The following is a 57,671-nucleotide window of genomic DNA, read 5'->3' as shown; positions in this document are numbered from 1 at the left end:
TTTTTGAGGATGTATCACCGGGTTTAAGAAATACAAAACTCAAATCCGAAGATGACCTCAGTTTGCCGGAGGATGTTCAACAAGGTCCGGTGGTGACTCTAGTCAATAATATTTTGTCGAGAGCTTTAGAAAGCAAAGCTTCAGAGATTCAGATCGAACCTCAAGAACATCACCTCGATGTATTGTTTCGTCAAGATGGTGTAATTGGCTCCGCTTTCGATCCGATTCCTAAAGAAATTGCTTCGGCTGTCATCTCTCGGTTAAAATCTCTGGCTAATTTAGATATTACTCAAATCAATGCTCCGCAAAAAGGCAGGATGCAAAAATCTTTTTCAGGACGTAAAATTGATTTTTGGATCAGTACCTTCCCGGGTCGTAATGGAGAAAAAATTATTATCCGAATTTTAGACCCTAAAGCGATTTCATTAGACCTAGAAGAATTAATCACTGATGAGAATACCAAACAATTAATTAAAAATCTTGTTAATCGGTCTTCGGGTTTATTTTTAATTACTGGGCCTGAAAGTTCTGGCATTTCTACTACTTTTTATACGTTGCTGGCGCAGCGAAATCAATTAGGAGTCAACCTAGCTACTGTAGAAAATTCTATAGAAGTTTCTTTATCTGGTGTGACTCAAGTAGAAATGGATGATGAACAAAAAAAAGACTATAATTCTGTTCTACTCTCTTTTCTCAATCAAGGAGTAGATGTCATCGGCCTTGATCAGATTCGAGGCAAAAATACTGCTAAAACAGTGGTTGAAGCGGCTTTAAGTCATTTAGTCATCACCACATTACCGACTCCAGATGCGGCGAGTGCGATTCTTCGTTTAAATAAAATGGGTGTGGATGCTTCGATACTGAGTGACACCCTCATTGGTGTAATTAATCAACGTTTAGTGCGCCGTGTTTGTCCCGTTTGTCGTCTGAGTTATCAACCCACTGCTTCACAACTGGAAAAATTTCACTCATTGGTGTCACTAGACAAAAAAATTTCTTGTTACAAAGCGAATGTTCTCAGTTCTGTTGAAAAGGAACAAGCCCGATCCAAAGGACGATTATGTCGTCAATGTAATGGGCTAGGATATAAAGGCCAGGTAGGGGTTTATGAGGTGATGGGGATTAGCCAGCGTTTGAAGTCTATGATTGCTCAACAATCTGATGTTCAAACCATGAGAAAAGCGGCTATACAAGAAGGCATGACACCGCTATTAGTTTATGCCATGAACTTAGCCTTGGAAGGTCAGACGACTTTAGAAGAATTAGAGCGAGTTTTTGGTGATCTTTTAGAATGCAATCCGGGTGATTTGGGTTGTGATATCCCAGTATCTCAGCCTCCTCAAGTGATGCGTCGTTTACAGGAGATCGAGAAACTTTTAGAAACGCTAAATCGAGAGTTTAATCAACTTAAGCAGGAGATGACATCTACTGGTAATGCTTCTAATTCTTCTCAAACTCAAACGGCGGCTTCTTCTTCAAAGAAACCAGAAATAAGAGATGCTCAAGCCTGGGAAATCCTCAAAAAAGAACTTGAGTTTGATAAAGAAACGATGGTTTCATCAGATGAGCCATGTGAAGAATTGAGTGATCCGGGAGATTGGGAGACTCTCAAAAAAGAACTTGAAGCTGATAAAGAAACCGTTATCTCAGGCATTACCCTTGATGATGACGATTTGCCAGTAAACCATAAGGTTAAATCCGTTCCTGATCCTTGGTAAGTTATCGCCATCTTAGATCAGTTGTAGCAAGTTATCCCTACCCTAGAGGCGTTGCCGCCAACGTCTCTACAGGATAAGATAAGCCTATGGATTAAACTGACTAAAGTAAAATTGCTCCATGACTTCAGCTTATCTGGCGACAACTCTTAAACAAGCATTCCGCGTTTGCGATCCTCGTCCATTAAGCGGTGAAGATATGCAGCGATATTATGTTGATTTATCTAAGGTACGTAATACTAAAGCTATCGCTAAAGTTGATGCAGACCTTAAATTTCAAGAAGCTGAAGAATTTACTACAATTTTATTTACAGGTCATCGAGGGTGCGGAAAAAGCACTGAATTGAGACAAATTGAAGAAAAGTGGAAACAAGAGTATTTTATTATTTATTTAGAAGCGGATCAAGAAATTGATATTCAAGATGCTCGTTATACGGATTTATATCTAGTTATTATTAAGCAAATTGAATATGAACTACGCAAAAAAGAAATACAGTTTGATCGTGAGTTAATTAGAAATTTTGAAGCTTGGTTTAAGGAAATAACCAACGAAACTGAGGAAACCGTAGAAAGATCAGTAAGTATGTCGGGAACTTTAGAAGTAAGTTCTTCCCCTTTTCCGATTCCTTTTATTGCTAAGTTGCTCGTTAAATTATTGGCACAAATTAAAGGTTCTGATAAACAAAAAACTACCATTCGCCAAACTTTAGAAAGAGATATTTCCCGTTTACAAACAGACCTGAATCTTTTGCTTCTAGATGGATTAAAAAAAATCCGAGCAAAATTTCCTCACTATAAGGGATTCTTAATCGTATTCGATAATTTAGATCGGGTTCCTCCGCCGGTGGGCGATCATTTATTTTTTGATTATGCACCCCAGTTACAAGCCTTGAAGTGTAATATTATCTATACTGTTCCTATTTCAGTTGTGTATTCTGAAAAAAACGTGAATAATTTTTTTGATAAGTGTAATATTGTCCCGATGGTTAATATTTATGAGTTAAAACGTGATATTCCTGATTTAGGTTATAAACAAGAAGGCTTAACGGCGGTTGCTAGTTTAATTGAAAAACGGGTTAAAGTTGATGCGCTTTTTGAAGAATATGAGCAGTTATTAACCTTAGCAAAAGCAAGTGGCGGTCATGTCAGACAACTGATGCAAATGATGAGAACTGCTATTACTTCAACCGATGCCGCAGGCAGAACCAAAATTAATGCTGATGATGTGACGAATGCTATTAAAGATGTACAGTTTAATTTTGAGAGAACTATTCCTGATGAACATTATCCGGATTTGGTCAAAGTTTATTTAAAGAAAGAAATTAGTAACACTAACATTGGACAATCAATGCTGTTTAATACATCTGCCCTAGAATATAATGGGAATGAGAGATGGAATTATATTAATCCAGTAGTGAAATCTATTGAAGTTTTTCAAAATGCGTTAAAAAATGCTACAGTTTAATCCCTCAACTCGCTCAAATCAGAGTCTATTCTTTATTAATAATGAGAGTCAATTTTCTAAATTATTAACTTTTATTGACTTTTCGGAAGGATTGACTATAGGGTTTATTGAAGTTGATTCTAATCAAGAGAGGGATTGGATAATTGAAGCTTTAATTAAGCATCCTCGGTGTCAAGATATTCAGTTTGTGGTTTTGAATTTTGATGCTCCTGAAATACGCTTTCTTTTAGATGAAATTTTAAAATCTTTTTCGGAAAATACTCTAGTTAAAGATAAAAAGCCGGTACTCATTATCAAGGGTTTAGAAAATTCGATTGGACTTGATGAATATCCCCCTATTTTACAAAATCTCAATTTTGTTCGGGATGCTTTTAGTCATCAGGTTCCTTATCCAATTTTGTTTTGTTTACCTAGCTCTACGACTACTCGTTTTGCTAAATTTGCTCCGGATTTTTGGGCTTGGAAATCGGGAATTTTTAAGTTTCGCTCTCTTCCTGAAGCGGAGAGGTCTCAGATAGCTTTTCCCACCTTATCTCTAGAGTATATCCAAGATGACCCATTACCAGAAAGTCAGAGTAGAATTAATTTATTAGAACGATTACTTCAAGAATATTCAGAGAATCAAAGCGAGAAAAATTTGCAGACTGTGGTGTCAATTTTAGATCAGCTAGGAGGAGCTTATCTAAGTCGAAAAGAGTGGGAAAAAGCAGAAAATGTTCTGCTCGAAGCTTTGAAGCTAAGTGAGCAACAAGAATCCTTGCAAGTCGCTCAAGCAAGTCTGCTGCAAAAGTTAGGGGATTTGTATAGAAAAAAAAAATATGGGGAAAGGGCAGAAAATCTAGAGTTAGCTATTGCCGCCTATAAGCTGTCTTTAGAAGTATATACCCGTGATGCCTTTCCTTATGAGTGGGCAAGGACACAAAATAATCTGGGGATAGCTTATAGTGATCGCATTCGAGGAGAAAGGGCAGAAAATCTCGAGTTAGCGATTGCCGCCTATAGGCAGTCTTTAGAAGTAAGAACCCGTGATGCCTTTCCTGTTGAATGGGCAAGGACACAAAATAATCTGGGGATAGCTTATAGTGATCGCATTCGAGGAGGAAGGGCAGAAAATCTCGAGTTAGCGATTGCCGCCTATAGGCAGTCTTTAGAAGTAAGAACCCGTGATGCCTTTCCTGTTGAGTGGGCAATGACACAAAATAATCTGGGCACTGCTTATAGTGATCGCATCCTCGGGGACAGGGCAGAAAATCTCGAGTTAGCGATTGCCGCCTATTACCAGTCTTTAGAAGTAAGAACCCGTGCCGCCTTTCCTGTTGAATGGGCAAGGACACAAAATAATCTGGGGAATGCTTATAGTGATCGCATCCTCGGGGAAAGGGCAGAAAATCTCGAGTTAGCTATTGCCGCCTATAGGCACTCATTAGAAGTATTAACCCGTAACGCCTTTCCTTATGAGTGGGCAACGACACAAAATAATCTGGGGATAGCTTATAGATCTCGCATCCTCGGAGAAAGGGCAGAAAATCTCGAGTTAGCTATTGCCGCCTATAGGCACTCATTAGAAGTAAGAACCCGTGATGCCTTTCCTGAAGATTGGGCAAGGACACAAAATAATCTGGGGATAGCTTATAGATCTCGCATCCTCGGGGAAAGGGCAGAAAATCTCGAGTTAGCTATTGCCGCCTTAAACCAGTCTTTAGAAGTATTAACCCGTGATGCCTTTCCTGAAGATTGGGCAAGGACACAAAATAATCTGGGCACTGCTTATAGTGATCGCATCCTCGGGGACAGGGCAGAAAATCTCGAGTTAGCTATTGCCGCCTATAAGCTGTCATTAGAAGTATATACCCGTGATGCCTTTCCTTATGAGTGGGCAGGGACACAAAATAATCTGGGGAATGCTTATAGTGATCGCATCCTCGGGGACAGGGCAGAAAATCTCGAGTTAGCTATTGCCGCCTTAAACCAGTCATTAGAAGTATATACCCGTGATGCCTTTCCTTATGAGTGGGCAACGACACAAAATAATCTGGGTGCTGCTTATAGTGTACGCATCCTCGGGGACAGGGCAGAAAATCTCGAGTTAGCTATTGCCGCCTTAAACCAGTCTTTAGAAGTATTAACCCGTAACGCCTTTCCTGAAGATTGGGCAAGGACTCAATATAATTTGGGTGCTGCTTATGTTCAGAGAATATTGGGAGATAAGACGGAAAATATTGAAGCGGCTATTTCCTATTTCAAGGCAGCATTAACAGTATATACCCGTGAAGCTTTCCCCGTTGAATGGGAAATGATACAAAATCATTTGAGCAATGTTTCCCGTGAGAAAATATAGGGAGAGAAAGCTAATTATTTAGAAGCGGCTATCTCCTGTTTTAGGGCAGCATTAGAAGTATTAAACCCTCAAGCTTTCCCTTGATGAAAGGTAATACCAAATCCTCCTGGTTAGTTACCCCTTTTATAATTTAGCCCGCGTAGGATTGCTCTGTTCGTTGAGCCAGCCCCTTCAGGGTGAGGGAATTAAAGGGGGTAAGTAAGCCGGATTCAGTATAAATAATTGATTAACCTACTCGTAAATTAGACAGATCATCTTGATGAACAACCACTTGATTACCTCCCTGTTTTTTGGCTTGGAAAAGTGCTTGTTCAGCCCGTTTTAATAACTCTTCTATGTCACTCTCATTAACTTGATAGGTAGCCACTCCGATACTAACTGTAAAGTAAATTTGTTGATTTTCGACATTCAAAGATAGCTCACCAATTTTTTGTCGAAGACGTTCAGCTATTTCTAACGCAAATTGTGTCCCTGTATGAGGTAAAAATCCTAAAAAACTTCCCTGGTTAAACCGGACTAAATAATCTTCTTTTCGTAAAAAATTGTTCAGTTTTTTAGCCATAAATATCAACACTTCATTGCCTACTAATTCGCCATAAGTATCGTTAATAAAGTTCAAATTATCTAGGCATATTATCAATATTGATATAGGATAATTATAATAACAAGCCAGACTAATTTTTTGTTCAGTAATCGTCAAAATATGGCAACGGTTAGGAATAACTGTTAACTGCTCTAGCACGGCGATTTTTTCTAAATCAGTAATAGTTTTATTAAGCTTATTTCTAATAAACTTTAAAATCAAAAGCTTGATTTTTTTTAGTAAATATGTTACAATGAAAGGCCGAATAAAATAATTTTTAATCCCCAGTTCAAAGGCTTTTAATAACTGATGCTTCTCTTCACGATCAGCGAGTAAAACAATAGGAATATCTTGATAATCTGAATCTGCTTTAAGGCGTTCAAAGACTTGTAAACCATTCAAATTTTGCATCACCAAAGCCAATAAAATTAAATCCGGTTTAGTGAATTTAATTAGCTCAAGTGCTTCTTGTCCACTGAAGGCCAAGGTGGTTTTATAGCCGGACTGCTCTAAAATCGAGCGGAGGAATTCTCGATTCTGGCTGTCATCATCAACGATCATGATGAGGAAATTGTCGGCAGAAAAAACTCTCATTAAATAAGTGGGGTGTGTGTTAGAGGGATTCTTGATTAAAAAGGAAATTCTGGCTAGTCATTGATTGATTTTTCAATAACTAACCATGAATCATGCTATGCATCCGCTTTTTGAATCCTAAACCTATTATTTCCTCTATCACAAAAGATAGCTATAATTTGTATCACAGATGATTGCTAATAATTCTCACAGTTGATCTGTGATCTGTGTCATGGCATCTAAGCCAATGAGGAGAGTAAAAAAATTTTGAGAAAATGGGATGGATGGATCGGCGAACCCCACCCCTTAAAAGAAGGGAGGGGCCTTATCTATGGCTAAACTTTAGCCGCCCCTTGGGGAGTCACAGAGGGAGTTTCTTTTGGTTCCACTTCCACAAAAGTAGCCAGAGAGGATTCTCCAGTAATCAGACGGGCCCCTCGTCCTCGCGTAAAATAATTCCAACCCCACTGCACCATCACCACCAGTTTGTTATCAAATTCGATCAAGTAGTAAATATGTGCCCATAACCAAATGAACCAGGCCAATAACCCATGCAGTTTGACAAACCCCAGGTTAACGACGGCTGAGTGATGTCCAATCACTGCTAAACTCCCGTGATCAACGTAATAAAAGGGTAAAACAGCTTCTCCTTTTAAACGTTTTTTAAGCAGTTGAGCCATGTATTCTCCTTGCTGCATGGCAACCGGAGCAACACCGGGTAATGGTTTATCATCTTGGTGAGGGAAGTTGGCCAAATCCCCGATGACAAAAATGTTAGGATGTTGAGCAATACTTAAATCAGGTTCAACAATTACTCTGCCTGCTCTATCAAGTTTTGCGCCGGTTCTGTGAGCAAGGACTTCTCCCATTGAGGAGGCTTTCACACCTGCCGCCCATAATATGGTTTTAGCCTGAATATTTTTGACTTGTTCTCCTTGACGGATAGTGACCATCCCTTCACTCACATCTGTCACCATAGTTTTAGTTTGTATGGTAACGCCAAAGCGAGTTAAGGATTCTTCGGCTTTAGCCGATAGTTCCGGAGGATAGGGCGGTAATAAGCGGTCCATGCCTTCTAGTAAGAGAATTTTAGCCGCGCCTGTATCAATTTGACGAAAGTCTCCGGTTAGAGAACTATGGGCAATTTCTGCGATCGCTCCGGCTAATTCTACGCCGGTGGGACCTCCACCCACAATCACGAAAGTTAACCAAGCTTGACGAATCTCGGGATCGCTTTCTTTTTCTGCGGCTTCAAAAGCCATAAAAATACGCCGGCGAATTTCTAAAGCATCTTCTATGGTTTTTAACCCTGGAGCAAAAGTTTTCCAGTGATCATTGCCAAAATAAAAATGACTTACACCGGTGGCAACGATCAAAATATCATATTCTATGGGTTCATGACCTTTTAATATGACCTGTTTGTTTTCTGGATCGAGATCAATAACTTCGTCTAAGAGGACTTGAATATTTTTATGATGACGCAGGACAAGACGAAGCGGAGAAGAGATGTCAGCAGGAGAAATGCTTCCTGTAGCGACTTGATAGAGAAGGGGTTGAAAAAGATGAAAATTCCGTTTATCTATAAGAGTAACTTGTACTGGGGCATCTTTGAGAGCTTTGGCTGTGTAAAGCCCTCCAAATCCTCCACCGACGATGACGACACGAGGTTTCCGAGTAGTGTTGTTGCTCATAAGTTCACCGAGGGTTGACTTATACCTTTACAGTTTAAAAGATATAAAGAGTCGTTAAAAGTAGTAACAGTTACAAGACAATAATTTGTTATTGATTTTTCCTTCTCTAGTCTGATTTTAAATTTCGCAAAAGTTTTAGGTTTTATCTAACAAATGAATGAGGTATGTTTAGGCTATTTTTATTAATATTTATTTCGGTGATGGCGTTGGGTGGGTTCGGATGTCAAGCGGTGAAGTCTCCGCCACCAGAAAATCCTCTTTCTAAAAGCCCGTCTCCTGTTGCCCCTAGTGCGGAACGAGTTCCGCACCCCAGTCCGAGTAAACCCACAGCAGAACAAATAAAAGCGGCTTCTTCCTATCGGCTCAAAGGTCTTGAATACCGCAGTCAACAACGCTATACTGAGGCAATCCAGGCTTTTTATAGGGCAGTTGATCTCGATCCGCAGAATATTTCAGGCAGGGTTCTTTTAGGTTGGACTTTACATCTAGCGGGAAGGGAACCAGAAGCGATCACAGAACTTAAGAAAACTCTTAGTTTTGATGCTAATAATGTTGCGGCTTTAAATGCGTTAGGAATTGTTTATTTAGTGAGCGGCAATTTACCGTTAGCGGTAGAGACTCACCATAGAGCAATTAAACTGAAAGCGGATAATGAAATTGCTCATTATAATCTCAGTTTAGCTTATCATCTGCTGAAAAATTACGAACAAGGGATTATTCATGGCAAAGAGGCTACCGTTTTAGAACCGGAAAATCCTCATCCTTGGGTTGCTTTGGCTTTGGTTTATTGGGAAAAGGGAGATAAATTGTTAGCACAACAGACTTATCAAAAAGCGATTAATCTTGATGGGCGTTATCGAGAAAGTTGGTTTTTAGGTCATTTGAAAGAAGCCGGTTTTAGTAGCGGACAAATTCAACAAGTTGAGAAAATTCGTCAATCTGTTTAGACTTGAATAAATGTAGGTTTTGTTGAGTGATGAAACCCAAAATATTCACTCATTAATGTTTAAACTTTGTTGATGGCGTAATCTTTGATAAGTTAGTCATTTTCATATTATCCAAAGAGCTTATAGCTTAAACGACAGCCGGTTCTAACATTTGAATCGTTCCCGTAGTGGCATCTATTTCAACATTTATGCCTATAGGAAAAGTCAAAACCGGTTCGATATGACCAATAGTCGCGCCATACCAAGCCGCTATTTTTAAGGGTTGAATGTGATCCCATATAACCTCTTCTAACGTCAAAGAAGAATAATCGCCATCTGGTGTGCAGCGAGTACATTGACCAAAAATAAAGCCGGCTAATTTATCAAATACTCCGGCTAATTTAAGATGAGTCATTAAGCGATCAATCCGGTAAATTTGCTCTCCCACATCCTCAACAAATAAAATCGCCCCTTCTACATCAGGAAAATAGGGAGTTCCTACTAAAGAAGACAATATCGTTAAATTTCCGCCGATAAGTTTTCCTCTTGCTTTGCCCGGTGTAATGGTTTGAATACGGTTTTTGACCTGCATTAAACGATCTGAATCTTCAGAGGCGGCTTGATTTTGATAAGTCACTTTTTTGGCTAAAAATAAAACATCTCGAAAAGATTGGGTTTGATCACTGCGCCAAGCGGTTAACCCGTTTGGGCCATGAAACGTCACTAAACCCGTCTTAGCATAAATGGCTAAAATTAAAGCCGTTATATCACTAAATCCAATAATAATTTTAGGATTTTTTTTAATTAAATTATAGTCTAAATAAGGTAACATTCGACTACAACCCCAGCCGCCCTGTAAAGGCAGTAAAAAGTTTATTTTAGGGTCAGCAAAAAACTGATTAACATCCGCCGCCCGGTCTTCATCTTTACCCGCTAAATATCCATAACGATCCATTAAATGAGGAGCTAAATAAGGAACCAATCCTAACGCTTTTACGGCATCTAAAACAATATTTAGGTCTTCTCGTAAAAAAGTTGCCCCGGCTGGAGCAATTAACCCGACTCCCGCCCCAGGATATAATTTAGAGGGCTTTATTATAGGCTCATTTGAGGCTTGTCCTTGTTTTGACATAGCAATAACCGTAGCAACTGTGGCTGTACAAGCGGCTAAAAATTGACGGCGATTTAAACCTTTTAAGCTACTATAAGAATACTCGATTTCAAGATTTAGGTCTTGTGGTTGTTTTTGGGATTTTCGTTGATTTTGAAGCAAGTCAAACACGGGCTAAGAATGATTAAAGTAATTTCTTTATTTAGTGGTTGCGGAGGAATGGATTTAGGGTTTAAGTGGGCCGGATATCAAATCATCTGGGCGAATGATATTGATCATGATGCTTGTGAAACCTATAAAAGAAATATTGGCGATCATATCATTAAAGATGACGTTAAAAATATTAATTTTGAACAACTCCCCGATTGTGACCTGATTTTAGGAGGGTTTCCCTGTCAAGACTTTTCGATGATATGGAAAAGAGGAGGTCTTGAGACAGACCGAGGGAATTTATATCAATACTTTGTCAAAGCAGTAGAAGCGAAAAAACCCCTTGTTTTCGTGGCGGAAAATGTCAAAGGATTACTCACCGCTAATGGCGGCAAAGCCATCGAAAAAATTATTGAAGATTTTCAAAATTGTGGAGAGTTTGGCTATCGAATTTTTGCCGATATTTATAATTTTGCTGACTATGGGACTCCTCAGTTAAGACAAAGAGTTTTAATTATAGGAGTGAGGGGAGATAGTCCCTATATTTATCAAAAACCCAATCCAACTCATCCCCCTGAAAATTATAAAACAGCCGGAGAAGCTTTAAAGGATGTAGAAAAAGTTATTTATAATAATGAGCATCTAAAAATTCAAGCGAAAACGAAAAAAATGTTAAATCTTATTCCCGAAGGAGGAAATTATAAATCTATTCCCAAAACCTCTCGCTATTATGTTAAAGGAATGATTAGTCATGTCTATAAAAGATTAGATAGAAATAAGCCTGCTACAACGATTATAGCGGCTGGAGGGGGTGGAACTTGGGGTTATCATTTTACTGAACCAAGAGCTTTAACTAATCGTGAAAGAGCAAGATTGTTTGATTATCCGGATGATTTTATTTTTATAGGTTCTATTGCGAGTGTTCGCCGACAAATTGGTAACTCTGTGCCTCCTGGCGGCATTAAAATCATAGCTGAGGAGCTTAAAAAGGCATTTAAATAAAGCTCATGGTTATAAATATTATTTTTCGGCTAATCTATCTAATCGTTCTTGAATGAGTAAAGCAATAGCAGAACGCAAAAAGAACAAACCAAATAAACCTGATAAACCAAAAGGAATAATCGCCAATTTATTGTAAGGGGTGGACAATAACCCGATAGCCGCCAGCACACTAAAACCCGTTAGAGTGGCATTAATTAAAGTCCTAACGCCTAAATAAATCCGTTTGAGGAGGCGTTCATTTTCTAGAGAACGAACTCTAAACCGTAAATCTCCTTGTTCAATGCGGTCTTCTAAACGTAAAATTAGCCGCTCGGTTCGATTCCCTGCCGTAAAAGTATTTTTAATTAAATTTGCGGTTTGTTTTGCTAAAGCCATAATTAAATTTTTCCTACTTCCATCCGATACAGTAAGACTTTGTATAAAGGGTTGACTAGCCGCTAAAAGATTATACTGAGGATCTAAAGCTCTGGCAATCCCATCTAAAGTAGTCAACGACTTAATGATAAAAGTCATCTGAGCCGGTAAGCGAAAAGGTTGTTGTTTAAACATCATATAAACTTCTTCACTCACCTGTTCAAAGGCTCTAATATCAACGGGTTTATCTCGAAAATTCTCTAACAAAAATCTGACAATTCGCCTAACTGAACTCAAATCAGAAATAGGTTCTATTAATCCCATATAGACCAAAGTTTCCACCACCTGATCAGTATCTTTTCTCAGGACAGCAAAAAACGTCCGAATCATTTGTTCTTTAGCCACTGGCTTAACTTCAGCCATAGTGCCAAAATCATAAAAAATCAACTCTCCATCCAGATTAACCGCCATATTGCCGGGATGGGGATCGGACTGAAAAAATCCATCTAATAATAACTGTTTTAAATAAGAACAGATTCCCAGTTTAATCACTTCATCTAAATTAACGCCCTGAGCTTGTAGCGTTTCTCGGTCATCCACTTTAATTCCGGGTAAGTATTCCAAGGTTAATACTCTTTTGGTGGTGTATTCCCAATAGACTATAGGAGCTTTTATGCGGGGGTAATCTTGAAAATTTTCTCGGAAACGTTCGGCATTTTTTCCTTCAAGAATATAATCAATTTCTTGGAATAAAAGTTGAAAAAATTCTTGATAAACCGCTTCTAAGTTAAATTTTCTCACCTGGGGAAACCAATTAGCTATTCGCAGAACTTGATGAACAACTTCAAAGTCTAAATTAAATAATGTTTCTAAGCCTGGACGCTGAACTTTAACAACAACTTCCTCTCCGGTGTAGAGTTTTGCTCGATGAACTTGTCCTAAACTAGCAGAAGCGAGAGGATAAAATTCAAATGTTTCAAATAAATCTGAAATGGATTTTCCCAGTTCAGTTTCAATCACTGATATCGCTAAATCAGAGCTAAATTCAGGTACACGGTCCTGTAACTGAGCCAATTCCTGTACATATTCTATCGGCAATAAATCGGCACGAGTTGACAAAGACTGCCCTATTTTTATAAAAGTTGGCCCAAGATTTAATAACTGTCTAACCAGCCATTTAGCTCGTCGATGTCTTTGTTTCGCTGAATAGTTTTGAACTAAATTATCCCACCATAAATCAAACAAAAATTTACTCGCCACTGAAAAAATTTCTAAATGGCGTACAAAAGCACTAGATTGAGCGTTTTGCCAGCTTAAGGGCTGAAAATTGTTCCTCTTGGAGAGCATTCTCATTAACCAAGATTGTTGTTAAGATTGAGTGTGAGGTAAACTAATGATAAAGGAAGTAACATACAAATTCTCCTCGTTAATAGGATTACTTGCGACCTCAATCGTACCACCTAAAAGCTCTACTAAACCTTTAACTAAAGTTAGACCTAATCCTGTCCCTGCTATGGCTTTATCTGTCATACCTTGTCCTCGGCGAAAGGGTTCAAAAATGTACTGTTGTTCTTCTGGAGAGATTCCTAAGCCAATATTACTGATAGTAATCACCAAATTTTTTTGCTTGAGTTTCTCTTGCTGGCTTACTTCTATAGAGACAGTGGTCTGTGGTTGGGAAAATTTGCCGGCATTAGTGAGTAATTCTAAAATTATACTTCTAAAATGCTGAGGGTCAGTGTAAAAAATTAAGGATGAGTCAGCATTACCGTCAAGTTCGGGGGATAGTAATCCCTCAGTTACTAAATTCAGTCGTTTGCGTTTGTCTTGTTGCCATTGTTGCTGAAATAAGGGTACGATTTCCTTAAAAATAAACCCTAAATCCACTTGTTGCCGTTGTACGGATAGTTCGGTGGATTTGAGTTGTTGTAAAGTTTTAATGTTGTTAATCAGATCGTAGAGTCGCTGCCATTCTTGTTTAAGAATATTCCAGTTTCTTTCCACTGACTGAGGAGATAAGCGATCTTGGCAATTGCTTAACATCTCAATGGCGAGTTTCATCGTGGCTAGAGGGGTTCCGGCCTCATGGCTAATGGTAGTAATGATTTCATCTTTGAGTTCATTTAAATGTCGCTGCTGTTCAAGTTGCTGGCGCGTCAGTTGATACCACTTTTTAAAGAGATTGTCTCCGGTTAGGGCCCTGCTGCCGCTACTAAAAGGTAAAATGGTATTCGGGTTGGGGTCAGAAAATTGTTCTCGACTACTGCTTATCTCAGCTTTTTGGTAAATCATCGAGTTAGCGATCGCCACTAGGGAACTCGAGTATTTCAATAAGCCTTGTTCTTCTTGAGTCCAAGCATGAGGGTCTTGTTTGGCGAGTAAAATTAAGCCGTTAATCTCTTGGCCAAAGTGGGTAGCGACTCCTAATAAAGCTTTTAGCGGCAACAATTGTGCTAATTCTTTTATCTGTGAGGCTTGGTGATCTGCTTGCACATCGGCGATCACCAGTGGATCTGTTTCTATCACCATTGTTTTAATGAGGGGATGAAGCAGTAATTGTTTACTAATTTCATATTGAGAAATATCCTTAGCCCAAAAACCCGGACTAATGGCGGCTGATGAGGGATCGGCTACAATTAGGCAAATATCCCCTTGAAAATATTCTCCAAGTATAGTAGCTATACCTGTGAGCATCAATTGAGGGTCAGGATTCGTTTGAATTAAACGGATGAGTTGTGGAACTGGGCTGTTAGAATCAGGGTTATATTCCATCGTGGTAGCACAGCTTTTGTATTTCTGAATTTGATTGAGGTTGATCATAAATGATTAGTAGTCTATTTATTGGCTGAAGCTAAAAGATCTTTAACATAATTTTATTGATTCCATGATGAATTTTTTAAAAACTGGAGGCTGACCCTGATAAATCCCTGAACCGAACTCTAAGTATAAACAAGTAAATCCTTTTGACAGGTTTTTTTAATTAATCAAAAACTCATAATCAGTTGGACTTGTATTAGATGATCTCGAGGCTTTTGGCAATAAAATTGGCGATTTCAAGGGATTAGCCAACCCAGCATTTATTCATAAGCATCAAATTCATTCATATCGAGTGAGAGATTTTAGGTTTATACCCTAATCATCGAAGAATTATAGTCATTCTCCAAGGGGAAAACTACCTAAATCAATATTTAGGAGAAAAGGGTTATCAAGGTAACAACGTAGATCAGGGAATTTTTGGCTGTGATCATGTCTCGGTTTGGGCTTTAGTAGCCTAAATCTACGGCAATACGATGACCACAAGCAAATCCTGAAAAAGCCACAGCATTTAATCCTTGTCCTGGAAAAGTGCTATCTCCTACACAATAGAGTCCAGCAATAGAAGTGCGGTTAAAAGGCATTGCTAATAACCCCGCTAATTTATAACGTGGGATGGGGCCATAACTGCCGTCTACTCGGCCTAAAAAGCGTCGATGAGTGCGGGGGGTTCCTACCTCTTGATAATCTAAACCCTTAGCCAGTCCGGGAAAAATCTGTTCTAATCTTTCAATAATTCGTGCGGCAGCCTCTTCTTTTTTCAACTGATACTGACTTGAGGTTAGTCCTCGCCATTCGTCGATCCAGCTTGGGGTAAAGGCATGAACAATATGATAGCCTTCTGGGGCTAAGTCCGGATCGAGTAAGGTGGGAATTGAGACAAAAATCGTCCCCTGTTCATCCTCCATGCGTTGCCAATCTTCCAATAAGATATGATGACATTCGCTTTGAGGCGGTAAGACATTGGCTTTGATGCCTAAATGTAAACTGAGAAAAGAGGGAGATTTCTGATAGCGTTTTTGCCATCGTTTTTCTTTGTCCGGCATGATTTCAGGGGATAATAATTTCTCGAAGGTATCCCAACGAGTCGCATTAGAGACAATGCGTTTAGCGCGGTATTGTTGACCATTGGCTAATTCGACTCCGACGGCTTTACCGTTTTCGAGCAAGATTTTTGTCACTCGGGCTTGATATTCAATGACGCTGCCGGCTTTTTCTAATCCTTCTACTAATTTAAGGGGAATTTGTCCGACCCCGCCTTTAGGATAATTAATGCCGCCATAGTGCCGATCTGAAAATACCATTCCTGCATTAATCATGGGGGTTTGATCCGCAGGAACCACCGACCAACAGTAACACTCCATATCAATAAATTTTAATAATTTCGGGTCGCTGATGTATCGACGGGCGACATCTCCGGCATTTTGGGGTAAGTATTTGAGCAAACCTAAACAAGCACCCGGATGCTGAAAAAACACTCGCATCAGATACCGGGGTTCTTCTAAAGAAAGTAATTCCATTGCATTTAAGCAGTTAAATACTTTCCAGCATTCATCATAAAAACGGCGAATTCCCTCTCGTTCATGGGGAAAATGACTGGTTAATTCTTCTAAAAACTTTTCATAATCCCGATGAACTTTGAGATCTAATCCTTCGGGTAGATGATAATGAATTTGGACAGGATCGGCAATGGTTTCTAGACTCACGTTAACCGCTTTTAGGGCACGGGTGAGTAAGTTCGTGGTTCCTTTTGTCCCAAAGCCAAAAATCATTGATGCTCCCACATCAAAGCGATAGCCCTCCCGTTCAAAGTATCCTGCACTGCCACCGGGAATGATATAGCGTTCTAACACTAATACCTTGGCTCCTTTGGCGGCGAGTTGGGTAGCTGAGACTAATCCGCCGATACCAGAGCCGATAACAATTACATCGTAGTGGGTATCGGTTGTCGAGCTTGCATTCATATAGCTTGAGGTTAAGAGAGTTTTGCTATAATTGTGACATATTTGCGGCTAGTTGCTATAGGATTTATTGTCTACAGATCAACACAGATAAATACAGATATAATTTTTTTGGGTTGTGTCTTGTTGGCGGCTTTAAGTAATATTTCTTTCTGAACGTCGCCAAAACCATAACACTATCCAAGTGACAAAGAGTCTGAATTCTAAGGGTAGGGTGGTGGGTAAATCAATAATGGCTTGCCGATCTAAAATGTTTTTAGAGTCGATGATGCCTAGAGTTTGTTTTTTTTGCTGTAAGATAAATTTCTTTGAGAACATTGAAGCGGCTTTTAGTTGATACTGAGTTTCTGCATAATTGAGTTTCACCACTCGAATCAATGGATTAGCCATTTCAGCATATCCTAAACGGTTTTCATAATTATCGAAAAAAAATTTCACGGCTAATAAGCCTTTATACCTAACTCGATAGTCAGATTTTTGAGTGAGAATTTTTCCGGTGGTGTCTCGCCATGAGAATTCAAGTTTACCAACAAAACTATTATTTTCTTCAACATCACAGTTCCAAGTCAACCAGTTTTTGGGAATTGTTTTTAGCATAATTAACTATTTTCAGCTACCTTTTAGCGTCGGGGAGTTAACTTAAAAATAATCGATAAATCCCCTAATAGAATCATTCCTTTAGATAAAAATCGCTTTAAGTGGGGCGGGCTGTTGAGTAGAGAAATCAGTAGAAAGATAGTTGTTTTTTTATAAATTTTATGATATAAGTGACGAAAAAAAAATAGGGTGAAAAACTCACCCTATTCCTACCCTGAAAAACTTATCCTAGGCTAGTGCCGGGAACGGTTCCCGACTAAAAAAACTAAGAAGCTTGCTGAGGTAAAACTCCGACTTGGACGCTGAGTTTAACGGTTTTACCCTCTCGATTAATTTGTAAGGGGATATTATTGCCGACTCGGGAATTTTCCACCTCTTCTTGCACTTGAGAGGGATCATTAACCGATTTTCCATCAATGGCGGTGATCACATCTCCTTCTTTTAATCCGGAGCGTTGCGCGGGAGAGTTAGGAACCACACCGACAATGACAATTCCCTGATTTTCGGAAATTTTCCAGCCTTTAGTTTCTTGCAATTGCTCCTTAAGATCGGGAGTTACTTGAGCCATTTGAATTCCGAGATAAGCATGGTTGACTTTGCCATTAGCAATTAATTGGTGGGCGATTTGTTGCGCTTTATTGATGGGGATCGCAAAGCCAATTCCCTGAGCATTTTGAATAATAGCGGTATTGACACCGATCACATTGCCTTGAGCATCTAATAAAGGCCCACCAGAGTTACCCGGATTAATGGCGGCATCGGTTTGAATAAATTGTACCCGTTTATCGCCTGCCCCAATTAACGCGCTACTTCTTCCTGTGGCGCTGACAATTCCTGTGGTAACAGTATTATCTAATCCTAAAGGATTACCAATAGCGATGGCCCATTCGCCCACTTGTAGATGATCTGAGTCAGCGAGTTTAACAGTGGGGAGATTATCGGCCTCTACTTTAACCACAGCAATATCGGTGATGGGATCACTCCCTAAGACTTTGCCGATTAAGGTACGTCCATCTTTAAGAATAACATTGACTTTATCAGTGCCATCTACCACATGAGCATTGGTGATAATTTCCCCTCTTGAACTGATAATAAAACCTGAACCGGTTCCCCGTTGTACTTGTTTATTAGGGATTTCGGGCTGATCAGAACCGAAGAATTGACGGAAAAAAGGGTCATTAAATACCTGTGGGGTTTGGGTCGTCACCGTGCGAGATGAGTCTATACGTACTACTGCCGGACCGACTTCTTGAACCACCTGGGTAACAAAATTGATAGGAACGGCAATTTGAGGAGATGGAGTTGATGAATTGATTGATGGTTGTGACTGGGTAGGGTTATCAGTAGTCCGTGCTAGAAGAGAAGGACTACTAAATACATAAGATCCACCGATTCCCATTCCTGCGCCCAATATAACCAGGGAACCATAAGTTAAGGCGCGTTTCCAAGGAGAGGGTTTTGGTTTTGGTTTAAAATTGGAGTCATGGATGTCGATAGTATTTGTCATAGTATGTCCGTTTTAACTTCGCTTAAGAATTTAAATATTCAATTTAGGCTAAAGAGGAAAGTCAGCCCTAGGTGTGTGAGGAGTTTTCGGAGTAAAACGGTGTGTAAGAAGCTTTACGGGAAAACGGTTTATTGAGGCTGACATCTTTAATCTAGGTTGTGGGTATGACTTCAGTATGATATTGAGATGAAATTTATGTGACAATACTGAATTGGGTAGTTGGACAATAGGCAAAAAGTAATAGGCAAGGCTTTTAGGGATGGCGCACCAGTAGCTTGATCTATCTTCAGAGAGTTACCAGTAGCCGCTTAACACTTCAATTGTGCTAGAGGCGGTTTTTTCCCAACTAAATTGACTCGCTTGTTGTAACCCTTGTTGACTCAGCCGGGTTCTGAGGGGTTCATCAGTACCGATCGCTTGCATTGCTGCGGTTATTTCTTCGATATTATAGGGATTAACTAATAATGCCGCATCGCCGGCCACTTCGGGTAAGGAGGAAAGATTAGAGGTAATGACAGGGGTTCCGCATCCCATCGCCTCTAAGACGGGTAGTCCAAACCCTTCCCAGAGAGAGGGAAAGACTAAGGCTAAAGCTTGATTGAGGATTAAGGGCAATTTCTCATAAGGGAGATAATCGAGAAAAATAACTTGTTGAGATAATCCTAATTCATCCACCTGAGTTTTGAGAAGAGGGGTAAATCGAGGATCGGAAGATCCAGCGATCCAAAGTTGATAGTTTTGACAGTGAGGAAGTGCGGCAAAGGCGCTAATGAGACGATGTAAATTTTTATAGGGATCATGACGGCCAATATAGAAAAAATAAGGAATTTGAGGCCGTTTAATCTCGTTGGGAAGGGGGCGAAAATGAGTTTTATTGTAGGCCAAAAGCACAGGGGTAATTTTTGAGTCCGGAATGCCAAAAAACGCTTGTAAGTCTTTTTTTGTGGCCATCGAATCACAAATAATATGTTCAGCTTGAGCCAAAACTCGGGGAAGATAATAACGACAATACAGGGTTAAAGCCGAAAACCGTTTAGGAAAGCGTAAAGGAATTAAATCATGTACCGTCACCACAAAGCGGCAATTAGTATAAATAGGGGCTTCAGGAACCGGCGAAAATAAAAGAGAACTATTCAATTGACGATAAATATTAGGAACTTGAAACTGAGTCCACCATAAACGCTGAACATTTCCTTTTGTCCCTTGTGCTTGAGTGAGATTGGGAGGCACCAGAAAACAGTTAAAATTATCAATAGCATTAGCTGTCAATAAAATAGGTTCTAGCGGCTGTAAATAAGGAAAAAGATTCGACGCATAAGTCGCTAAACCCGTAGGCTGAGATAAAAGAAAAGACAAATTAACCAATAATTTTTTATCCATGATTATTTATCTGTGTTCATCTGTGGACAAAAATCATAACAAACTCCGGTAAGCCTTAAGTGTTTCTCTAGCGGTATTCTCCCAAGAAAATAATTTTGCTCTTTTTTTTCCTTTCTCAATTAAATCTTGACGCAACTGAGAATCAGTAATAACCTGATAAATTGCCTCAGCTAATTCCTGAGCATCATCAGGGTTGATCAAAAGGGTAGCATCTCCGGCCACTTCAGGTAGAGAAGAGGTATTAGAGGTGACTACTGGTGTTCCCAAGGTCATCGCTTCCAAAACGGGAAGACCAAAACCTTCATAAATAGAAGGATAAACAAAAACATCGGCATGGCGATAGAATTCGGCCACTTTTTCATCTGATAAATAATCTAAATGTTCAATATCCTGTTTCCAAGGAGAATTGGCGATGGCTTCAAATATCGGTTGATATTTCCAACCTTTTTGTCCGATCAGCACTAAACGATGGTCAATTTTATAATGGAGTTTGAGTATATTAAAGGCAAAAATTAAAGTATTAATATTTTTTCTCGGTTCGATCGTGCTGACAAAAAGGAGATAAGGTTTTGAAGACGAGGGTGCTTTTTCTGTTAAAAAATCTTCGGATGAATAGCGGCTCGCCAAGGGAGTTACATAAATTTTATCTGGCTTAACGCCTAAATAATTAATGAGATCATTTTTAGAACTTTCGGAAATGGTAATCACTAAATCCGTCCATTTTAAACATTGTTTAACTCGCCCCGTGTAAGTTCTAACAATTGAGTTAACCAATTGAGGATATTTAATAAAAGTCAGATCGGTAATAGTCATCACTTTTAAACTATTACGACAGGGATAAACCACATGATCGGGGCCATGAACAATATCAGGCGACCCAAAATATTTTTCAAAATAGGCTAAACTTGGATTAGGATATTTGGCTAAAAAATTAGAAAGGGTTACGGGAATAGGTAAACAATAAATATTGGCATATTTTTGCAGTTTTTCGGGAACCGATAAATTTCTTTTTAGCCAATTTTTGACCGAAGGCTGATAAGAAACTGACAAGTGAAAATTTTCATCTTTTTGCAACTGTTGAAGACCATTAATTAAATGATAAACATAAAGGCCTATTCCACTGGGTTTGGGTCTTAAAGCTGTGCCATCAATTAAAATTTTTAACATGAGTTTGCTTATCAATGAATGATAAGTTGATGAATCGTTGACAATACAAGAAAATTCCTTGAAGTTTAGCTAAGGCAAACTTCGGTTTTAAAGGAAGGATAACCAGTGACATGAAAATCATGCGGATAAATCTCCCCCAAAGAAGCAAGGGGTTTGTATGTTTTTCTAAACTGAGCAAATAACTATAAATGTTATGAATCAGTCTGAGATATCCATATTTTAGCGTAATAGAAGATGCTTCATGAATCACTTTAATTTGATTGGTGATGGCGATTAAATGGCCTCCTTTAGCATAACGCTGACAAAAATCAAAATCTTCATAATAAAGAAAATAATCGGTATCAAAATAGGGACTTTCTTGAAATTGTTTTAAATTAATCAAAAGACTACAACCCGTTACCCACTGGGCTGATAAATAGGGTTTATCCTGATAATCTAAAGATTCCTCTACCACAACAATTTCACCGGTTTTGACGCTAAATTTACCCCAACCAAACCAAATTTTACCTGATGGTTCATAAACTTCTGTCCCCAGGAGGGAAATTTCCGGGTGATTGACAAAGAATTGACTAGCTTTAGGGAGAGAATCAGGAAGCAAATAGGCATCCGGATTAATTAACCAAACAATGGCTTCTTTGTTTTCTGCATAAATCCAGTTTAATCCTAAATTACAAGCTTTTCCAAAGCCCAAATTCTTTTTCGCTTCTAAAAGATAAATGTTTTCACTTTTCAGGGTTCTAATTTGCTCATCATCAGGTGAATTGTTGACAATCACAATAGAGAAATCATTCACTTGATTTTCTCTCAGAGAAGCCATTAAACGACTGATGAGAGGAGTACAATAATAGTTGACTATTAGAAAATAAAAACAAGGGGGTTGACTTTTGAGCATACTTAGGCTTAAGCTAATTAACTTTGTTGAGTTGACAGATGGTATATTTTTCTATGTGGGTAGATAAAGGTTGACAATTAATCGGATTGATGGTTAATCCTAACGCCGCTAAATCTTTCTGTTTAGCTAGTTGTTTATCAGGTTCTTTTTTTTCAAAATTTATTTCTAATAAATACAGGGACTTTTCGGGAGTAGCTTTAATAATTTTTTCAGCATTTTTTCTCATTAAAGTATTAGGACTTAATCCCGAATTGCCGGTAATACGAACTAATCGCGTATGACGAGGAAAATAAGGGACTACATAGCCCATTGGTTCTCCACCCCACATAACAATTACCGAGTTTTCGTATCGATTGAGTAAATTTTTCTCAATCCCAAAATAATTAGATGACCAAGCAATTCGCCACCAATCAAGCGGTTGAACAGTTATTATTAACGTAAAAAATAAGGCGATGGAAAGATGTTTTGTTATTTTCGGAAGGGGATAAATATAGCCAATTACTAAAACAATTAAAACGGGCGTTAAAAGTTCTAAAACAATTAAATATCGATAAATAGAAAACTGAATTAACCAGATCAGATAAGCGGCTGTAAAAAAAGGGAGAAATAGACGAAAAGCATTCTCATTTATAAGAGGGTTTTTGCTGGTTTTCTGGGGATTATAAAACTTTTTATATAAAGCAAAGCCGAGCAGGAAAACAATTAAAATATAAGCCAGTGAGAATCGTACATCTCTAAACTTTAATTCAGCGACTAAATTGGGATTATGCAAAAAATAAAAAGGATAAAATATAGCTTGCAAAAGGTTACGAGGAAGAAATCTGGCATCTTTTAAATTAAAATCGGTTTCAATATAAGGCGATTGAAAAATTTTATTAAAAAAGGGAAAAAGAGGATTAGAAAAGTTGCTCCACATCAAAAACATCCAATAGCCAGCAGTGAGCATAAACCCGCTAAACATTGTGCCGATTATAATCCCTAAATTCCTAATCTTTCGTGGCCAATTATTATGGATAAAATTAATAGCGACAATTAAACTAATACCATATAGGGCAACTGTCAGTTTAAGCCCTACACCTAACCCCATGACTAAACCCGCTATCATCAAGTTTTTTAGAGGAATATCTTGATGTTTAGAGAGACTATAAATAATAATTAATAAAGACCCTAGGGCAAATAAACTGGCGGTACTATCACCCATTGTGGTTCCTAATTCAGATAAATAAGCCGCTCCCCAAAAACTGGTTAACGCCGCTAATAAGCTAATTAAATGTTTATAGGTATCCTTCAAATTAATAAGAGAAAAATAGAGAATATAATGAACAAACCACAAATTTAAACCGTGCAGTCCTCCTAGGAAAGAATTGACGATAATTGAGGGAATTTTTAGATAATATATACTGACAAAAAAAGGAATATCTAATAAAGGATTAAAAAAGGTTTGAATTTGAGCCGGTAAGATATCATATTTAATTCGGTCTGTCAGCAACATATAGGGATTATAAAAATGATAGTTTCGCAGGTCCCAATTGACATCTTGTCCGAAAATAATTGTCACTAATGCCCCAAGTAAAAAGTAACTGAGCGCTAATATCACAGGGGTAGAGATATTTTTCAGTCTAAAAGTCTTCATCGATAGCTATAGACTCGATAATGTTTAAAAAAATTATTATTTCATGTTTGGTCAAAAATCACAAGTTAATTTTTTATGCGACTTGACAATTTATTTTTAGCTAGACATAGGATTTGAGAATAATAAGGGAACTTTTTGAGTTAATTGTAGTCGTCTCAAAGAGTAAGCCTAGTATTCTCAATTTTTTTAAGGGTGGAAAACGAGAGTGAATTGCTTGATATGAACAGACACCCCAGATAGAATAAAGGTTTCCTAAGCTGAACCATTCAATGATTATCCCCCTAAATATCTCATGCTACCGATTAACCTCATAATTCCCAAAACTGTGAAAATAGCTATTTTAAAAGATAATCTTAATAAAGCTTATTTAAAATTTTTCTTAGTGATCATTTTGATCGCGGTAATTGGATTATCTACGGTTAGTCATTATGGAGCAACTTGGGATGAATGGATAGAAATTTATATGGTTCAATGGGTTCGGCAATATATTAAGGATGGAACGCCGATACCTAGAGATTCAAAATATTATGGTTTTATTTTTAATTATGCCGCCGATCAAATTTATGATTTAACTAAACCTTTGGGAGATTTTAAGTCAGTTCAAGCGAGTAATACTTTCAATGAACATGAAAAAAATGTCCTGAAATTAAAACGAAGAATACAAGTTAAACATATTGTTACTTTTATATTTTCTTTACTGGCTTTCGTTGCTGTTGGGGGAATTGTCGCTATATTGACCGGTTGGGAATACGCTTGGTTTGCTCCTATAGTTTTAGCTTTGTTTCCTCAATTTTGGGGACATAGCTTTTTTAATCCTAAAGATATTCCCTTTGCTGTTATGTTTACGGTTTCCACTTGGTTAGGAGCTTGTTTACTTAATTATTATTATCAAGTAGAAGCCGAACATCTGAAAATAGGAAAGAATAAAATAACCCTATATTCCCTATTATATGGAGGTCTTGCCGGTTTATTTACAGGCATTAGGGTAGGGGGGTTTTTAATGATATTTTTTGTGATAGCCGCTCATCTATTAACCCATCTCAATCTGAAGGCTCTCTCTTTAAAAATTAAAAACTTTGCGCCTTTTTACGGTTTAATGATCGGGAGTTGGTTTTTAATCACCACTCTTTGTTATCCCGCTTCTTGGTCTAACCCCATCCAATGGTTTTTTGCCGCTTTGGATAATTTTTCTAAATATAGTCTTTGGGATAACTCTGTATTATTTGACGGGCAATTTATACCCGGTAAATCTTTGCCTTGGTATTATTTACTTCGACTGTTGACTATTACTGTACCGATAATTTTTCTACTGGCTTTTTTAATCGGTGTAATGGCCATAATTATCAACTATAAAAAATTCCCCGAAAATCGACGAGCTTGTGCAATTTTAGTTTTGTTGCAAGTGTTTTTTATTCCCACCGTCGCGATTTTAAAACATTCGACAATTTATGATGGAATCCGACATTTTTTATTTATCCTGCCGGCCATAGCCGCTCTATCAGCTACGGGTTTGATTTGGATTTATAAAAAAATCAATAATAAGCCACTTAAAATTTTTGCGGTCACTTTACTGATGATCCAATTTAGTTTAATTATTACAGATATGTCGGCTCTACATCCCTATCAATATAGTTATTTTAATAGAACTTATGGAGGGTTAGCGGCTGCCTACAATCAACAAGAAACGGATTATTGGGGATTAAGTTTAAGGGAAGGAATGGAATGGCTTAATAAAAATGCAGAACCCAATTCTAAAATTGTCATAGCCGGCCCCTTATTTGCCGCCGAAATATTTTCTGATCTCCATCATAAATTTACCTTAATTAACCGTGATGATTTTCACCTGGGTCAAGACCCATTACCCGATTATTACATGGGACTTCCCCGCTATGATTATCACAAAGCTTTTCCGGAATGTCCTGTAGTTTATTCGGTCACCAGACAAAATACCCCCCTGACGATTGTTAAAAAATGTCCGTAAAAAATCCCCTTAAAAATAGTTTTGTTTTCCTTGAAATTACTTAAAAAATAATTAGATTATGCTAGATCATTTACAGAAAATAAATCAAGTTGCACTAAATAATTATAGAATCGCTGTCCTCTTGCCTTGTCGAAATGAAGGATTAACCATTGCTCGAGTAGTTTCTGAGTTTAAAAAAGCCCTTCCTCAAGCAGAAATATATGTTTATAATAACCGCTCAACCGATGATACTGTAGAGCAAGCTCAGTCTTCAGGCGCGATTGTTTGTCATGAATATCTACCTGGAAAAGGCAATGTGGTTAGGCGAATGTTTGCCGATATTGACGCTGATATTTATGTTCTTGCCGATGGCGATAATACCTATGAAGTCGGTGCAGTCAAACGGCTGATAGAAAGATTATTAACCGAACAATTAGATATGGTAGTGGGGGCGCGTCGTGTGGCAGGAAATACCCCCCAAGCTTACCGTCCTGGTCACAAAATGGGCAATCGTTTCTTGACTGGTTTTGTGCAATTTTTATTTGGTGCTAGACTGGTAGATATGCTCTCGGGCTATCGAGTTTTTTCTCGTCGTTTTGTTAAATCATTTCCGGCCTTATCCAATGGCTTTGAAATAGAAACTGAGTTAACAATACACGCTCTAGAGTTAAAAATTCCTTTTGCCGAAGAACCTACTATTTATGGTTCTCGTCCTCCAGGTTCAGAAAGTAAGCTGAGAACCTTTACCGATGGTTGGCGAGTCTTGGGAACCGCTTTATTATTATTTAAAGAAATTCGTCCCTTTCTCTTTTTTAGCTTAGTATCTTTGTTTCTGGGTTGTGTTTCCATCGCTTTAGCGATACCAATTTTTATTAATTATTTAGAAACGGGTTTAGTACCGAGATTTCCCACAGCAATTCTTTCAGCTTCTATTATGTTATTAGCCTTTTTAAGTCTTACCTGTGGATTGATTTTAGATTCAGTGGCTAGGGGAAGACGAGAAGTTAAGCGCATGGCCTATCTTTCTTATTCTCTGCCTCAATTAGTCGGTCAATCTTTGCGGCTCAAGGAATAAGCTTAAACTTATGAAAGCGATTAAACCTTATCTTCGTTGGCTAATTTTTGGCGGGACTTTGTTCTTTATCCTTAAAACCCTTAAAGACCACTGGCAACAGGTAGCATCAGTTCGCCTAGAAACACAAGGATGGTGGCTGCTGATTCTTGCCGCCATGATAACTTTTTTTGCTCATACTTGGTCGGGTTGGGTTTGGACTTGGATTCTGAAAATTTTTAAACAACCGGTGAACCCAAGATGGGCGGTTTGTGTCTATCTGAAAACGAATTTGGCTAAGTATCTGCCGGGTAATGTTTGGCACTTTTACGGACGTATTTCGGCTGTTCATAAGGTGGGTGGTTCTTTAGAAGCGGCTAGTGTGAGCGTTTTATTAGAACCTGTGTTAATGGCAGCCGCCGCACTTTCTATTGCTGTGGTGAGTAGTGGGTTAGGATTGATTAAAAGCCAGGGAAATAATCCGATTTTGTTGTGCGAATTTTTGGCTTTAATTGCCGTTTTATTGGGGATACATCCCTATATTCTGAATCCTCTGATGAAGCGTCTGAGCCGCTTAAAAAATCCAGGTCATTCTATTAGCTCAGTGCAGATAGACTCTTATCCTCTATTACCCCTGTTAGGAGAAATCGGGTTTTTAGGATTTAGAGGTATTGGTTTTATTGTTACTTTAATGGCTTTAATGACTGTCAATCCTATTTATCTACCTCAATTAATTAGTGTTTTTAGTTTGGCTTGGTTACTGGGATTAATCGTACCCGGCGCTCCCGGGGGTTTAGGGGTATTTGAAGCCACCATGATTGCTTTATTAAATCGTCAGGATTTTCCCGTTGCTATTATTTTGAGTGCGGTGGCTTTATATCGCTTGATTAGTATTTTGGCAGAAGTGGCCGGGGCGGGTTTCGGGTCTTTTAGTCAAATTCAAGTTTCTAAAACGCCTTAATCCTCTTATTTTCTCAGATGAAATAATAATTCTGCCAACTTTTCTTGAACCTTTTCGGGACTATATTGAGATATGGTTTTGAGACTATTTTCAGAAAGATGATGCCAAAGTTCGGCATTATTATATAACTGCAAAACTTTTTGAGCAAACGCTTGGGGTTCATCAGCAATCAGGACATCATAGCCATCGGTTAATCCCATACCCTCTGCACCAATTTTTGTGGTAACCGTAGGGAGTCCATAGGACATACTATGACCAATTTTACCTTTCATACCGGCACCAAATCGTAAAGGAGCCACAAACAGGCGGCTTGTGAGAAAATAAGGTTCTACCTCTTCCACATATCCCTGAACAATGACTCGTTCGCTTTCTAGGGCTTTAACTTCATCTTTCATATTACTGCCCAATAAAATCACTTTAATCTCAGGGTTAGACTGCCAGATAATGGGCATAATTTCCTGACATAACCAGATCACCGCGTCAATATTCGGAGGATGATTATAACTGCCGATAAAGACTAAATCCGAGCGTTGCTCAAAGCTTTTTAATTGACCTTCATAGGGATGATGAATATTCGGAATGACCCAAACTTTATTGATATCCAAATCATTTAATGTCTTTTTTTCCACCTCAGTTACTACCACTGTGGCTTCTGTTGCTTGAGCAAATTTGGTTTCCTGTTTTTGATAGGTTTCCCAAGACCAAGTAGTATTCTGGTAATCTCCGGATAAATAATCTTGTTGTCTTTTTATGCGTAAAAAATGTAAGTCAATGGTGTCGTAAATAACCGGAACTTTAGCATAATGTCTAATCAAATCTAAATATTTTTCACATAATTCGGGACGACATAACCACACTGTATCCACTAAAGATAATCGATTAATTAACTGTTCTTCTAAGTTCGGTTGTGTGGGGGTAGAGTATAAGACTTCTATTCCCATCCCTTGTAGCGTCGAGGTATAGGGTTCTTCAGGAAACCCATTATCGGGTAGAAAAATAATCGAGTAACCTAGATTCTGAAGAATTTTTAAAATACCTAGTAGTCTGACACAACCGGATTCCCGGTCATAAAGGGGAACATAAGAGTCAATAACGAGAATGGTGGGTTTTCCTTGTAACCGTCTTGCGCCTTTGGGAACATGATTAGGATCGTTAGAAAAATGCTTGCTCAGTTCTTCTTTCCACTTTTGTTGAAATTTGGTGTAATTGACTTGTTGATACTGTTTCGCGCCACTGTTTAAATCTGTGCCTGAAGTAATTCCTTCATAATGAATCAATTTTGATTGAGGTTGATATAAAACTTTATAGCCGAGTTTTCGGAGGGCAAAACATAAATCTGTATCTTCATAATAAGCCGGTAAAAATGTCTCAGAAAATCCCCCTAATTGACGAAAAATATCCGCCCGAACTAATAAACTCGCCCCCGAACAATAGTCAACTTCTCTGACATAATTATATTCGGGTTCATCAGGATTTTGAAGTCGTCCATAGTTCCATCCTGAAGCATCTTGCCAAATAATTCCTCCGGCTTCTTGAAGTCTTCCATCTGGATAGATCAATTTAGACCCTACTGCGCCGACTTTTGGGTTATTTTGGATCAAGTCTAACAAACTTTCTAAACAGCCAGATAAAATTTGAGTATCATTATTTAAAAAATATAAAAATTTTCCTTTAGCCGCAGAAGAACCCGCATTACAGGAGCGGATAAAACCCATATTGTTAGAATTTTTTAACCTGCGAATTCCGGTTATTTGCTCTAAGCCTTTTTCTGTTTCATCAGTGGAGCAATCATCAACGACAATTACTTCAAAACTGAAGGATTTATCTAAGGTTTTGCTAATGGAGTTTAAGCAATTAAATGTATATAAAAATTGATTGTAAACTGGAATAATAATCGATACTAAAGGATCGTCTGATGTTTCTATTTCAATGGGCTTAGGAGATTCTAATTGAGCAATTTTTAGTACCTCTATATCCGCTTGAAAAATTTCTTTTCCCGTGACCGTTTTAACGATTTTTTTAATAATTTTTCTTTGGGTTCGCCAGAGAGCAATTCCTATTCCTTCTTCGGATAAAGCAAACAAAAATTTTTTAATTAACTGCTTGATTTTAAACACTAATTTCTATCCTCCTAAAGTTTAGTCGAGTCAAAAAAAATTATTTTTCTGTGCTTTCCTGAACAATTCTTTTTAATTTCAACCCAGCAAAGAGCATTTTTCCGAAGAGACTGCTTTTTATTTGTTGAAGAGTTGCCTGGCATTTTTCTAACTCTTTTTGCACTCGGAAAAAATCTGATTGAGTTTTTCTTAATTCCGATTCTAAGTCGGCTTCGTGAGCTTCTAGCTGTTGAATTCTAGCTATTCCCCGGTCTCGTTGCTTTTCTAAATCATTGCGATAGTTTTCCAATTTTTCATAGATGTTCATTTTTAAAGATTCGGGGAGTAAATTATAATAGGATGAGGTCAGTAGCTTTTTATAAAAACGTAAGTGATCTCGTATAGATTCTCCTGTCTCAAGATTTTTGACTGATTCTTGCTCGGGATGAATACGAAAATAAGACAGCGTTTGATCAATGAAGCCTATTTGATAATAAAGCATGACCCTAGCCCACATTTCTACATCAACTACTTGACATAAATCGGCATCAAATGTTCCGAGTTGATCAAATACTTCTTTTTTGATCAGTACGTTGCTAGGTTCGCCTATTTTATTCATAGGCTCTTGCAAAAAGTTAGGGTCTTTTAACAGAGTTTCTCCTGATTGAATTTCTTCAAGTATTGACCAATGCTCATGTAAATTTTGACAATTATTATAGATATTTAGGCAGCTTTGCAAAGTTTCTGCCTCTTTTGACAATATTAGTTCTCTTTGACAAAAAACCATGCCGATTTTCTCATTTTTTTGGCATAGTTTAACCATTTCTTCGAGGCAATTCGGCTTAAGAATATCATCCTGAAACAAAAATTTAATATAGTCTCCTTGAGCCTGGGAAATACAATAATTCCAGTTGTTAATCATTCCCTGATCGGGATTCGTGAAAATTTTAAAGTGATGTGGACTTTGCTCTTGATAAATTCGAGCGATTTGCAGGGTTTGATCGGTAGAACTATCATCGCTCAGAATAATTTCTAGGTGGGGATAAGTTTGAGATAAGGCCGAGGATAAAGTTTCCCCGAGAAATTTTTCCCCTTGATAAGTGGGAATTAAAATACTGACTAAAGGAAAAGGATTTTTATTCATATCTTCCCGATGGTCGGGAGTATCGAGTACACTAGGAAGTATAGCATTAGGGGTAATATCCCTGACTTGGCCAGAGGAGACAATCCCTGCTGAGAAGTCAATCACGCCCGATTAACAAGCTCAGTAACTTGCTGAGTTACTACTCGCATTCAACAAACAATAAAGACTCTAGGGAGATTGAGGTCAAGTCTATTTAGCCAGTCAGTCAAGCGAGTTTCTTCGCGGTTGCTCCTGCTCCCAATGCCCCCAACTGAATCATTTAAAACATCTATTTGTCTGAGCTTGTTGACTGATGGTCAATAAGACACTCTTGATGGAAATCCGCTTTAATAAAACGAATCTGCTCAAAATCCTAGTTCGCTCACCCGGATGTAAGGCCTGATACTCCTTTTTCCCTATGGAAGGAGCAGTGTTGATCCTCGTGCGGCTAAAATCGCCGGTATTACAGCTAATTTTAGTCCAGTGGAGAAACCAGTGAGTCAAAATGCTTTATTTTGCATTTGTTAACACTTCTTCTTACTTTATTGATCAACATATCGCGATTTTAGATGGAAAATAAAAGTAAGGGGTCAAGTGAATTTTGACTTGATTATTCATTAACTTTCGTTTTGAAAAAGATCTATGCTTGTTTGTCCCCAATGCCAATATGACAATCCTAACTCGAGCCAGTCTTGTACGCGCTGCGGAACTTCTTTATCCTATAAAGACTGTGGTGAATGTGGAACAATGATTTCTTTTGAAGCTGAAAAATGTCCCCATTGCGGCGCATTTACAGCCACAGTATGGTGGGCAGTGATCGCTCTTGAGGGCGAAGCGGCAACAAAACCTGTTTTTGTAGATGGGAGTCTAGCGGGTCATCAGCCGCTCAAAGAGTCCCCTACCCCTGAGCCGTTGTTTGACTCCTCACAGCAGTCAGCAACCGCAATTCTTGAACAGCCATATCTAGACCCAGGGCAACGTTATCGCCTGATGGCTGATGTTCAAACCCGAGTTTGTCCGCAAAAAATCCCTAAACCCCTATGCTTGGAAGGGCTAGTAGTGGACTGCCAACCCTTACAGAAGTCGGTCTTAAAGGCACTATTAGAAGAGCAAGGGGAATGGTTAAATCAGGATGATCACGCCGCTAATGCTACCCTCGCCATGAAAAATTTATTATGGCATCAGTTGGGAATTTCTCAACTGGCACTTCCGTACTTGAGTTTAGGAAAATTTTATCCTTTAATTCCAGAAATACACGAAGTTTGGTCTGATGAGAGCCAAGATATCATTCTTCTAGAAAATCGCTCAAACTGGCAGCCTCTTTCTCTATTTTTGTCCACTGAAGAATTACCCAGTTTACAAATCCTCTATTGGTTTAATGAAATGGCTTCTTTGTGGACTCCTCTGTCTGAAGTCCACTGTTGTCAAAGCTTATTGATGAAAAATAATTTGCGAGTTGATGAAGATCAAACGCTTGGATTAATGCAATTGTATGATGATCCTGCCGATGTTCAACCCACTCTTGAGGATTTAGGGCGAATGTGGCAAGAGTTGTTGCAGGAGTCTCAGCAGCAAAACCTAGAGCCGCTTTTGGAGTTGGTAAAACAAGTGATTGCTGGAGAAATTGATAGCATCAGTCAATTATGTCTTGAACTGCAAAATTTAGGTAATCAGCAGCAAGTTAAAGACCTCAACCTCTCCGAAGAGTCACTCAATGGCTACGACGTTGATGAGCAAAAAGTTGAGGCCATGTCTCTGCCGTTCGAGTTCTATCAAAACGATGAGTCTCTCGATACAGAGGAAGAGGACGAAACCATTATTGAGGGCAATATGAGTGAGGATTTGTCAACGGCTGACTTACCGATGCAACTCCTTAGTCTAAGTGATGCTGGTGCCACTGATATTGGTCGTCAAAGGCGACATAATGAGGATCATTTTGGCATAGAAACTGAGATTACCAAACAACATAGTAATCGAGGGCAAAAAGTTCGCGCTAAAGGCTTGTATATTGTGTGCGATGGCATGGGGGGTCATGCCTCTGGAGAGGTGGCTAGTGCTTTAGCCGTTGATACCCTGCAACGTTACTTTGCGACTCATTGGACTCAGGAGTTACCGGATGCAGAAACCATTGAACAGGGAATTTTATTAGCCAACGAGACGATTTACCAAGTTAATCAAGACCAAGATAGTTATGGTAGTGGTCGTATGGGGACTACGCTAGTGATGGTATTGCTAGAAGGAACTCGAGTGGTCATTGCCCACGTGGGTGATAGCCGGATTTACCAAATCAATCGCAAGTGGGGTTTAGAACAATTAACGGTAGATCATGAAGTAGGACAACGAGCTATCACAGAAGGCATTGCTCCTGAGATCGCTTACTCTCGCCCTGATGCTTACCAACTGACTCAAGCGTTAGGTCCTCATGAGAATCAATATGTCAAGCCAGATATCAAATATCTAGACTTGCATGAGGATACTCTTCTGTTATTGTGTTCTGATGGGCTTTCTGATAATCAATTCCTGGAAACAAATTATGAAACTTGTTTGACTCCTTTAATTAGCTCTAGTGCGAATTTAGATGAAGGACTGCGAAAGATGATGGCTTTGGCCAATCAGAAAAATGGACATGATAACATCACTGCTATCATCGTGAGAATTAAACTTCAGCCTTATTTTGACCAACCCCTGTAAAGTTATTGTGACCAGTCGTGATCTAGTCACTCAATTATTGAGATGATAGATTCACGGTCTTTAAATCTTTGCATTTAGGGTAGTCAATTCTTGTTGCTCACTCTTCATCCCAAGCTTCTACTAACAAGACTTCTTGGACTGGATCTTGCATAGTGAAGCCAAAATCTAGCAGTTCTTTCTTCCAAAAAGACCATTCATCTCCATAAAGAAGGGCTAATTTCCAGATGCTATCGCTAGATTTGATTACTTTTGACTCAACAAGTGTAGTCACTTTACGCTGAAACTTCACCATTGGGTGAGCGACTTGATTAGTCATATACTCAATTTGTGTGCAATCAACTAAGTTTTACAAAATCTATTTAGGTAACGCTTCTTTGATATTTATATTTTACCAACTTATGTATGTTAAGCGATCAAGAAGCGCTCTTACCTAAGATTACCTCAATCAAGGGGATTCAGGCAAGTCTTTTTTACAAAATGTACGGTAATTACTACTACTTTTGGCAGCAACTTACAGACAGGGTCTTTATTTAGTATAACCTGAAGCAACAATCATTGACCCAATTCCCTGATCAGAAAAGATTTCCAACAGTAAAGCATGGGGGACACGACCATCGATAATGTGTGCCGCCCGAACCCCTTGAGCCAGCGATCGCACACAACAGGTCACTTTAGGAATCATGCCACCGCCAACAATCCCTGCACTAATTAAATCTCTGGCTTGTTGAATATCCAATTTAGTGAGTAAGGTAGAGGGATCTTTATAATCTTCCAGAATTCCGGCTGTATCTGTCAGTAAAATCATTTTTTCGGCTCCCAAAGCCGCCGCGATTTCTCCGGCTACGGTATCTGCATTAATATTGTGAGCTTGTCCACTTTCATCGGCGGCTACACTAGAAATAACGGGAATATAGCCATTTTCTACCAAAGAGGTAATTAATCGGGTATCCACACTAGCCACTTCACCGACAAAACCAATCCCTTCTTTACCCACAGGACGTGCTTTAACTAAATTCCCATCTTTACCACATAATCCCACCGCTAACCCACCAGCTTGATTAATCAAGGAGACTATTTCTTTATTGACACGTCCTACCAGTACCATTTCTACGACATCCATCGTCGGGGCATCAGTCACTCTTAGCCCGTCTTTAAATTGAGGTTCTATGCCTAATTTATCCAACCAACTATTGATTTCTGGGCCTCCACCATGCACCACTACAGGACGTAATCCCACACAAGACATAAAAACAATATCTCGCATCACTTTGTCCTTGAGAGAACTGTCTTTCATGGCTGCACCACCGTATTTAACAACCACTGTACGACCAGCAAATTTTTGAATGTAGGGCAAAGCTTCGCTTAAAATTCTTACCCGTGTGGCTGCTTCTTGCTTGATGTATTCGCTTTCAATACTCATTGACTGTATCTACTCGTTATCAATGTATCTGTTATTCAGTTTAGCGGTTTAGGGTGACTCAAAAACTGTTCAATCCGGACTGATAAGCTAAAGGACTTGGACATCTTTAATCATTAATCATAGTGCCGCATTTTCTCTGACTACAGATTTTGCAGAAATTCTTCCAATTTAAGCTAGGAGACTACTTGCACAATTGACCAGTTCTCAGGCTCGGGGAACACCGACTCAGAGAACAGACCCCTCGGAAAATTCGGTTTAGGCAAACGGTTTAGTGATCTAAATCACTGTTTTCTTGTACCCATATCACAGCAAAATTGTGAAATTAATCTTAATATTTTTGATGAGATCTTGTAGAGAGAATGTATCTTAATAAGATGGCTCTATGTAAAAATACGGTGTACCTTCTAGTCCTTGAATATTCCGGTTATCGACAAATAATTAAGTTAACCCAAAAAACTTATAGTCTCGGTCGCGAGGCGAGTAACGCTATTGTTATAGACTTTCAAAAAGTTTCTCGAAAACATGCGACGTTAATTCAAAAAAAAGACCCCATTACTAAGCAATATGTTTATTGGATATTGGATGGAAATCTGCAAGGTCAAAAAAGCCATAATGGTCTTTTTGTCAATGGCAGAAAATGTTATGTAAAAGAATTAAAAGATGGAGATAAAATTAATTTTGGTTGTCAAGTAAATGCCGTTTATCATGCGGTTGAACACCCCCAAAAATTAATGAGTTTAAAAACTATCAATGAAAATACTACCCCGGATCTTTTCCAAGAATTTTTAGAAATAGAAAAAGAACTCTCTCCCATCATCAAATTAGAGTCCACTGAGCAAGAGGATACAATGCCTCTAGCTCAAATGCTTCCCCTGTCGCCCTCAGAGTCTTATAATACTAATTTAAATTTTTTCCAATTTAAAGACACAAACCCTCACCAAGCCTCTCTCGATGAGCAACTGATTAAAAATTTTGATTTATTGATAGAAGCTTCTAAACTATCACAAGCAGAAAGTTCTCTTCAACGAGCTTTAGAAAAACAAGAATTTGCCTTATATTACCAACCTCAATATAATCTGAAAACTAAAAAAATTGATAGCTTAGAAGTTCTATTGCGCTGGCAGCATCCTAAAAAAGGCATAATTTTGCCACATCAGTTTATACCGGTTGCCGAGAAAACAGAGCTAATCATTCCTATTGGTGAATGGGTCTTGAAACAAGCTTGTCAACAAATGAAAATTTGGCAACAATTAGGATTACCTACGCTATCAATTTCTGTTAATCTTTCGGCTAAACAGTTTCGCGATAGCAATTTGATGAACATGATCAGTCGGGTTTTAAATGAAACCGGCATTATTTCCCAACTGCTCGAGCTAGAAATAACCGAAAAAACTATCATGAAAAATGAGGACTTAGCTAACCAAATTTTGGCGGATCTTAAAAATTTGGGAGTTCGTCTTTCTCTAGATAATTTTGGCAGAGAATATGCTTCATTATCTTATTTACAAAAATATCCTTTTCATACGGTCAAGCTCGATCAATCATTTATCAAAAACTTTACCAGTAGCTCGCAACAGTTGGCCCTACTGTCAGCCGTGATCGCTTGGGGACGTTTCACTAAGCTGAATATCGTTGCTGGAGGAGTAGAAACCGACGAACAATTAAAACTCTTATCTAAGTTAACTTTTGAAAAAATTCAAGGATATAAAATCAGTCTACCTTTAACGGTAACCGATGCTACTAAGTTGTTATTAGTTCAGGTTTCTCAAGGAAGTTAAAATTTTCATATTTTATTATATTTTTAAAAAAAAACTATGGTAAATTTAAAATGCTTAAGTCAAGTTATTCCCAGCAAAATTATTTATTGAGTACCTCGGCTCAGAATCTAATTTATGAACATTTTAAACAGCTTGTTATTACTCATTCCGCAGCCGAAACTCTCGAAGAATTTCGCGGTTTAATTTTTGAGGAAAAAAGCCCCCTTGATCCTTCTGTTTATTCAACCTTAAAACCCCTTCTTTTTTCTCAGAAAGGAGAAAAACAATTTCATGAAATGATCAATTATTGTTGTCAAATCATGATTGATCAGTGGTGCCAAGAGTCTTCTACTTATCCAGCCATTTTCACATTAGTCTCTTTATTTAATCAAGATTTTGCCCTTGAAGGGGTAGGTTTAAATGCTAAAATTATCTCTCTCCCATCTTCAGGTTATAGCCGACTTTGGCTTGACAATTACAAAAAAACTCAATCTTATTTACAACTTCAACGCCTAGCCAGAGCTATCTACCCTCAGCAAGCTGTTTTGGCTCAAAAGCCTCAAATTCTAGGAGACTTACTTTATCGCTATTCTTTTCTTTATCGACATTGCTTACTCACTCAAGATAGTAGTTATGAATATAGTCTTGGGATCAGCAATCTAAAAACCCGGAGACGACAAGAATTTGAACTAGCACTGGTTAAATATCTTTTTTATCATACTAGATTAAGACAAAATAAATTGACCCAGGGAGCAGTTTTTCTGCTCAAAAAACCTGCTAATCCTACTTGGTTAAAAGAGGTCGAACTACACAGGGCACTTCAAATTTTTAGCCGCAAAGCTCAAAGCATTAATCGCCAGCAAATTTTTTCATCTTCTTATCAAAATTTCAAAAATAAGTTTTATAAGTATTTAACGAAAAATTTAGTTGATTTTGAGTTTGATAATCAGCATTTTTTTGAGGTTTTATACAAAAAAATTCAGGATATTTGTCCCGAGGAAAATTCTCGAAAATTGAACGAATTTTTATTGTTAAATACCTGTATTAATCTTCTTAATTTTTTGCTTGTTGAAGAGATTTCAAGTGATAAATCTTATTTTTTAAGTCACTTGGTTACTCATTTAGGCGGAACCAGAACAGTCCATTTACTGGTCAAAATTCTTATTTTTTGTCCTAAAGTAAAACCGCATTTAGATACAAAATTAGCTTTAATATTTAAACGCTATGAGTTATTTCCTCTCTCTTCTGTTACATGGTTCATCAGGATTTTAGAAAATTTTTTAATCGCTTATAGCAGTTATTTGGGCAAGTTGGACTTGTCGTTTTTTGAAGTAGAATTCTTAAGGGGAAATACCAATCTTTAGCTATTCTAGTAGCGGCGAATTCTCTTCGCTCTACTGATTTAAATATTTCCCATAAGACAAGATGAATATAAAAGTTTAATCCCCAAGGTTTGAGCCGCTTAATTTTTTAGATAAAAATTCTGAGGAATAATTTGAATCTTTTCCCAATCCGTGAGGGTGTAATAAAGTTTTTCCGCCATATAAGTATTAGCATTTTCGGTCAAATGAATCGGATCTAAAAACATGGGTTTAGATAAATTTGGATTTAAATTATATAAATTTAGCACGGTCACATTTTTGGGAAAGGCTTTAGCCAACTGTTGATTAACTAACACCAATTTTTGATAAGTTTTTGGCATTTTTTCCCGATAGCCTTGTCCTAATTCATTTACAATAACTTTTTCTTGAGGTGACAATTTATCAAATTTACGACCTGTAATTTCAGGTTGAGTCGCAATAATAACCGGCACTTGAGCGACGGCGGCTAGACGAACCAGTTGCTTATGATTTTCTTGATAACGTTTGAGTCGAAGATTTAATTCTTTTTGATCAGGGGGTAAATATTGTTCTAAAGACCTCGTTTCTGAAGGAACGATCAATGAACTTTGTGCTAAAGTCGGTTGAGGTCTGAAAGCGATTTGGCCTAGCGTTTTAACCAAATAAGTTTGATCTAGCCAATGCTGAAAAGATTGATTTAAATAAGTTCGATAATGTCCAGAAGCATCCTGTAAAAACTCGTCAACTTTGGGAATATCGGCCTTAGCTTGGCTACTCGGTAACATTAAGTCAGCGTACCCATCAATAATAACAATCATGTCGGGTTGATAGGGAAAAATCGCCAAGGCAAATTGAGCCAAAGAATTTCCCGAAGTATAACCCGGTACAGCAGCATTAATAACTCGATATTTTTTCGGATAAATTTTAGCCGGTAATTGCATCAACTTTTCCCGAGTGGGAACAAAAAAAGGAAACACATCTGGACGATATTTTTCGGGAGTTCGGGTTTGTTGTGCCACTCGTTGTTGCAGCCGCAGTTCTAATTTATGACTGATGGTGTCCTCGTTTTTCTTAGTTCCTTCTCCAAAAGCCGTTGATCCCCCTAAAATAAAAATAAAAATCCGAAATTCATTCTTAGGTTTAGCTAGAGGAAGGGGTTCTTGGTCACGAAAACCCTGTGCATTAATAGTCCAAAATTGATTTTTTTGATTTTCTACCAGTTTGTAACCCAAAGACGGATTACGGGTAACAATTAAATTTCCGCTATCAGATAACCCTTCAATGGGTTTCTGAGTTTCGGTCAAAAATTTTAGACCATAAGCTTTGTCTAGGGGGGACAGGCCAGCGATTTCATTAGTTTTGCCACTGATTCCCACATAAAGCCGCGCGATAATTTCCAACAGCAGGATTAATATCGCTGGAGAAACCACCAGCAACAACAGGGGAACTTTTCCATAACGCTTAGGTTTCTTGTAATAGGGAGCGCGGTAAAAAGATGAACGCCGACGAGGTAGGGGTAATTTGAGCATTGGCTTTTCCTCTAGTAAATTATAGCCATCTTACCTTGAGTGATGAAATTTATGCAGTATGAGAGCGCAAACCTCTAAAGATTGAAAAATTATACTTTAGTTTCATCCAGTCCTAAAATCGCTATAATCTAGGACTTGATGAGAATTGTAATTATCTATGCCTTATAAGCTGCTATTCGTCTGTTTAGGTAATATTTGCCGTTCTCCTTCGGCAGAGAATATCATGAATCATCTCATTGAACAGGCTGGTTTGAGTGAGAAAATTCTTTGTGATTCGGCAGGAACTTCTAATTATCATATTGGTGAGCCGCCTGATCGTCGTATGAATGCCGCCGCTAGTGGTCGAGGCATTCCGCTCAAGGGCAAAGCCCGACAATTTCAACCCTCAGATTTTGAGAATTTTGACCTAATTTTAGCGATGGACCGCGAAAATTATCGCGATATTCGGCGGCTAGATCCGAGTGGTCAATATCAAGACAAAGTTCGCTTAATTTGTGAGTTTGCGACTCATTATTCCATCAAAGAGGTTCCTGATCCCTACTATGGCGGACCCGAAGGGTTTAATCAAGTGATCGATCTGCTGTTAGATGCTTGTAGTGGCTTACTCGAGGAAGTCAAGCTAAAGGGCTTGCAAGAGCATTAATCAACGAGATGATGTTCTAGGGCAAAACGCACTAATTCTGCTCTATTATTGGTTTCGGTTTTTCTGAGTAAGCTACTAACATACTTTTCTACGGTTCTTGGACTTAAATGAAGTTGCTGGCCAATTTCCACGTTTGACAGTCCTTGAGCGAGTAATTCTAGCACTTGTTTTTCTCGTGCGGTTAACTCGGGTGGAGGATTGAGGGTAGGTAATTCGGGGAGTGGAGGAGGGGGTTGACTTTTTTTCAACTCAGCTTGTTTTTCTTGGAGTTGTCGGTTTTTATAACGCCATTCAGATTCCATAATCTGCGATCGCTCCAGGAGATTGCGAATTACCGCCCCAAGTTCCTCCATTTCAAAGGGTTTAGGCAAATAGACATCACAACCCGCTTGATAGCCGCGAATTCTTTCATGGGTAGTGCTTTTTTCCGTCAAAAATACTACCGGTAACAGACGAAATTCAGGACGTTGACGTACCTGGGCCACTAATTCATAGCCGTCTGTGCGCGGCATTTTAATATCGGATACTAACAGGTGGGGATGGTAAGTTTCTAACAGAGATAGGGCTTCCTGGCCATTTTTAGCAGTTACAACTGAATATCCTGACAGTTCTAGGTAATCCTTGACTGCCAGGCGAATTCCAGGGTCATCATCAGCAATTAAAATCAACAACGGCATATTAGAATCTGGAAGATGGCGAAGGAGAGCAGTATTTTTAGCCTATCATTCCCAAAATATTAAACGGTAACAGATTTTATTCTAATCTTATGCTAGATGAGCCGTTCACGTTAAGTAATCTCTAATCACATAAAATTTAAGCTCAACTAATATTAAAAAGAATAAGTCAATGAGCTACGCATAAAAGCTCACTTAAAAAATCGCTTTAGGGGTTAATTTATTATTTATTATATCGACAAAGTGAGAGAAACCGGTTAGGAATTCCGACAAATGAAAAAGCCCTTGAAAGTCTTGCCATGTTTCGACTTCAAAGGCTCTGTCTTTCTTCTCACTCCTCACACAATTAAAATATAATCTAGTTCTATTGTGGGCACATAGGAGTAAGTGACGCTTTAATGAGTGTCATATTCTCGGAAACTTTTTTAGTGATGTTAAAGTGGATTTTTCAACCCATTTCCTCACTCGAGTTTACACTGCTTGCGGCTGTCCTTGGGGTTTAAATTGGAACAGAGAGTACACCACATTGCGACGAATGTCAATCATCATTTCCAAGAACATTTCATAGCCTTCTTGCTTATACTCGATCAAAGGATCTTTTTGTCCATAACCCCGTAAGCCAATGGACTCTCGTAATGATTCCATGCCTTGTAGGTGTTCTCGCCAAAGGGTATCAATTTGTTGCAGGATAAAAAACCGTTCTGCATCTCGCATCAGTCCCGGACGAACATGATCGACTTCCTGTTCTTTAACGTCATAAGCTTTCCTCACCTCTTCATGGAGGAAATTCTTAATTTCAAAGACCGTCATATCTTCTATATCGGCGGGTTCGACATCCTGTAGCAGATAGACGAATTCTTTGACTTTACTGACTAAGGTGTTGAGGTCCCATTCTTCGGGGGGTAAGTCAGGGTTAACGTAAGCTTCGACAATTTCGTCCATCGTTTTTTCAGCATACTGTAAGACCTGTTCTTTAAGGTCTAGCCCTTCTAACACCCGCCGACGTTCTGCGTAAATGGCTTTACGTTGATTATTCATCACCTCGTCATACTCAAACACCTGCTTACGGATGTCATAGTAGTAAGTTTCTACCTTTTTTTGGGCCCCTTCTAAAGAACGGGTCAGCATTCCTGACTCAATGGGCATATCTTCTTCTACCTGTAAAGCTTCCATCAGCCGCGCCACTCGATCACCCCCAAAAATTTTCAGCAGGTTATCTTCTAAACTGAGGAAGAAACGAGTAGATCCGGGGTCGCCTTGACGACCGGCCCGTCCCCGTAACTGGTTGTCAATGCGTCGTGACTCATGGCGTTCTGTTCCAATGACGTGTAGTCCGCCGAGTTCTACCACTTCTTTATGTTCTTGACTGGTAAAAATTTCATATTCACCGCGTATCTTTTTATAAACTTGCCGCAGTTTTTGAATTACGGGGTCATCTGTGGGGGCATTTTCTGAGGCGATCGCAATTTTTTCCTCGGTTTCTAATTCGGCCAAACTTTGCTCGCCATAGTATTCCACAGCAATTTTAACGGCTTCTTTGAGGCCTTTAACGGTGGCTTCTGACAATTCAGTGGGGAAAATATCAGCAGACGCTTTCCAGGTTTTCACCTTCCTATCAGAGGCAAACCCTTGGGGACGACGACGACCTCCTAAACTGGGGACACTGACCGCTAATTCATCGTCATCGGGTCTGACAATTTTCGGCATCAAGTATTCCCGAATTTTCAAACGGGCCATATAGTCTGAATTTCCCCCCAAGATAATATCGGTTCCTCGCCCTGCCATGTTAGTGGCTATGGTGACAGCGCCTTTTCGCCCGGCTTGGGCTACGATTTCTGATTCCCGTTCTACGTTTTCAGGACGCGCATTGAGCAAGTTATGGGGAATTTCTTTCTCTCGCAGTAACCTAGATAAAAGTTCTGATTTTTCGACGCTGGTTGTTCCGACTAAGATCGGACGACCCATTTTATGCAATTCTTCCACTTCGTCAGCGACGGATCGCCATTTCCCCCCTTCCCCTTTATAAACGGCATCCGGCAGGTCGTAGCGTTGAGAGGGCCGGTTGGTGGGAATAATGGTTACTTGTAAGTTATAGACCTTTTCTAACTCGGTTTCTTCGGTTTTGGCTGTACCGGTCATGCCTGAGAGTTTAGGATAAAGCAGGAAGAAATTTTGATAGGTAATGGTGGCTAGGGTTTGGGTTTCCTGTTGAATTTCCACTCTTTCTTTGGCTTCAATGGCTTGGTGGAGTCCATCACTCCAACGTCTGCCGGGTAATACCCGTCCGGTAAACTCATCGACGATCACCACTTCGCCGTTACGGACGATGTAGTTCACATCTTTGAGGAAGAGTTCTTTGGCTTTGATGGCGTTAAAAATGTAATGGGCCCAAGGGTTTTCTTGATCGTATAAATCTTTAACACCTAAGAGTTCTTCGGCTTTTTTAAACCCGTCATCCGTCAGCAAAATATTGCGGGCTTTTTCATCGACTTCATAATCTCCGGGGCCGTCTTCTACTTCTTGTTTGACTAATTGTTTGACGATTTCGGCGGCTTGATAGTATTTTTCGGTGGGGCGTTCAATGGGACCAGAAATAATTAGAGGGGTTCTCGCTTCGTCGATTAAAATTGAGTCCACTTCGTCAATGATGCAATAGCTAAAGGGACGTTGTACCACTTCTGCCATCGAGGTGGCCATATTGTCCCGTAGATAATCAAATCCTAATTCACTATTGGTGGTATAGGTAATATCACAGGCGTAGTTTTTCTTACGTTCTTCTGGACTCATCCCCGCTTGAATTAAGCCCACACTCAGCCCGAGAAAACGGTGAACTTGTCCCATCCATTCCGCGTCACGACGGGCCAGATAGTCGTTAACAGTGACGATGTGAACGCCTTTGCCGGTTAATCCATTGAGATAAGCGGGTAAGGTAGATACTAAGGTTTTTCCTTCCCCGGTTTTCATTTCAGCAATTTGTCCTTTGTGCAACACGAGGCCCCCCATCAGTTGCACATCAAAGTGGCGCATCCCTAAAACCCTCTGTGAGGCTTCTCGCACAACGGCAAAAGCTTCCGGTAAAATTTCGTCAAGAATTTCTTCTATTTCGCGGTCATTGTTAGCTTTTTCCAATTGTTCTCTAAATTCGTCTGTCTTGCGCTTGAGATCGTCGTCTGATAATTTCTTGATCTCTTCTTCGAGCAGATTTGTTTCTGTGACGAGGGGTTGAAATTTATTGAGTTTACGAGTGTTAGGGTCTCCGAATAAAGCTTTCAACATAGCCGTTTTTTTATTTTTATGTTACCGTTGCCGCGCTTTCTGATTGAGAAAGTATAAATATATGTTAATTATTCTACCATTTTACGAGACAGCACACGGGAGTCGCTGCTTCTTCTGCGCTCTTTGCCGGAGTTGGGAGTCGGATGACTCTATTTTTCCTGAGCTTAACATAATTTCACAAAATCCTACAATTCGTGATTTTTAGTCGCAAATTGTAATAAGGCAGTGAGAAATTTTAGGGAATTTCTAGGCTATACTTAAAAATATACTTCAATGAGTATTTTTGCTGCAAAAAAAATCCACCAGAAAAATTAAAAAAACCTTAAACTTTGCTGGAGAAAAGATCGGCTTCAATAAGTAAATATTACCAGCTTGGCATTGAGAGAAGCAAAAGAAAATTAAAACAAAAGTCTATAATAAACATCTAGTCAGAGCTAGAAGTAAAGATTCAAGGAGAGTGAAAAAATGGTTGCTGTAGATTTATCAATAGCGAATATCGGCTTAAATCGTTTAGAACAAGAACCGATTCATTTATATAATAGAATTCAGTCTTATGGAGTTTTGCTAGTGTTAGCCGAACCCGATTTACAAGTGATACAAGTAAGTAGTAATGCCGAAACGATATTAGGAATTAGTATTGATCAGATTTTACAGAGTAAGCTAGAAGATATTTTTGATCCGTTCCAAATTGATCGTCTAAAAGAAGGGATAATCGAAAATAATTTTGATGCCTTAAATCCTTCCAAAATTTGGGCAAGAGTTAAGGGCGATGAATATGTAGTTTTTGATGGAGTATTTCATCGCAATGCCGATGGTTTATTAATTTTAGAATTAGAACCGGCCATGACTTATGAAAATATTCCTTTCCTCAGCTTTTATCACCTAGCGAAAACTTCCATTAATCAACTCGAAAAATCTGCTAAATTAACAGAATTTTGTCAGATTATTGTCCAAGAAGTCAGAAAACTAACCGGATTTGACCGGGTAATGTTATATAAATTTGATAGCGAAAATCACGGCGATGTCATTGCAGAAGACAAACGAGAAGAACTCGAACCCTATTTAGGTTTACACTATCCAGAATCGGATATTCCCGCACCAGCCCGAAAATTATTTACCGCCAATTGGATCAGAATTATTCCCGATAGTCAGGCGACACCGGTGGACATGATCCCAGCCGTTAATCCCACCACAGAACAGCCTTTAAATTTAACCCTATCTATTTTGAGAAGTCCCTCTCCTTGTCATTTAGAATATCTCCATAATATGGAAGTGGGGGCATCTTTAACCATATCTCTGATTAAAGATAACAAGCTTTGGGGACTCATTGCTTGTCACCATCAAACCCCCAAATTAGTGCCTTATGAAGTGCGGAAAGCTTGCGAATTTTTAGGGCGAGTCGTATTTTCAGAAATATCTATCAAAGAAGAAACCGAAGACTATGACTACCGCATGAAGCTGAACTATGTTCGCTCAAGATTAGTGGAGTATATGTCTAGCGAAGAACACTTTATTGATGGATTAGTTAAACATGACCCCAACTTATTAGAACTGACAAACGCCACCGGAGCCGCCATTTGTTTCGGGGGAAAATATACTTTATTGGGGCAAACTCCCGACGAAGAAGACCTCAATTATTTAATTCAATGGCTACAGAAAAACGTCAAAGAAGAAGTCTTTTATACCGATTCTTTGCCTCGGGTTTATCCAGATGCGAGAAAATATAAAGATGTGGCCAGTGGATTACTCGCTATCCCCATCGCCAAACGCAATTATGTGTTATGGTTCCGTCCAGAAGTGATTCAAACCGTCAATTGGGGAGGCAACCCCAATAAAGCTTACGAAACCACCACCGAAGATGGAGAATTACGACTGTGTCCTCGGAAATCTTTCGCCCTCTGGAAAGAAACTGTCCGCCTGAAATCTTTACACTGGAAACCCTCAGAACTGAATGCGGCTCTAGAACTGAGAAAAGCGATCGCCAATACCATTTTAGCTCAAGCCGAAGAACTCGCTCAACTGGCCCATGATTTAGAATTATCTAACTCAGAACTGAAAAAATTTGCTTACGTTGCTTCACACGACTTACAAGAACCCCTAAATCAAGTCGCTAACTACGTTCAACTGTTAGAATTACGTTATCGAGAAGAACTCGATGAAGACGCACAAGAATTCATTCAATTTGCTGTAGATGGTGTGAGTTTGATGCAAACCCTGATCGATGATGTATTGGCTTATTCTAAAGTCGATCTACAGCAGGTAGAATTTGAACTCACTGAAGCAGAAACAGCCTTAGACAAAGCCTTAAGTAATTTGCGGCGGCGGATCGGAGAAAATGAAGCTATCATTACTCATGATCCCCTTCCCACAGTGCTGGCCGATGGAACTCAATTAATGCAATTATTCCAAAATTTGATAGCCAATGCCATTAAATTCCGCAGTGAAAAACGCCCTGAGATACATATTGGGGTAAAAAGGTTAGACGAGGCTTGGTTATTCTCCGTTAGCGATAATGGGATCGGCATTGATCCTCGATTTTCCGAACGGATTTTTGTCATCTTCCAACGCCTACACACCCGAGATGAATATCCAGGCACCGGTATGGGACTAGCCATCTGTAAAAAGATTATCGAATGTCACCGGGGACGCATCTGGGTTGAATCTGAACTCAAAGAGGGGGCAACATTCTACTTTACAATTCCAGTAGGAGGACGTGATCGTGAGCTACGGAGAGGACGTAAAGCCCAAAATTATATTATTAGTGGAGGACAGCAAAGCTGATATTCGCTTAATCCAAGAAGCCCTAAAAACTAGCTCTACTGAACATACGCTCATGATCGCCCGGGATGGGGTGGAAGCTATGGACTATCTTCGTCAAGAGGGAGAGTATAAAGAAGCTATCCGCCCTAATCTAATTCTTCTCGACTTAAATTTGCCTAAAAAAGATGGACGAGAAGTTTTAGCCGAAATCAAAGCCGATCCAACGCTCAAACGAATTCCGGTCGTGGTTTTAAGTACCTCCCGCAATGAGGAAGATATTGACCACAGCTATGAGTTACACGTGAATTGCTTTATCAGCAAATCCCGTAATCTGAGCGAATTGTTCCGCATTGTCAAAGAAATAGAAACTTTTTGGTTAACCACTGCTACCTTACCATCAGACGAGAAAATCTAAAATTTATGTTAAAAAGCAACAAAATCGCGTTAGGGTAGAGGTGGAGAGGGTAAACAGCATAACGATGGTACTCACCAGCACAGTCAACGTTTTGTTAATTGAGGATAATTTGGCAGAAGCCAGACTTCTGCAAGAAATTCTCAAGGGTTCTCATCTGAAACAATTTAATTTATGTCATGTCAAGCGGCTACGAGAAGGGCTAGAAAAAATCCGCTCTGAGCCATTTGATATCATTTTATTAGATTTGACTCTACCCGATAGTCAAGGGTTAGAGTCTCTTAACCCTTTAGTGCAAATTGCTCCTCATGTTCCCATTGTGGTTCTCACCAACACCAATGATGATCACCTCGCTCTCGAAGCCGTCAGACGAGGAGCGCAAGACTATCTCGTTAAACGCCACGTCACCCTAGAAATTTTGGTTCGTTCTCTGTGTTATGCCATTGAGCGCAAGCAAGTGGCCCAACAGTTAGAACAAATGAATGAGAAATTACAAATGCGGGTAGAGGAACGCACCGCCGAACTCACAAAAGCCAAAGAAATCAATCAGCTTAAAACTGAGTTTGTTTCGATGCTCTCCCATGACTTCCGCAACCCTCTAAATACGATTCTTTTGTCGGCTGGTTTATTAGAAGATTGTCGTGATCGACTCAGCCAAGAACAACAACTGAACTATTTTCAAATGATTCGTTCTGCTATTAAAGATATGGATCAGTTGTTAACAGAAGTTTTAATTATTGGCAGAGCCGATGCCGGCAGACTCAAATTTAATCCAGTTCCTCTCAATTTAAAAGAATTTTGTGCTAATATATTACAGGCTTTTCGTCTCAATATTAGTGAGGCTCATCAACTCATTTTTAAGGCCGATGGAAATTTTAATGATGGGCTATGGGATGATAATCTTCTTAGACATATTTTAAATAATTTGCTCGGAAATGCTCTGAAATATTCTCCTAATGGCGGCATAATTCGCTTAGATTTAATTGAAGGAAAAGGGCAAGTCATTTTTACGGTTCAAGATCAAGGTATTGGCATTCCACCAGAGGCAATAGAAGGACTGTTTAAGCCTTTCTTTCGAGCCACTAATGTAGATAATATTGCAGGAACGGGTTTAGGATTAGCTATTGTGCAACGCTGTGTAGAGACTCATGGCGGCTATGTTGAGGTTAAAAGTCAAGTGGGAGTGGGAACAACCTTTATGGTGACTTTGCCCATCATCAGAGATGATTTTTTAGATGATGAGCGGCTTTTACTGCAAAACTAACGATTCATTGGTTAGTTAAAAAGGAATCATTCGGCTATTTAACCCTGCATTTTTTAAATTTTGGATCACGTTTTGGGCATTATCAGCCGTGCTAAATACTCCCACTTGCCAAAAAGACTGGCCATTGTATTTTGTGGGGAAAGATTCAGGATAAAGTGAGCGCAATTGTTGTTGTTGAGAACCGGTTTTAGCCTCCACTAAAACTTTATAATTTTTCGCTTGAGCGATGGAACGACTAGAAGGCGTTCGCCCAGAATTGTTATTAAGATTATTGAGCGTATCCGATAAATTTTGACGTTGTGAATTAGACGAGTTGAGAGAGGGAGGGGGAACAATTTGATTGTTAGGATTTTGAGAGGGGGGAGCAACTGGCGGCAAAGAAGACGGAGAAAACGGGGGAGGGGGTAATTCACCAGAATATTTCTTAGTATTAGGAACATTAGCTCGAGTGTTACTGTTAGCCGCAGGAACCGAAGGAGTTCGCTCAGAACGATAGGATTCTAGAGAACTATCATTAGAAAACGAATTATTGCTCGATGCGGCCGGAGGTTCAGAAGATTCAGCCGTAAAAGTATATTCATCAGGCGACTGCTGCGAAACCGTTGGGCTAGTATTTCCGTTCTGCTGGCTCGAGGGGGCGGCTGTATCGGATTGATTAGAAGAAGACACCGCCGAACTATCTTCTGGAACCATCGCTTGAGTATCCCCAGTCAAATACACATGGCCTAAAACTTTGCCTTGATAAGTCCGTTTGGTAAATCGCCATCCGGGGTTAAGAAAGATTTTCAAAAGACCTTGAGTCATTCCGTAGGTTCTACCGATCACAATGGGCGGTTTAGACGGATCAACCCGATTTAGCGCAACCAAGACTAATTCCCCATTACGCTGTTCAATGGAGAGCAAATAATTTAACCCATAATCTTCACCATCAATGCGAACCGAATAGCCATTACTATCGGTACTGCGTTCACAACTGCCCGTAAAATCAAAGTTGAGCAACAGAGGGTCTACTGTGACCGGTTTCGTGCCACTTTCACTCCAACACTGTCGTTGTTGGGGAATTTGGCGAATAATTAATAGATCGTATTTATTATTTCCATAGGGCCTAGCGATCGCAATAAACGAAGATTGATCTACTTCCTGTTGATCAAAAGTGGCAGCGCTGACCAAATTATAAGCCGGAAATTGGGTAAAGATAATTGATACTAAAACAGCCAAGGGGCTTGATAATGAGAGTTTCATGATCCTTTTAGCTTATATAAAGGAAAATTTCTTAACTTAAATATGACTGGGTCAATAAGACGAGATTTGTTCCATTTTGTTGGCCAAATAAGAAAAATTTTAGAATCTTAGTGGAGAGGAACAAAATAACTCTAAAAAATTCCCGAACACCTCTAACCAGACATGATAAAATCTACACATTGTCAAAATTAGCTATTTCTGTAAGGGTTTAAGTCGTGAAACTTTTTGTTTATCACACCCCCGAATTAACACCGACGCATGATTTACCTGATTGTGCCGTAGTGATCGATGTATTACGGGCTACCACAACCATCTCAACCGCTTTAAATGCTGGTGCTGAAGCCGTACAAGCCTTTAGTTCTCTTGAACAGTTGCTCGAAGTCAGTTCGACTTGGTTGCCAGAAAAGCGTCTTCTGGCGGGAGAACGAGGGGGGGCTAAGGTAGAAGGATGTGACTTAGGTAACTCGCCGTTGGATTGTAGTCCTGAATTGGTACAAGGAAAACGTCTATTTATCAGTACCACTAATGGCACCCGTGCCTTACAACGAGTCGAACAATCTCATACCGTATTAGCCGCCGCTTTGATCAATCGAAAAACGATCGTCAGTTATTTACTCGAGAAAAATCCCTCTACGGTATGGTTACTCGGTTCGGGATGGCAAGGCGGCTATTCTTTAGAAGATGCTGTTTGTGCCGGCGCGATCGCTGATTTGCTGATGCAGCATCAAGACAATATTGAAATTGGCAATGATGAAGTCATAGCCGCTAGAGCGCTTTATACTCAGTGGCAAAATAATTTACTAGAAATGTTCCATAAATGCAGTCATGGTCAACGGTTATTGGGGTTAAACTGTCATGAAGACTTAAAATATTGTGCCCAAACGGACTTTTTAGATATATTACCTATTCAAAAAGAACCCGGCGTTTTAATTAAAGGTTAATTTTTTAAGAAAAGAATAAGCACAAAAATAATAAAGTCATCTAAATTTTAATCCTTTAACAACAAAATTTGAGAATTTTTAGAGACGTTGGCGGCAACGTCTTTATCAATATAGAGGGGTGTTAAGCGAATTGAGTAAGCTGGGAAAGGCTCGGGGGATAAACTTTGGCCGCTTGCCTTTGGCTTGACAAGTACCGCGATATATATAAAAGGTTAAAAAATGATGTACAATAAAGTAGGTACATTTTTCACCACAAGTTGAGCGAGCGCAAACCCATAACAACCATAATCACTATGCTTGATTGATAACTTGTTTATGCTCCAACGCCCAATTTACCTCGACTGCCAGGCAACAACCCCAATGGATAAACGGGTACTAGAAGCCATGCTGCCCTATTTTACCGAACACTTTGGCAATGCTTCTAGTATTACTCACATTTATGGATGGGAAGCAGAAGCAGCCATCAAAAAAGCTAGAGCAATCCTAGCGGATGCGATCAACGCTACCCCAGAAGAAATAATATTTACCAGTGGGGCCACAGAAGCCAACAATTTAGCGCTCAAAGGCGTTGCCGAAGCATATTTTAGTAAAGGGCGGCACATCATTACGGTTTCTACCGAACATCATGCAGTTTTAGATCCCTGTAAATATCTGGAAAGTTTGGGATTTGAAGTGACTTATCTTCCTGTAACTGGGGATGGGTTAATAAATTTGGTACAATTAGAGAAAGCTATACGGTCCGACACCATTTTAGTCTCGGTGATGACAGCCAATAACGAAATTGGAGTCATCCAACCCATAGCCGAAATTGGGAAAATTTGTCACGCTCATCAAGTTCTATTTCACACCGATGCCGCACAAGCGCTCGGCAAAATCCCCCTAGATGTAAAGAGCCAAAACATAGATATAATGTCTATGACGGCCCACAAAGTTTATGGGCCCAAAGGAATTGGTGCTTTATATGTTCGTCGTCGTAACCCTAGAGTACGTCTAGCATCCCAAATTCAAGGAGGCGGACAAGAAAAAGGATTAAGGTCGGGAACATTATTTACACCTCAAATTGTCGGCTTGGCTAAAGCAGTAGAAATAGGACTAGAACAAATGCCGTCTGAAACCGGACGACTCAGAATGTTACGGGACCGCCTCTGGCAACAAATAAGCCAACTAGAAGGAATACATCTAAATGGTCATGCGGACCAGAGACTCGCCGGTAACTTAAATATTAGTGTAGAAGGAGTGGATGGAAATGCGTTATTACTAGGAATGCAATCAACGGTAGCGGTTTCTTCAGGATCAGCTTGTTCATCGAGTTCGACAGCCCCTTCTCACGTCTTAAGCGCTTTAGGACATGAGAAATCATTAGCCTATGCCTCTTTAAGATTTGGCATTGGCAGGTTTAATACCCTCGAAGAAATAGACAAAGTGGCAATAACCACCAGAAAAACCATAGAGTCTCTTCGTCAAGCCTTGATTAAGGTATGACATAATTCAAATTTGTCTTGCCATCGTGATCCTTTTCAGGTTATATTCAAGTTAAAATAATCTAAAATAAAGCTACTGCTAAAGTGGTTATTGAGAAACAAGGAAACAGGAATAGCTCTAGTGGAGCAAAAGTGCGATAATTAGACAAAAGCTATCTGCTGTAGTCGTTAGAGCATACTGAAAAAAATAGAATGCAGAGTTAAATACTCCTTGTTTCCATAGCGTCTATCCTGAGCTAACCCCTAACTGATATTCTGCATTCGAGCGCGTATTTACACAAGAAGGACTTGAAAGATTTAGCCAAAAATTTATGTATTCCTTATGGGTAAAGGTAAACCAAAGTAAGGAAAGTCATAACTTTAAAGACCGTTTACAGCCTTACAGTCGTTTGTGAGTTGAAATAGGTATGTACAGAATGTAATTGTTCTACTGCTCAACTCGATATTTGATAAGAAGAGTTTAACCAATGACCGTGTTTAAGAACAGTCCAATCGACGAACACAGCATAGATTATCCGTCTTAACCAACCATACAAGTTTGAGGGAATTCAATGCCAAAACAAATTATTATCGCGGAGCAGCATCACATTGCGGCTGTTTTCTGGGAAGATCAAATTCAAGAATTAGTCGTTGCTACAGGCAATCAACAAGTAGGAGACATATATTTAGGCTTAGTAGAAAATGTAATTCCCGGAATAGATGCAGCATTTGTTAATATTGGGGATGCAGAACGCAATGGATTTATTCATGTAACAGATTTAGGGCCTCTACGCCTGAAAAAAACAGCCGGAGCCATTACAGAATTATTAGCCCCTCAACAAAAGGTGCTAGTACAGGTGATGAAAGAACCCACCGGCAATAAAGGCCCACGTCTGACGGGAAATATTACCTTACCCGGACGCTATTTAGTCTTAATGCCCTATGGCAGAGGAGTAAACTTATCTCGACGCATCAGAAACGAAGATGAACGCAGCCGCTTAAGAGCCTTGGCTATATTAGTGAAACCAGCCGGCATGGGGCTTTTGGTTCGCACTGAGGCAGAAGGAAAAGCCGAAGAAGCGATCATGGAAGACCTAGAAGTGCTTCAAAAGCAATGGGAACTGATTCAACAACAAGCGGCTTCAACCCGTCCGCCGGTCCTCTTAAACCGAGATGATGACTTTATTCAACGGGTGCTGCGGGATATGTATACCTCAGATGTCAACCGCATCGTGGTAGATACCCCCGCCTCAGTTAAGCGAGTCAAACAGCATTTAATCGGATGGAGTGGAGGACGCTCACCCGAAGGGGTGGTGATCGACTATCATCGAGAATCTCAATCAGTCTTAGATTATTTTCGCGTTAACGCCGCTATTCGAGAAGCCCTTAAACCGAGAGTAGATTTACCCTCGGGAGGCTATATTATCATCGAACCCACCGAAGCGTTAACCGTCATTGATGTTAACTCCGGTTCGTTTACTCGTTCAGCTACTTCTCGAGAAACCGTACTCTGGACCAATAGCGAAGCCGCTACAGAAATTGCCCGTCAGCTACGACTGAGGAATATCGGGGGAGTCATCGTGGTAGACTTCATCGATATGGACTCCCGCCGCGATCAACTGAAACTACTAGAACATTTTAATAAAGCCCTCAAAGCCGATAAAGCTAGGCCCCAAATCGCCCAACTCTCAGAATTGGGTTTAGTGGAATTAACCCGCAAACGTCAAGGGAAAAATATTTATGAACTATTTGGTCAACCCTGTCCCACCTGTAGCGGGTTAGGCCATTTAGCTCATCTGCCGGGAGAATCAGATGTCGTTAGTCTAGAAACTCTCTCCTTTAGCCCACCGCCTACCGTACCGGCAGTAACTCACGCGCCTCGACTACCCGAAAAGCCAATTATCGAACCTGAACCCAGTTTTGATGCTAACTATGATGATGGGGATGAAACTTCTCAACAAATGGACTTGTTGTATCATCCTAACTATCAAGACCAAGGCTTAGCGGCTGCCCGTCGTCGTCGCCGTCGTCGTTCTAATGATCTGATTAAAGAAGAAGGCGGTACGAAAATTTTGCCGGGCATTCCTGAACGGGAGTTAGATCTAGAATACGAACCCCCTCGAGAAGATAGAAGAGAGCGAGGAGTCAGAAATCAAAGACGGGATGAGATGCCTTTAGAAAGGGTATCTGTGGAAATGTCGGATTTAGAGCAAGATGTTTACTCAGAAATGGGGATTTCTCCGTTAATACTGTTAGAACGAGAATTTAAAGACCCTAGAACCGTCATTGTTTCTGTAAAACCCAAAGACAAGGAAACTAGGGAAATTAGAGAGATAACATCTGTTTCAGAACCGGTGGTTAATTCTGTCTCTCCCATTTCTGAGATTGCTCAACCAGAAACCGAATTAATACCAACGGTAGAAGATAATGGAAGTATAGAGGAGGATTTCTTTGCTCATGAGGAGGATCAGGATAGTTCTGATGATCGTCCTGTGATTCGTCGTCGTCGTCGTCGTTCTTCTGCTGCTACCAATTAATTTGATGACAAAGCCAATACTGCCTACTTTTGATATTTCTCTGTTGCCGGAAGTGAAAAGTCAAGAGACTTTAATTGCTGGTGTCGATGAAGTTGGACGAGGGGCATTGTTTGGCCCAGTAGCGGCGGGGGCAGTCATTATACCAGTCTCCGCCCTACCTCAATTAACAGCACTGGGAGTCAAGGATAGTAAGCAACTTTCCCCGAAAAAACGTAGCGAATTAGCCGCACAAATTAAGGCAATGGCACTGGATTTTCATGTCAGTTTTGCTACTGTTATGGATATTGATCGCATCAATATTTTACAAGCTTCTTTACTAGCTATGTATCGAGCGGTAGCTAAGTTAAAGGTTGAAGCGGCTGTGTGTTTGGTGGATGGAAAACAGCCGATTCCTAATTTAGCTATCAGGCAGGAAAATATTGTTAGGGGAGATGAGCGATCACCAGTGATTGCGGCGGCTTCTATTCTGGCGAAGGTTTGGCGCGATCAATTAATTGTGCGGCTGGCTCGGAAATATCCTCACTATGATTTAATTGCTAATAAGGGTTATGGAACCATTCGACATCGAGAAGCGCTGCTTAAATATGGACCTTCACCCCAACATCGTTTGTCTTTTCGGCCTTGTCAGAAAAGTTTGTCTATAAACAATTGAGTTGGGTTTCTTACCTCAACCCAACCTAAAATAATTATCTTAATTTAAATATGCTAATGAGTGACAAAGTTAAGTCAGCGCTTCTTTTACCTGACTGCTGACAGCAACTTCTTCGCTGAGTGCCCAGTGACGATAATCTTTTAATAGCTGAGAGAGTAACCGTTGCTTGATTTGTACTAAAACACTTTTAAGTAATCCATTCCCTGTGACTTCTAATAACGGTTTAGGGGTTAAGCTGAGGGCTGGTGGTAATTCAACTTTTACTTCTAAATCTGCCTGTCCTTGAAGATAAGTTTGATCGTTTTTCTGAATAGGTGCTAAAATTCCTTTGACTTTTAAAGAAAAGCGCTCGTTAATATATTCAAACCCGCGAATTTCACAACTTTCTGAGAGCAAATACACGGTTCCTTTTGCGTCTGCCCAAACTTTTAACACCACTGTAGGTTGAAAATGATACAGGTCCATAAAATTTAGAGGACGCATTTTCAGCCGGAATTGCGAGTCTGATAGCTGTTCCATTAAGTTAGGATTGGCAATAGCACTCACCAATCGTTGCGGCTGCCGCAAATAATGCTGTATGGGAATGGTTTGTTCCTCCACTGGAATTTCCACAGTCTCCGAAGCAGTAAAGCGTGTTTCCATAGATAGACTCTCTCAGCTTTGTCTTCTTTGTTAATGTTACTTTACAATTCTTAAAATTTTATAAAAATTGATTTAGTAATTATACGACCTCAACGAGAGGAAAACCGCACCTTTGTTGCATTTATTGACAATTATAAGACAAACTTGTACAAAATATTAATATATATTGACAAAACTCTCATTATTGATTATTAATGAGCCATTAATTAGGAAGTAGAGGGAAACAGACAGTTTCAGGAGATGATACTAATAGCAAGAACTAAAAACTCAATGTTAGATCGCTTATGGTAATTTCGATTGCCCATCTGGGACCCCAAGGAACCAATGCAGAAACAGCCGCACTCGCTTATGCTCAATGGTTAGAAAAACAAACCGGTCAACTTACTCAATTATCTCCTTGTCCGACCATTGCCCGAAGTTTATATGCAGTGGCTCACGAAGAAGTAGACTTAGGAGTAGTACCTGTAGAAAATTCAACAGAGGGAAGTGTCGCCATCACCTTAGATACCTTCTGGGAGTTTGATCAACTTCAAATTCAACAAGAGTTAGTGTTACCGATCATTCATACACTATTTTCTTGTGCCGCCACTCTAGAAGAGATTAAAACGGTTTATTCTCATCCCCAGGCCCTCGCGCAATGTCAAAAATGGCTAGAAAAGTCTCTGCCAAGAGTTCAGCTTGTGGCTACCAGTTCCACCACAGAAGCCCTAAAATATGTCAATTTGGAACCCACCACTGCCGCCATTGCCTCTCCCCGTGCGGCTAAACTCTACAACTTACCCATTATTGCTGATGAGATTAATGATTATCCTGATAACTGTACCCGCTTTTGGGTGGTGGGGAGGTCCCCAACAACCAACGGGAGTCACAGTGCTTTAGCGTTTAGTGTGCCAAAAAATGAGCCGGGTGCTTTGGTTAAAGCCCTTCAAATTTTTGCTGACCGAGGCATTAACCTTTCCCGCATTGAATCACGTCCCACCAAGCGCTCCCTGGGAGAGTATTTGTTTTTTGTAGATTTAGAAAACAGTATCAGCGACGACTCAACCCAAGCGGCATTAGCCCAATTAGCTAATTGTACTGAAATCATTAAGATTTTTGGGAGTTACCGAATATTAAAGATAGAATCATCGATGATAGCTAATCTTTAATTTAAAGCATCTTTAAGGGCTGTACGAGCGGCTAAATGACTGCGAGTAGAAGTAAGAATTTCGGCTTCTCGTTTTAAGCGAGCCAAGGTATCCTGCATTTCTAGGAGTGCTTGTTGTTCAAAAGCCACATTATACAGATTACCCGCGATCCAGTAAGATAACTCTCTTGGTAAGCTCGGTAAATCGTCAGGAAGTTCAATTTTTTGGTCCGTCAACTTAGCCGAGAGATGAAC

General features: G+C 39.4%; 42 protein-coding genes (2 of these 42 only partly in view). 20 read left to right on the top strand and 22 right to left on the bottom strand.

The features are described 5' to 3' along the window. The 3 genes from CYAN7822_RS10640 to CYAN7822_RS36760 all read left to right on the top strand — a co-directional run. Positions 1 to 1,718, top strand: partial view of a GspE/PulE family protein gene (locus CYAN7822_RS10640; RefSeq protein ID WP_013322266.1) — the 3' portion only. The gene continues 586 nt to the left of window position 1, outside the view; 1,718 of the gene's 2,304 nt are visible here — the last part of the coding sequence; its start codon lies beyond the left edge, outside the window; it ends in the stop codon at positions 1,716 to 1,718. Positions 1,719 to 1,836: 118 nt separating this feature from the next. Then, positions 1,837 to 3,180 (top strand): AAA family ATPase, encoded by a 1,344-nt coding sequence (locus tag CYAN7822_RS10635; RefSeq protein WP_013322265.1) that lies wholly within the window; start codon positions 1,837 to 1,839, stop codon positions 3,178 to 3,180. After that, entirely contained in the window at positions 3,167 to 5,518 is a 2,352-nt protein-coding gene (locus CYAN7822_RS36760; RefSeq protein WP_013322264.1) for a tetratricopeptide repeat protein, read from the top strand. Before CYAN7822_RS10635 ends, CYAN7822_RS36760 begins: the two co-directional genes overlap by 14 nt. Positions 5,519 to 5,744: 226 nt before the next feature. Here CYAN7822_RS36760 and CYAN7822_RS10625 read toward each other — a convergent pair whose 3' ends face one another. Continuing rightward, positions 5,745 to 6,695, bottom strand: a complete 951-nt coding sequence (locus CYAN7822_RS10625) for a diguanylate cyclase (RefSeq protein WP_013322263.1) — start codon at positions 6,693 to 6,695, stop codon at positions 5,745 to 5,747. Between the two features lie 314 nt (positions 6,696 to 7,009). Next, complete coding sequence (locus tag CYAN7822_RS10620) at positions 7,010 to 8,365, bottom strand: NAD(P)/FAD-dependent oxidoreductase (protein ID WP_013322262.1); 1,356 nt, start codon at positions 8,363 to 8,365, stop codon at positions 7,010 to 7,012. A 164-nt stretch (positions 8,366 to 8,529) separates the two neighbouring features. On the opposite strand from CYAN7822_RS10620, the gene CYAN7822_RS10615 reads away from it, so the two are divergent. Next, complete coding sequence (locus CYAN7822_RS10615; RefSeq protein WP_041933207.1) at positions 8,530 to 9,312, top strand: tetratricopeptide repeat protein; 783 nt, start codon at positions 8,530 to 8,532, stop codon at positions 9,310 to 9,312. 127 nt (positions 9,313 to 9,439) lie between these two features. Here the strand turns inward: CYAN7822_RS10615 and CYAN7822_RS10610 are convergent, their stop codons facing one another. Then, positions 9,440 to 10,423: a S66 peptidase family protein gene (locus CYAN7822_RS10610; RefSeq protein ID WP_083786922.1), complete on the bottom strand. Its 984-nt coding sequence runs from the start codon at positions 10,421 to 10,423 to the stop codon at positions 9,440 to 9,442. Positions 10,424 to 10,582: 159 nt separating this feature from the next. Between CYAN7822_RS10610 and CYAN7822_RS10605 the strand changes: the two genes are divergently transcribed. Beyond that, positions 10,583 to 11,554: a DNA cytosine methyltransferase gene (locus CYAN7822_RS10605; RefSeq protein WP_013322259.1), complete on the top strand. Its 972-nt coding sequence runs from the start codon at positions 10,583 to 10,585 to the stop codon at positions 11,552 to 11,554. A gap of 18 nt (positions 11,555 to 11,572) precedes the next feature. Here the strand turns inward: CYAN7822_RS10605 and CYAN7822_RS10600 are convergent, their stop codons facing one another. The 9 genes from CYAN7822_RS10600 to CYAN7822_RS10560 all read right to left on the bottom strand — a co-directional run bounded on the left by CYAN7822_RS10600 (position 11,573) and on the right by CYAN7822_RS10560 (position 23,859). Beyond that, entirely contained in the window at positions 11,573 to 13,255 is a 1,683-nt protein-coding gene (locus CYAN7822_RS10600) for an ABC1 kinase family protein (RefSeq protein WP_041933206.1), read from the bottom strand. A 21-nt stretch (positions 13,256 to 13,276) separates the two neighbouring features. Further along, positions 13,277 to 14,728: a GAF domain-containing sensor histidine kinase gene (locus tag CYAN7822_RS10595; RefSeq protein ID WP_013322257.1), complete on the bottom strand. Its 1,452-nt coding sequence runs from the start codon at positions 14,726 to 14,728 to the stop codon at positions 13,277 to 13,279. A gap of 443 nt (positions 14,729 to 15,171) precedes the next feature. After that, positions 15,172 to 16,686 carry a carotenoid isomerase gene (gene crtH / locus CYAN7822_RS10590; RefSeq protein ID WP_013322256.1) on the bottom strand — a complete coding sequence of 505 codons (1,515 nt, stop codon included), beginning with the start codon at positions 16,684 to 16,686 and terminating at the stop codon, positions 15,172 to 15,174. A 132-nt stretch (positions 16,687 to 16,818) separates the two neighbouring features. Next, complete coding sequence (locus CYAN7822_RS10585; RefSeq protein ID WP_013322255.1) at positions 16,819 to 17,280, bottom strand: hypothetical protein; 462 nt, start codon at positions 17,278 to 17,280, stop codon at positions 16,819 to 16,821. Positions 17,281 to 17,545: 265 nt separating this feature from the next. Further along, positions 17,546 to 18,787, bottom strand: a complete 1,242-nt coding sequence (locus tag CYAN7822_RS10580; RefSeq protein ID WP_013322254.1) for an HhoA/HhoB/HtrA family serine endopeptidase — start codon at positions 18,785 to 18,787, stop codon at positions 17,546 to 17,548. 294 nt (positions 18,788 to 19,081) lie between these two features. Further along, entirely contained in the window at positions 19,082 to 20,167 is a 1,086-nt protein-coding gene (locus tag CYAN7822_RS10575) for a glycosyltransferase family 4 protein (protein ID WP_013322253.1), read from the bottom strand. Positions 20,168 to 20,200: 33 nt separating this feature from the next. Then, positions 20,201 to 21,334, bottom strand: coding sequence for a glycosyltransferase family 4 protein (locus CYAN7822_RS10570; protein WP_013322252.1), 1,134 nt, complete (start codon positions 21,332 to 21,334; stop codon positions 20,201 to 20,203). After that, complete coding sequence (locus CYAN7822_RS10565) at positions 21,315 to 22,226, bottom strand: glycosyltransferase family 2 protein (RefSeq protein ID WP_013322251.1); 912 nt, start codon at positions 22,224 to 22,226, stop codon at positions 21,315 to 21,317. Before CYAN7822_RS10565 ends, CYAN7822_RS10570 begins: the two co-directional genes overlap by 20 nt. A gap of 13 nt (positions 22,227 to 22,239) precedes the next feature. Further along, positions 22,240 to 23,859, bottom strand: a complete 1,620-nt coding sequence (locus CYAN7822_RS10560; protein WP_013322250.1) for a hypothetical protein — start codon at positions 23,857 to 23,859, stop codon at positions 22,240 to 22,242. A 325-nt stretch (positions 23,860 to 24,184) separates the two neighbouring features. Here CYAN7822_RS10560 and CYAN7822_RS10555 point away from each other — a divergent pair, with 325 nt between their 5' ends. Genes CYAN7822_RS10555 through CYAN7822_RS10545 form a run of 3 tightly spaced genes read left to right on the top strand, consistent with a single transcriptional unit; the run spans position 24,185 to position 27,831 of the window. Next, positions 24,185 to 25,840: a hypothetical protein gene (locus tag CYAN7822_RS10555; RefSeq protein WP_041933641.1), complete on the top strand. Its 1,656-nt coding sequence runs from the start codon at positions 24,185 to 24,187 to the stop codon at positions 25,838 to 25,840. A gap of 58 nt (positions 25,841 to 25,898) precedes the next feature. Further along, the gene (locus CYAN7822_RS10550) at positions 25,899 to 26,894 is read left to right on the top strand and encodes a glycosyltransferase family 2 protein (RefSeq protein WP_013322248.1); all 996 of its coding nucleotides are present in this window, start codon (positions 25,899 to 25,901) and stop codon (positions 26,892 to 26,894) included. Between the two features lie 10 nt (positions 26,895 to 26,904). Beyond that, complete coding sequence (locus CYAN7822_RS10545; RefSeq protein WP_013322247.1) at positions 26,905 to 27,831, top strand: lysylphosphatidylglycerol synthase transmembrane domain-containing protein; 927 nt, start codon at positions 26,905 to 26,907, stop codon at positions 27,829 to 27,831. Positions 27,832 to 27,836: 5 nt separating this feature from the next. On the opposite strand, the gene CYAN7822_RS10540 is transcribed toward CYAN7822_RS10545, so the two are convergent. Together CYAN7822_RS10540 and CYAN7822_RS10535 are read right to left on the bottom strand one after the other, a co-directional pair. After that, positions 27,837 to 29,948 carry a glycosyltransferase gene (locus CYAN7822_RS10540; RefSeq protein WP_013322246.1) on the bottom strand — a complete coding sequence of 704 codons (2,112 nt, stop codon included), beginning with the start codon at positions 29,946 to 29,948 and terminating at the stop codon, positions 27,837 to 27,839. 40 nt (positions 29,949 to 29,988) lie between these two features. Continuing rightward, the gene (locus CYAN7822_RS10535; protein ID WP_013322245.1) at positions 29,989 to 31,176 is read right to left on the bottom strand and encodes a glycosyltransferase family 2 protein; all 1,188 of its coding nucleotides are present in this window, start codon (positions 31,174 to 31,176) and stop codon (positions 29,989 to 29,991) included. 516 nt (positions 31,177 to 31,692) lie between these two features. Here CYAN7822_RS10535 and CYAN7822_RS10530 point away from each other — a divergent pair. Further along, a complete protein-coding gene (locus CYAN7822_RS10530; RefSeq protein WP_013322244.1) occupies positions 31,693 to 33,741 on the top strand; it encodes a serine/threonine phosphatase in 2,049 nt (682 codons plus the stop codon). A 97-nt stretch (positions 33,742 to 33,838) separates the two neighbouring features. Here the strand turns inward: CYAN7822_RS10530 and CYAN7822_RS10525 are convergent, their stop codons facing one another. Both CYAN7822_RS10525 and argB read right to left on the bottom strand, forming a co-directional pair. Beyond that, a complete protein-coding gene (locus CYAN7822_RS10525; RefSeq protein WP_013322243.1) occupies positions 33,839 to 34,057 on the bottom strand; it encodes a DUF4327 family protein in 219 nt (72 codons plus the stop codon). A gap of 210 nt (positions 34,058 to 34,267) precedes the next feature. After that, positions 34,268 to 35,161: an acetylglutamate kinase gene (gene argB, locus CYAN7822_RS10520; RefSeq protein WP_013322242.1), complete on the bottom strand. Its 894-nt coding sequence runs from the start codon at positions 35,159 to 35,161 to the stop codon at positions 34,268 to 34,270. 374 nt (positions 35,162 to 35,535) lie between these two features. On the opposite strand from argB, the gene CYAN7822_RS34510 reads away from it, so the two are divergent. Together CYAN7822_RS34510 and CYAN7822_RS10510 are read left to right on the top strand one after the other, a co-directional pair. Then, positions 35,536 to 36,939, top strand: a complete 1,404-nt coding sequence (locus CYAN7822_RS34510) for an EAL domain-containing protein (protein ID WP_157871801.1) — start codon at positions 35,536 to 35,538, stop codon at positions 36,937 to 36,939. A 50-nt stretch (positions 36,940 to 36,989) separates the two neighbouring features. Beyond that, the gene (locus CYAN7822_RS10510) at positions 36,990 to 38,282 is read left to right on the top strand and encodes a hypothetical protein (protein ID WP_013322240.1); all 1,293 of its coding nucleotides are present in this window, start codon (positions 36,990 to 36,992) and stop codon (positions 38,280 to 38,282) included. A gap of 98 nt (positions 38,283 to 38,380) precedes the next feature. Here the strand turns inward: CYAN7822_RS10510 and CYAN7822_RS10505 are convergent, their stop codons facing one another. Further along, positions 38,381 to 39,787 carry an SGNH/GDSL hydrolase family protein gene (locus CYAN7822_RS10505; RefSeq protein ID WP_013322239.1) on the bottom strand — a complete coding sequence of 469 codons (1,407 nt, stop codon included), beginning with the start codon at positions 39,785 to 39,787 and terminating at the stop codon, positions 38,381 to 38,383. Between the two features lie 157 nt (positions 39,788 to 39,944). Here CYAN7822_RS10505 and CYAN7822_RS10500 point away from each other — a divergent pair, with 157 nt between their 5' ends. Further along, positions 39,945 to 40,430 carry a low molecular weight protein-tyrosine-phosphatase gene (locus CYAN7822_RS10500; RefSeq protein WP_013322238.1) on the top strand — a complete coding sequence of 162 codons (486 nt, stop codon included), beginning with the start codon at positions 39,945 to 39,947 and terminating at the stop codon, positions 40,428 to 40,430. Here CYAN7822_RS10500 and CYAN7822_RS10495 read toward each other — a convergent pair. Together CYAN7822_RS10495 and secA are read right to left on the bottom strand one after the other, a co-directional pair. Continuing rightward, positions 40,427 to 41,107, bottom strand: a complete 681-nt coding sequence (locus tag CYAN7822_RS10495) for a response regulator transcription factor (RefSeq protein ID WP_013322237.1) — start codon at positions 41,105 to 41,107, stop codon at positions 40,427 to 40,429. The genes CYAN7822_RS10500 and CYAN7822_RS10495 overlap by 4 nt on opposite strands. 468 nt (positions 41,108 to 41,575) lie before the next feature. Then, complete coding sequence (gene secA / locus CYAN7822_RS10490) at positions 41,576 to 44,380, bottom strand: preprotein translocase subunit SecA (RefSeq protein WP_013322236.1); 2,805 nt, start codon at positions 44,378 to 44,380, stop codon at positions 41,576 to 41,578. A 465-nt stretch (positions 44,381 to 44,845) separates the two neighbouring features. On the opposite strand from secA, the gene CYAN7822_RS10485 reads away from it, so the two are divergent. The 3 genes from CYAN7822_RS10485 to CYAN7822_RS10475 all read left to right on the top strand — a co-directional run bounded on the left by CYAN7822_RS10485 (position 44,846) and on the right by CYAN7822_RS10475 (position 48,816). Then, the gene (locus CYAN7822_RS10485) at positions 44,846 to 47,161 is read left to right on the top strand and encodes a sensor histidine kinase (RefSeq protein ID WP_013322235.1); all 2,316 of its coding nucleotides are present in this window, start codon (positions 44,846 to 44,848) and stop codon (positions 47,159 to 47,161) included. Next, positions 47,100 to 47,555 (top strand): response regulator, encoded by a 456-nt coding sequence (locus tag CYAN7822_RS10480; RefSeq protein ID WP_013322234.1) that lies wholly within the window; start codon positions 47,100 to 47,102, stop codon positions 47,553 to 47,555. The genes CYAN7822_RS10485 and CYAN7822_RS10480 overlap by 62 nt, the downstream gene beginning before the upstream one ends. A gap of 64 nt (positions 47,556 to 47,619) precedes the next feature. Next, entirely contained in the window at positions 47,620 to 48,816 is a 1,197-nt protein-coding gene (locus tag CYAN7822_RS10475; protein WP_013322233.1) for a hybrid sensor histidine kinase/response regulator, read from the top strand. A gap of 15 nt (positions 48,817 to 48,831) precedes the next feature. Here CYAN7822_RS10475 and CYAN7822_RS10470 read toward each other — a convergent pair whose 3' ends face one another. Further along, entirely contained in the window at positions 48,832 to 50,058 is a 1,227-nt protein-coding gene (locus CYAN7822_RS10470) for a DUF3747 domain-containing protein (protein WP_013322232.1), read from the bottom strand. 215 nt (positions 50,059 to 50,273) lie between these two features. Between CYAN7822_RS10470 and CYAN7822_RS10465 the strand changes: the two genes are divergently transcribed. The 4 genes from CYAN7822_RS10465 (at position 50,274) to CYAN7822_RS10450 (ending at position 55,648) form a co-directional block, all read left to right on the top strand. Beyond that, complete coding sequence (locus CYAN7822_RS10465) at positions 50,274 to 50,999, top strand: 2-phosphosulfolactate phosphatase family protein (RefSeq protein WP_013322231.1); 726 nt, start codon at positions 50,274 to 50,276, stop codon at positions 50,997 to 50,999. Between the two features lie 315 nt (positions 51,000 to 51,314). Next, complete coding sequence (locus tag CYAN7822_RS10460; RefSeq protein ID WP_013322230.1) at positions 51,315 to 52,481, top strand: cysteine desulfurase family protein; 1,167 nt, start codon at positions 51,315 to 51,317, stop codon at positions 52,479 to 52,481. 550 nt (positions 52,482 to 53,031) lie between these two features. After that, the gene (gene rne, locus CYAN7822_RS10455; RefSeq protein WP_013322229.1) at positions 53,032 to 54,996 is read left to right on the top strand and encodes a ribonuclease E; all 1,965 of its coding nucleotides are present in this window, start codon (positions 53,032 to 53,034) and stop codon (positions 54,994 to 54,996) included. 4 nt (positions 54,997 to 55,000) lie between these two features. Then, positions 55,001 to 55,648 (top strand): ribonuclease HII, encoded by a 648-nt coding sequence (locus tag CYAN7822_RS10450; protein WP_013322228.1) that lies wholly within the window; start codon positions 55,001 to 55,003, stop codon positions 55,646 to 55,648. A gap of 69 nt (positions 55,649 to 55,717) precedes the next feature. Here the strand turns inward: CYAN7822_RS10450 and CYAN7822_RS10445 are convergent, their stop codons facing one another. Then, complete coding sequence (locus tag CYAN7822_RS10445) at positions 55,718 to 56,290, bottom strand: DUF1997 domain-containing protein (RefSeq protein WP_013322227.1); 573 nt, start codon at positions 56,288 to 56,290, stop codon at positions 55,718 to 55,720. Positions 56,291 to 56,574: 284 nt separating this feature from the next. Between CYAN7822_RS10445 and pheA the strand changes: the two genes are divergently transcribed. Next, positions 56,575 to 57,438: a prephenate dehydratase gene (gene pheA, locus CYAN7822_RS10440; RefSeq protein ID WP_013322226.1), complete on the top strand. Its 864-nt coding sequence runs from the start codon at positions 56,575 to 56,577 to the stop codon at positions 57,436 to 57,438. On the opposite strand, the gene CYAN7822_RS10435 is transcribed toward pheA, so the two are convergent. After that, positions 57,435 to 57,671 carry the 3' end of an LON peptidase substrate-binding domain-containing protein gene (locus CYAN7822_RS10435; protein ID WP_013322225.1) on the bottom strand. It continues 405 nt past the right edge of the window, so the window shows 237 of its 642 coding nt (coding positions 406–642); its start codon lies off the right edge, out of view — the gene reads right to left on this strand; the stop codon is at positions 57,435 to 57,437. The two genes, pheA and CYAN7822_RS10435, sit on opposite strands and share 4 nt — an antisense overlap.

The organism is Gloeothece verrucosa PCC 7822, from assembly GCF_000147335.1.
In the GTDB taxonomy this organism is placed as follows: Bacteria; Cyanobacteriota; Cyanobacteriia; order Cyanobacteriales; family Microcystaceae; genus Gloeothece; species Gloeothece verrucosa.
This window is presented reverse-complemented; position numbering and strand designations above follow the sequence as displayed.

Bases quoted from the DNA above. Each gene is read 5' to 3' on its own strand.
- pheA (WP_013322226.1), top strand. From the start codon at position 56,575: ATGGTAATTTCGATTGCCCATCTGGGACCCCAAGGAACCAATGCAGAA.
- CYAN7822_RS10610 (WP_083786922.1), bottom strand. From the start codon at position 10,423: ATGTCAAAACAAGGACAAGCCTCAAATGAGCCTATAATAAAGCCCTCT.
- crtH (WP_013322256.1), bottom strand. From the start codon at position 16,686: ATGAATGCAAGCTCGACAACCGATACCCACTACGATGTAATTGTTATC.
- CYAN7822_RS10510 (WP_013322240.1), top strand. From the start codon at position 36,990: ATGCTTAAGTCAAGTTATTCCCAGCAAAATTATTTATTGAGTACCTCG.
- CYAN7822_RS10620 (WP_013322262.1), bottom strand. From the start codon at position 8,365: ATGAGCAACAACACTACTCGGAAACCTCGTGTCGTCATCGTCGGTGGA.
- rne (WP_013322229.1), top strand. From the start codon at position 53,032: ATGCCAAAACAAATTATTATCGCGGAGCAGCATCACATTGCGGCTGTT.
- CYAN7822_RS10635 (WP_013322265.1), top strand. From the start codon at position 1,837: ATGACTTCAGCTTATCTGGCGACAACTCTTAAACAAGCATTCCGCGTT.
- CYAN7822_RS10595 (WP_013322257.1), bottom strand. From the start codon at position 14,728: ATGATCAACCTCAATCAAATTCAGAAATACAAAAGCTGTGCTACCACG.
- CYAN7822_RS10585 (WP_013322255.1), bottom strand. From the start codon at position 17,280: ATGCTAAAAACAATTCCCAAAAACTGGTTGACTTGGAACTGTGATGTT.
- CYAN7822_RS34510 (WP_157871801.1), top strand. From the start codon at position 35,536: ATGGCTCTATGTAAAAATACGGTGTACCTTCTAGTCCTTGAATATTCC.
- CYAN7822_RS10525 (WP_013322243.1), bottom strand. From the start codon at position 34,057: ATGACTAATCAAGTCGCTCACCCAATGGTGAAGTTTCAGCGTAAAGTG.
- CYAN7822_RS10460 (WP_013322230.1), top strand. From the start codon at position 51,315: ATGCTCCAACGCCCAATTTACCTCGACTGCCAGGCAACAACCCCAATG.
- CYAN7822_RS10530 (WP_013322244.1), top strand. From the start codon at position 31,693: ATGCTTGTTTGTCCCCAATGCCAATATGACAATCCTAACTCGAGCCAG.
- CYAN7822_RS10615 (WP_041933207.1), top strand. From the start codon at position 8,530: ATGTTTAGGCTATTTTTATTAATATTTATTTCGGTGATGGCGTTGGGT.
- CYAN7822_RS10605 (WP_013322259.1), top strand. From the start codon at position 10,583: ATGATTAAAGTAATTTCTTTATTTAGTGGTTGCGGAGGAATGGATTTA.
- secA (WP_013322236.1), bottom strand. From the start codon at position 44,380: ATGTTGAAAGCTTTATTCGGAGACCCTAACACTCGTAAACTCAATAAA.
- CYAN7822_RS10600 (WP_041933206.1), bottom strand. From the start codon at position 13,255: ATGCTCTCCAAGAGGAACAATTTTCAGCCCTTAAGCTGGCAAAACGCT.
- CYAN7822_RS10580 (WP_013322254.1), bottom strand. From the start codon at position 18,787: ATGACAAATACTATCGACATCCATGACTCCAATTTTAAACCAAAACCA.
- CYAN7822_RS10545 (WP_013322247.1), top strand. From the start codon at position 26,905: ATGAAAGCGATTAAACCTTATCTTCGTTGGCTAATTTTTGGCGGGACT.
- CYAN7822_RS10550 (WP_013322248.1), top strand. From the start codon at position 25,899: ATGCTAGATCATTTACAGAAAATAAATCAAGTTGCACTAAATAATTAT.
- CYAN7822_RS10500 (WP_013322238.1), top strand. From the start codon at position 39,945: ATGCCTTATAAGCTGCTATTCGTCTGTTTAGGTAATATTTGCCGTTCT.
- CYAN7822_RS10495 (WP_013322237.1), bottom strand. From the start codon at position 41,107: ATGCCGTTGTTGATTTTAATTGCTGATGATGACCCTGGAATTCGCCTG.
- CYAN7822_RS10505 (WP_013322239.1), bottom strand. From the start codon at position 39,787: ATGCTCAAATTACCCCTACCTCGTCGGCGTTCATCTTTTTACCGCGCT.
- CYAN7822_RS10445 (WP_013322227.1), bottom strand. From the start codon at position 56,290: ATGGAAACACGCTTTACTGCTTCGGAGACTGTGGAAATTCCAGTGGAG.
- CYAN7822_RS10450 (WP_013322228.1), top strand. From the start codon at position 55,001: ATGACAAAGCCAATACTGCCTACTTTTGATATTTCTCTGTTGCCGGAA.
- CYAN7822_RS10470 (WP_013322232.1), bottom strand. From the start codon at position 50,058: ATGAAACTCTCATTATCAAGCCCCTTGGCTGTTTTAGTATCAATTATC.
- CYAN7822_RS10565 (WP_013322251.1), bottom strand. From the start codon at position 22,226: ATGCTCAAAAGTCAACCCCCTTGTTTTTATTTTCTAATAGTCAACTAT.
- argB (WP_013322242.1), bottom strand. From the start codon at position 35,161: ATGAGTATTGAAAGCGAATACATCAAGCAAGAAGCAGCCACACGGGTA.
- CYAN7822_RS10575 (WP_013322253.1), bottom strand. From the start codon at position 20,167: ATGGATAAAAAATTATTGGTTAATTTGTCTTTTCTTTTATCTCAGCCT.
- CYAN7822_RS10625 (WP_013322263.1), bottom strand. From the start codon at position 6,695: ATGAGAGTTTTTTCTGCCGACAATTTCCTCATCATGATCGTTGATGAT.
- CYAN7822_RS10570 (WP_013322252.1), bottom strand. From the start codon at position 21,334: ATGTTAAAAATTTTAATTGATGGCACAGCTTTAAGACCCAAACCCAGT.
- CYAN7822_RS10475 (WP_013322233.1), top strand. From the start codon at position 47,620: ATGGTACTCACCAGCACAGTCAACGTTTTGTTAATTGAGGATAATTTG.
- CYAN7822_RS36760 (WP_013322264.1), top strand. From the start codon at position 3,167: ATGCTACAGTTTAATCCCTCAACTCGCTCAAATCAGAGTCTATTCTTT.
- CYAN7822_RS10485 (WP_013322235.1), top strand. From the start codon at position 44,846: ATGGTTGCTGTAGATTTATCAATAGCGAATATCGGCTTAAATCGTTTA.
- CYAN7822_RS10560 (WP_013322250.1), bottom strand. From the start codon at position 23,859: ATGAAGACTTTTAGACTGAAAAATATCTCTACCCCTGTGATATTAGCG.